38 protein-coding genes (2 of these 38 only partly in view) are annotated in these 57,671 nt (G+C 71.8%); 21 read left to right on the top strand and 17 right to left on the bottom strand.

What is annotated here, in order from left to right:
• Positions 1-722 carry the 5' portion of a glycosyltransferase family 2 protein gene (locus KF840_11740; protein ID MBX3025567.1) on the bottom strand. It extends 370 nt beyond the left edge of the window, so the window shows 722 of its 1,092 coding nt (coding positions 1-722); it begins with the start codon at positions 720-722; its stop codon lies beyond the left edge, outside the window.
• Complete coding sequence (locus KF840_11735) at positions 704-2,743, bottom strand: hypothetical protein (GenBank protein ID MBX3025566.1); 2,040 nt, start codon at positions 2,741-2,743, stop codon at positions 704-706. Before KF840_11735 ends, KF840_11740 begins: the two co-directional genes overlap by 19 nt.
• A 287-nt stretch (positions 2,744-3,030) precedes the next feature.
• Here KF840_11735 and KF840_11730 point away from each other — a divergent pair, with 287 nt between their 5' ends.
• The 6 genes from KF840_11730 to KF840_11705 all read left to right on the top strand — a co-directional run bounded on the left by KF840_11730 (position 3,031) and on the right by KF840_11705 (position 17,731).
• Positions 3,031-5,166: a DUF4214 domain-containing protein gene (locus KF840_11730; GenBank protein ID MBX3025565.1), complete on the top strand. Its 2,136-nt coding sequence runs from the start codon at positions 3,031-3,033 to the stop codon at positions 5,164-5,166.
• Positions 5,167-5,303: 137 nt separating this feature from the next.
• Positions 5,304-6,743: a DUF4214 domain-containing protein gene (locus KF840_11725; protein MBX3025564.1), complete on the top strand. Its 1,440-nt coding sequence runs from the start codon at positions 5,304-5,306 to the stop codon at positions 6,741-6,743.
• A gap of 230 nt (positions 6,744-6,973) precedes the next feature.
• Positions 6,974-10,609 carry an AAA family ATPase gene (locus KF840_11720; GenBank protein MBX3025563.1) on the top strand — a complete coding sequence of 1,212 codons (3,636 nt, stop codon included), beginning with the start codon at positions 6,974-6,976 and terminating at the stop codon, positions 10,607-10,609.
• A 158-nt stretch (positions 10,610-10,767) separates the two neighbouring features.
• Complete coding sequence (locus KF840_11715; protein ID MBX3025562.1) at positions 10,768-14,373, top strand: DUF4214 domain-containing protein; 3,606 nt, start codon at positions 10,768-10,770, stop codon at positions 14,371-14,373.
• Positions 14,374-14,552: 179 nt separating this feature from the next.
• On the top strand, positions 14,553-17,348 hold the full coding sequence (locus KF840_11710) for a DUF4214 domain-containing protein (protein MBX3025561.1): 2,796 nt from the start codon (positions 14,553-14,555) through the stop codon (positions 17,346-17,348).
• 200 nt (positions 17,349-17,548) lie between these two features.
• The gene (locus KF840_11705; protein ID MBX3025560.1) at positions 17,549-17,731 is read left to right on the top strand and encodes a hypothetical protein; all 183 of its coding nucleotides are present in this window, start codon (positions 17,549-17,551) and stop codon (positions 17,729-17,731) included.
• Positions 17,732-17,947: 216 nt separating this feature from the next.
• Here the strand turns inward: KF840_11705 and KF840_11700 are convergent, their stop codons facing one another.
• From KF840_11700 to KF840_11655, 10 genes are all read right to left on the bottom strand, one after another.
• Positions 17,948-19,159, bottom strand: a complete 1,212-nt coding sequence (locus KF840_11700; GenBank protein MBX3025559.1) for a glycosyltransferase family 4 protein — start codon at positions 19,157-19,159, stop codon at positions 17,948-17,950.
• A 25-nt stretch (positions 19,160-19,184) separates the two neighbouring features.
• Positions 19,185-19,868: an FkbM family methyltransferase gene (locus tag KF840_11695; GenBank protein MBX3025558.1), complete on the bottom strand. Its 684-nt coding sequence runs from the start codon at positions 19,866-19,868 to the stop codon at positions 19,185-19,187.
• A 170-nt stretch (positions 19,869-20,038) separates the two neighbouring features.
• A complete protein-coding gene (locus KF840_11690) occupies positions 20,039-20,950 on the bottom strand; it encodes a class I SAM-dependent methyltransferase (protein MBX3025557.1) in 912 nt (303 codons plus the stop codon).
• Positions 20,934-25,094 (bottom strand): glycosyltransferase family 4 protein, encoded by a 4,161-nt coding sequence (locus KF840_11685; protein ID MBX3025556.1) that lies wholly within the window; start codon positions 25,092-25,094, stop codon positions 20,934-20,936. Before KF840_11685 ends, KF840_11690 begins: the two co-directional genes overlap by 17 nt.
• Positions 25,091-26,413 carry a methyltransferase domain-containing protein gene (locus KF840_11680; GenBank protein ID MBX3025555.1) on the bottom strand — a complete coding sequence of 441 codons (1,323 nt, stop codon included), beginning with the start codon at positions 26,411-26,413 and terminating at the stop codon, positions 25,091-25,093. The genes KF840_11685 and KF840_11680 overlap by 4 nt, the downstream gene beginning before the upstream one ends.
• A gap of 32 nt (positions 26,414-26,445) precedes the next feature.
• Complete coding sequence (locus KF840_11675; protein ID MBX3025554.1) at positions 26,446-27,672, bottom strand: ABC transporter ATP-binding protein; 1,227 nt, start codon at positions 27,670-27,672, stop codon at positions 26,446-26,448.
• Positions 27,673-27,723: 51 nt separating this feature from the next.
• Positions 27,724-28,509 (bottom strand): ABC transporter permease, encoded by a 786-nt coding sequence (locus tag KF840_11670; GenBank protein ID MBX3025553.1) that lies wholly within the window; start codon positions 28,507-28,509, stop codon positions 27,724-27,726.
• A gap of 52 nt (positions 28,510-28,561) precedes the next feature.
• Entirely contained in the window at positions 28,562-29,539 is a 978-nt protein-coding gene (gmd, locus tag KF840_11665; GenBank protein MBX3025552.1) for a GDP-mannose 4,6-dehydratase, read from the bottom strand.
• Between the two features lie 61 nt (positions 29,540-29,600).
• Positions 29,601-30,737 (bottom strand): UDP-N-acetylglucosamine 2-epimerase (non-hydrolyzing), encoded by a 1,137-nt coding sequence (gene wecB, locus KF840_11660; GenBank protein ID MBX3025551.1) that lies wholly within the window; start codon positions 30,735-30,737, stop codon positions 29,601-29,603.
• Positions 30,734-31,822, bottom strand: coding sequence for a glycosyltransferase family 4 protein (locus tag KF840_11655; protein MBX3025550.1), 1,089 nt, complete (start codon positions 31,820-31,822; stop codon positions 30,734-30,736). The genes wecB and KF840_11655 overlap by 4 nt, the downstream gene beginning before the upstream one ends.
• Positions 31,823-32,026: 204 nt before the next feature.
• Here KF840_11655 and KF840_11650 point away from each other — a divergent pair, with 204 nt between their 5' ends.
• The 8 genes from KF840_11650 to KF840_11615 all read left to right on the top strand — a co-directional run bounded on the left by KF840_11650 (position 32,027) and on the right by KF840_11615 (position 45,652).
• Complete coding sequence (locus tag KF840_11650) at positions 32,027-33,223, top strand: thioredoxin domain-containing protein (protein ID MBX3025549.1); 1,197 nt, start codon at positions 32,027-32,029, stop codon at positions 33,221-33,223.
• A gap of 485 nt (positions 33,224-33,708) precedes the next feature.
• The gene (gene dnaA / locus KF840_11645) at positions 33,709-35,043 is read left to right on the top strand and encodes a chromosomal replication initiator protein DnaA (protein MBX3025548.1); all 1,335 of its coding nucleotides are present in this window, start codon (positions 33,709-33,711) and stop codon (positions 35,041-35,043) included.
• A 78-nt stretch (positions 35,044-35,121) separates the two neighbouring features.
• Entirely contained in the window at positions 35,122-36,558 is a 1,437-nt protein-coding gene (locus KF840_11640; protein ID MBX3025547.1) for a VCBS repeat-containing protein, read from the top strand.
• A 121-nt stretch (positions 36,559-36,679) separates the two neighbouring features.
• Positions 36,680-39,547, top strand: coding sequence for a VCBS repeat-containing protein (locus KF840_11635; GenBank protein ID MBX3025546.1), 2,868 nt, complete (start codon positions 36,680-36,682; stop codon positions 39,545-39,547).
• Entirely contained in the window at positions 39,534-41,054 is a 1,521-nt protein-coding gene (locus KF840_11630) for a VCBS repeat-containing protein (protein MBX3025545.1), read from the top strand. Before KF840_11635 ends, KF840_11630 begins: the two co-directional genes overlap by 14 nt.
• An 89-nt stretch (positions 41,055-41,143) precedes the next feature.
• Entirely contained in the window at positions 41,144-42,541 is a 1,398-nt protein-coding gene (locus KF840_11625) for a hydroxymethylglutaryl-CoA synthase family protein (protein MBX3025544.1), read from the top strand.
• 159 nt (positions 42,542-42,700) lie between these two features.
• Positions 42,701-43,843: an acetyl-CoA acetyltransferase gene (locus tag KF840_11620; GenBank protein MBX3025543.1), complete on the top strand. Its 1,143-nt coding sequence runs from the start codon at positions 42,701-42,703 to the stop codon at positions 43,841-43,843.
• A 147-nt stretch (positions 43,844-43,990) separates the two neighbouring features.
• The gene (locus KF840_11615) at positions 43,991-45,652 is read left to right on the top strand and encodes a HAMP domain-containing histidine kinase (protein ID MBX3025542.1); all 1,662 of its coding nucleotides are present in this window, start codon (positions 43,991-43,993) and stop codon (positions 45,650-45,652) included.
• A 16-nt stretch (positions 45,653-45,668) separates the two neighbouring features.
• Here KF840_11615 and KF840_11610 read toward each other — a convergent pair whose 3' ends face one another.
• The 3 genes from KF840_11610 to KF840_11600 all read right to left on the bottom strand — a co-directional run bounded on the left by KF840_11610 (position 45,669) and on the right by KF840_11600 (position 48,593).
• On the bottom strand, positions 45,669-45,986 hold the full coding sequence (locus KF840_11610; protein MBX3025541.1) for a hypothetical protein: 318 nt from the start codon (positions 45,984-45,986) through the stop codon (positions 45,669-45,671).
• A gap of 164 nt (positions 45,987-46,150) precedes the next feature.
• Positions 46,151-47,362: a CoA transferase gene (locus KF840_11605; protein MBX3025540.1), complete on the bottom strand. Its 1,212-nt coding sequence runs from the start codon at positions 47,360-47,362 to the stop codon at positions 46,151-46,153.
• A gap of 70 nt (positions 47,363-47,432) precedes the next feature.
• The gene (locus KF840_11600) at positions 47,433-48,593 is read right to left on the bottom strand and encodes a CoA transferase (GenBank protein ID MBX3025539.1); all 1,161 of its coding nucleotides are present in this window, start codon (positions 48,591-48,593) and stop codon (positions 47,433-47,435) included.
• A gap of 273 nt (positions 48,594-48,866) precedes the next feature.
• On the opposite strand from KF840_11600, the gene KF840_11595 reads away from it, so the two are divergent.
• From KF840_11595 to KF840_11570, 6 genes are all read left to right on the top strand, one after another.
• Positions 48,867-50,225 carry a VCBS repeat-containing protein gene (locus tag KF840_11595; GenBank protein MBX3025538.1) on the top strand — a complete coding sequence of 453 codons (1,359 nt, stop codon included), beginning with the start codon at positions 48,867-48,869 and terminating at the stop codon, positions 50,223-50,225.
• 152 nt (positions 50,226-50,377) lie between these two features.
• Positions 50,378-51,301, top strand: coding sequence for a hypothetical protein (locus KF840_11590; GenBank protein ID MBX3025537.1), 924 nt, complete (start codon positions 50,378-50,380; stop codon positions 51,299-51,301).
• A gap of 124 nt (positions 51,302-51,425) precedes the next feature.
• Positions 51,426-52,649, top strand: a complete 1,224-nt coding sequence (locus tag KF840_11585; GenBank protein MBX3025536.1) for a hypothetical protein — start codon at positions 51,426-51,428, stop codon at positions 52,647-52,649.
• 158 nt (positions 52,650-52,807) lie between these two features.
• Positions 52,808-53,560: an enoyl-ACP reductase gene (locus tag KF840_11580; GenBank protein MBX3025535.1), complete on the top strand. Its 753-nt coding sequence runs from the start codon at positions 52,808-52,810 to the stop codon at positions 53,558-53,560.
• A 150-nt stretch (positions 53,561-53,710) separates the two neighbouring features.
• On the top strand, positions 53,711-54,469 hold the full coding sequence (locus tag KF840_11575) for a prolipoprotein diacylglyceryl transferase (protein ID MBX3025534.1): 759 nt from the start codon (positions 53,711-53,713) through the stop codon (positions 54,467-54,469).
• Complete coding sequence (locus tag KF840_11570) at positions 54,469-55,260, top strand: prolipoprotein diacylglyceryl transferase (protein ID MBX3025533.1); 792 nt, start codon at positions 54,469-54,471, stop codon at positions 55,258-55,260. Before KF840_11575 ends, KF840_11570 begins: the two co-directional genes overlap by 1 nt.
• A gap of 120 nt (positions 55,261-55,380) precedes the next feature.
• Here the strand turns inward: KF840_11570 and KF840_11565 are convergent, their stop codons facing one another.
• Both KF840_11565 and yhbY read right to left on the bottom strand, forming a co-directional pair.
• Positions 55,381-56,874, bottom strand: a complete 1,494-nt coding sequence (locus KF840_11565; GenBank protein MBX3025532.1) for a wax ester/triacylglycerol synthase family O-acyltransferase — start codon at positions 56,872-56,874, stop codon at positions 55,381-55,383.
• A gap of 12 nt (positions 56,875-56,886) precedes the next feature.
• Positions 56,887-57,198, bottom strand: a complete 312-nt coding sequence (gene yhbY / locus KF840_11560; protein ID MBX3025531.1) for a ribosome assembly RNA-binding protein YhbY — start codon at positions 57,196-57,198, stop codon at positions 56,887-56,889.
• Between the two features lie 81 nt (positions 57,199-57,279).
• On the opposite strand from yhbY, the gene KF840_11555 reads away from it, so the two are divergent.
• Positions 57,280-57,671, top strand: the 5' portion of a protein-coding gene (locus tag KF840_11555) for an LLM class flavin-dependent oxidoreductase (protein ID MBX3025530.1). The gene runs 598 nt beyond the window's last position; the window shows 392 of its 990 coding nt (coding positions 1-392); its start codon is at positions 57,280-57,282; the stop codon falls past the right edge of the window.

Raw genomic sequence — 57,671 nt, 5'->3', positions numbered from 1 at the left:
GAGTACTTGTGGTAGACGACGGCGCCCGGCACGGCGCGACAGCGCCAGCCGGCGAGCCGGCCGCGCAGGCCGAGGTCGGTGTCGTCGCAGTAGGCGAAGAGGTCCGCGTCGAAGACGCCGATGTCGGCCAGCATGGCGCGGCGCAGCAGCACGGCGCAGCCGCTCGGCAGCACGATCTCCTCCTCGCCGTCGTACTGGCCGCGGTCGAGCTCGAGGCGGCCGCGGCCGCGGCTCAGACCGTCGGGGTAGAGCCAGTGGCCGACGTTGTCGAGGCGGCCGCGCTCGGCGAACTCGAGGATCTTGGGGGCGAACATGCCGGTGGTCGGATGGTCGTCGGCCGCCGCCACCAGGCGGGCGCAGCACTCGGGCGCGACCTCGGTGTCGCTGTTGAGCGGCATCAGGTAGCGGCCGCGCGCCGCGGCGATGCCGGCGTTGAGCCCGCCGGCGTAGCCGCGATTGTCGGCCAGGGCGACGATGCGCACCGCGGCGCCGTAGCGCGCGCGCACGAATGTCAGGGAGTCGTCGGTCGAGCCGTTGTCGACCAGGATGATCTCGACCCCGGGCAGGGTCTGCGCCCGCAGCGAGTCGAGACACACCGCGAGGTGCTCGCGGCCGTTCCAGTTCACCACCAGCACCGACACCGGCACCTGCGGATCGTAGGCGGTGAGGTCGGCGGCGGGGCCGGCGTCGGCCGGCGGTGGGGTCAGGTGCTGGCGGGCCATTGGACGAGTTGCGCGCCGCCGGGGGGCAGCGTGAAGCGCAGGTCCGGCGCAGGATGCCAGCGGCCGCTGGTCGGGTCGAACGCGGTCGCCGGCGGCGTCGCCGGCAGGGTCAGCAGGCGCACCGTGCCGGCGGCGCGATAGTCGCGGTTCACCAGCAGGGCGGCGCGGCGGCCGTCGGCGGCGGCGAAGAGCCCGACCGTGGCGGCGCCGTCGATGCCGCGCAGCGGCGGTGCCGGCAGCGCGTCGCCGAAGCGCCCCTCGCCGTCGAGCACCGCCGCCGAGGTGAAGCCGGCGAGCTGGCGCGCGATGGCGTGCGCCGCGTGATTGATGGCGCCGACGGCGGCGAGCTTGTCGGTGGCGACGCCGTGTTCGACCAGGCCGCGGCGGAACTGCCAGCGGTCGGCGTGGGGGACGTTCACCGGCGTCCAGTAGGTGAAGTACGAGATGGCGCCGGCGCCGAACGCCATGCCGTTGAACACCTGCCACGACAGCTCGCCGGGGGTCGGGTCGCGGTAGCCGCCGTGGGGCATGGCCTGCACGATGAGCAGCCAGGGGATGCCGGCGGCGCGGGCGCGTTCGCGCACCATCGCCAGGTCGACGAAGAAGGTGTCGCGGTCGCCGCCTTCGAGGAAGGGGTAGTAGTCGAGGCTGAGCAGCGACGGCTGGACCTCGGCCATGAAGGCGTCCAGGTGCTCGGCGTAGGTGTCGGTGCCGAGCGCCTCGGAGCCGAGGTAGTCGGGCAGCAGGTTGACGTAGGGGACGCGCGTCGGATCGGCCTGGCGCAGGCGGGCGACGATCAGGCCGAGGTCGGGGAACTGGTCGCGGCCGGGTTCGTCGACGAGGAAGTAGCCGTCGAGCGCCGGATGGCCGCCGACCTCGCCGACCACCGCGTCGACCCCGGCACGCCAGTCGGGCCGCAGGCCGTCGAGCTGGTCGACGCGGTCGTCCTTGATCCATGCCTTCAGGCCGTGCCGCGCCGCCACGTCGAGGGCCTGGCGGGTGAGCGTGGGAGTGATGCGGCCCTCGCACGGCGGCCCGATGACGTCGAAACCGGCGCTGGCGATCTCGGCGGCGCGGGCGTCGCTGAGCTCGGCCAGCGGCGGCCCGCACCAGAAGGTGATGAAGAACGGGCGCGGCGCCGGCGGCGGCAGCGCCGGCGGCCGGCGCGGCACGCAGCCGGGCAGCAGCAGCAGGGCGGCGGCGGCGAGCGGCAGGGCGGCGCGGCGCGGCGCCGAGCAGGCGAGCGCCACCAGGGCCCACACTGCCAGCAGGCTGCCGACGCCCTCGGCGGCCGGCATGACGTGGTAGTCGTAGCCGGTGAGGGCGCGCCGCAGGGCGGGGCCCCAGTAGGGGAAGCCCTCGCGCGGCGTCAGCGCCGGTGGCGCCAGCGCCAGCGCCAGCGGCAGGCCGATCAGCAGCGCCAGGAGCAGCAGGCGCTGCGCGCGCCGCTCGCCGGCGGTCGCCGTGTCCGGCCGCCCGCCGCGCACCAGTACCACCGCCCAGGCGGCGCCGAGGGCATTGAGGACGATGTCGTTCCAGTCGAAGTAGGTGTTGGGGACGCCGGCGTAGATGACCCGCCACTGATAGGTCTCGTCGAGCGCGCCGGCCAACGTCGCCACCCACCAGGCCAGTTGCGGCGGCAGGCCGGCCGCCGCCAGCAGCGCCGCCAGCAGCCCGAACTGCGGCAGGTGGATGAGCTCGACGTTGCTGACCAGCAGATTCTGCTGCGCGCAGATGGTCAGGGCGGCCAGCCCGAGCAGCGCGGCCAGCGAGCGCGGGTGGCGCAGGGCGGGGGCGCCGCCGCGCAGGACCAGCGCCGCGGCGGCGAGCGAAAGCGCCGCGATGCCGCCCAGCATGACCCACTCGTAGGCGGTCCGACCGATGCGGGCGAAGAGCGCGTCACAGACGTCGGAGATCGGCTTGTGGAGGACGAAGTTCCCCAGCACCAGGGCGGCGGCCACCGCCCAGGTCGCCGGGTGAGAACGCCGTGAAAGAAGATCGCCGTGGCGCTCGACGCGCATCCGCCTTGTGTGCCAGAAAACGCCGCGGCGAGACATCCCGGAGCACATTTGGGCCGCCATGGGGGCTGCCCGGAGCGGGGCGTCGACATGTGAGGATGTGTGGTGGGGCGCAAAGCGTGTCGCGAGGCGGAGCGGTATGTTTCCGACGCTTGCCGTCACTCCAACGCGCTCGCGCCGCCGCGCCGCCGCGTCGGCGACACGCCGCGTCCGCTCTCGACGCTCCGGGAATCATGGCATGCGGTTGGCTCCGGAACACCGGCATTAGTGCCATGAACCGGTTGTCTCGATTGCTCTTTGCCGCGTGCCTGGCGCTGGTGGCCTGCGCCCTGGGCGGGGTCGCCGCGGCGCAGCAGAATGGTCGCGAGCTGATCCACCACTACGAGCCGGTGGTGCTCGAGTCAGCGGCGGCAGCCGCCACGTCAGGTGCGAAGGCGGACGGGCCGCTGGCGTTGTCCTTCCGCACCCTCGGCCGGAGCTTCGACCTCGACCTCGAGCCGATCGACATCTTCGCCAGCGGCGCCCGCATCCGCTGGGTGGACGATGCCGGCACGGTCGAAGAGCCGGTCGCCGGCGCCGGCAGCTTCTTCCGCGGCACGGTGGCCGGCGAGCGCGGTTCGTGGGCGCGGCTGCGCATCGAGGGCGACGAGCTGACCGGCGTCGTCGCCAGCGGCGACGAGCTCTACTTCCTCGAACCGGCGCGGACGTTCGGCAGCGCCCGCCCGGCCCGCGGCTCGGTCGCCTATCGCCTCTCGGACACCGACCCCTCGCCGCTCGGCGCCTGCGCCGCGCGCGCCCCGGGGAGCAAGGCGGCGAGCCGCGAAACCATCGCGGCGCTCAAGAGCTGGCCGAGCGGCGGCAGCCGCCAATTCGCCGCCAGCGCCGTCGCCGGCGCCATCACCAGCGCCGCGGTGAGCGCGACCAAACGCGCCGAGATCGGCCTGGTCACCGATTGGGAATACTACAACGGCATCCCCGGGCGCGCCGGTCACGGCGCCAACTCGGCGGCGGACGTCGCCGCGATCCTCAACGCGGTCGACGGCATCTACCAGTCCGAGCTCGGCGTCGCGATGAAGATCAAGTCGATCACCGTCTTCGCGACCGTGAACGACCCCTTCAGCAGCACCACCGACTACAACACGCTGTTGAACGAGTTCAGCACCTACCACGACCAGAACGACAACACCCCGAGCCAGGCCCTCTACGATGCCGACCTGGCGCACCTGGTGACCGGCCGCGATCTCAACGGCAGCGTGATCGGCATCGCCTGGCTGGGCACCTTGTGCGGCGGCTACTGGGGTTCGGGCCTGTCGGAGGATTTCAGCTCGTCGCTCTATCTGATGACGCTGCTGCTGGCGCACGAGATGGGGCACAACTTCGGCGCCCCGCACGACGCCCAGAGCGGCTCCGCGTGCTCGGCCGCGCCCGCCACCTTCATCATGAACCCGGTGCTGTCGTCGTCGCTGGCGCAGCAGTTCTCGACCTGCTCGAAGGGGCAGATCGCGCCCAAGGTGACCGCCGCCGCCTGTCTCGACGCCTGGACGCCGGGGCCGACCGAGACCCCGACCGCGACGCCGACGCGCACCGGCACGCCGACCTCGACGCCGACCCGGACGTTCACGGCCACCGCGACCCCGACCCAGACGCCGACCCCGACGCCGACCGACCGCGAGCCGAAGGCGCGCGATCTCATCACCTCCTACTACACCAACATCCTCGGCCGCGCGCCCGAGGCGGGCGCCGTCGACGCCTGGTACAACGGCTACTTCCTCGCCGCCGTCAACGGCTCGCTCGATGTGCGCTTCGTGCCCGCCGAGATGGGGCGTCTGTTCTTCGCCAGCCAGGAGTACGTCAACCGCAACCGCACCAACGCCGAGTTCATCAGCGACTGCTACCAGGTGTTCCTGCGCCGCGCGCCGTCGCAGTCCGAGCTCGACGCCTGGCTGGCCGATCCGTCGTGGAGCCGCCCGCAGGTGGTGGCGCTGTTCGCCCAGTCGACCGAATTCGGCAACTACGTCAGCGGCCTGTTCCCGGGTCTGGGCGGCACGCCGTCGCGCAATCTGGTCACCCTGCTCTACATCGGCCTGCTCGACCGGCTGGTCGACAGCGCCGGGCTGAATTACTTCGCCGGCGTGTTCGACAGCGCCTTCGCCAGCGGTGGCATCGAAGGGGTGCGGGCGGAGGCGCGCAACCTCGGTCGCATGGTGCTCGCCTCGAACGAGTACAACGCCAAGAACCCGACCAACGCGGTTCACGTGCAGCGGCTGTATCGCGGCTTCCTCGGCCGTTTCCCCGCCACCAGCGAGCTCAACTACTGGACCGGCGAGCTCGATGCGGGGCGGAAGACGCCGAACAGCCTGGTCGACGCCTTCGCCGCCGCGGCCGAGTTCACGGCCACGATCAAGGCCACCTACGGCATTCCCTGAGGGCGGCGGTGGCGGACGTGGACGTGGCGGGGGTCGTGCATTGCGCCGGGCGCGGCGCCGTGGCAGGCACGAGCGACGAAGGACTCGCAGTGGCGACGCGACGCGCTCGGAATCGATGGCTCGGCGGCGGACTCGCCGTGGCGTTGCTCGTCGCAGCGGCGCTGCCGGGCACGGCCGCCGCGGCGACCGTGTCGCTGCCGGCGAGCACCACCATCGCCGGCGCCGGCGCGGCGGCGCAGATCGCGGTGACGATCGACGATGCCTCGCAGGTGGAGGCTGTCGACCTCCGCTTCACCTTCGACCCCGCCGTGCTGGCGGTCACCGGCGACGTGACCCTCGGGGAGCTGGCGACCGGTTGCACCGCGGCCTCGAACGCGTCGGTGGCCGGCGCCCTGCGCGTCGCGCTCGCCTGCCCGGCCGCCCTCAGCGGCGGTGGCACGCTGTTCACCATTCCCGTCTCCGGCGCCGGCGCCGGCAGCACCAGCCTGGTCCTGGCGAGCTGTGATCTGAACGAGGCCTCCCTGCCGTGCCTGGCGGAGAACGGGGCCGTCTCCGTCTCCACGCCGACGGCCACCGCCACCCGCACCGCGACCGCGACGGCGACCCCGACGCGCACGGCGACGGCGACGGTCACGCGCACGTTCACGCGGACGTTCACGCCGAGCGCGACGCCGACCGCGACCCGGACGGCGACCGCCACGGCGAGCGCGACGCGCACCCGCACCGCCACCGCGACGGCGACCGCCACCGGCACGGCGACGTTCACGGCGTCCGCGACGCCGACGGTGACGTTCACCGCCACGGTGGGGCCGACGCCGGTGGAGCGGGAGCCGCGGGCGCGCAGTCTGATCACGTCGTTCTACGTCGACATCCTCGGCCGCCAGCCGGAGGCCGGCGCCGTCGACTCGTGGTACAACGGCTACTTCCTGGCGGCGGTGAACAACGGGATCGACGTCCGCTACGTGCCGTCGGAGATGGCCCGGCTGTTCTTCGGCAGCCAGGAGTACGCCAATCGCAACCGCACCAACGCCCAGTTCATCACCGACTGCTATCAGGCGTTCCTGCGCCGCCAGCCGGCGCAGTCGGAGCTCGATGCCTGGCTGGCCGATCCGTCGTGGACCCGGCCGCAGGTGGTGGCGCTGTTCGCCCAGTCGGCCGAGTTCGGCAACTACCTGCAGGGACAGTTCCCGGGCCTCGCCGGCCTGGCGTCGCGCAACCTGGTGACGGCGATGTACATCGGGCTGCTCGATCGCCTGGTCGACTCCGCCGGCCTGAACTACTTCGGCGGGGTGTTCGCCACTGCCTTCGCCAGCGGCGGCATCGAGGGGGTGCGGCGCGAGGCGGCCAACCTCGGCCGGGCGGTGCTCGGCTCGGCGGAGTACCTGGCGAAGAATCCGACCAACGCCACCCACGTCGAGCGGCTGTACCGCGCCTACCTGGGCCGCTTCCCCGCCGCCAGCGAGCAGAGCTACTGGGTCGGCGAGCTCGCCGCCGGGCGCCAGACCACCGACTCGCTGATCACCGCCTTCGCCAACTCCAGCGAGTTCACCGCGATCCTCAACGCCAAGTTCCGCTGACGCCGCCGGCGGCCGGCCGCCCGCCGGCTCGAGGTTCCTTGGTTCGCGCGCGCTTCAGGTGATCATGCGGCGACTCGTCGGGCGGGCTTCCTGAAGTCGAGCGTCGAATCGGGCTGAAGGTGGCGGAGTGCTCGACTTGTCGCGCTGGCGGCACTCTGGCTAAGACACCGCCGACCAAGTCAGGGGACCGTGGCGCGGGGTCTGCGGCACCCCGAAGGGAGGGGCTCCGTATGGCGATCGATCCGCGTGTCCGCCGTTCTCGGGGCGGACGGAGTCGCGGAGCCATGGGCCGCGGTCACGGGGCACTGCGTTCGCGCGACCCGTTCATTGGCCGCGCCCATGAGCTGCGTGACCTACGCCGCGCCCTGAATGACGCTGCGCGCGGGCGCGGAAGCGTAGTTTTGCTCATGGGCGAACGCGGGATTGGTAAGACGCGCCTGGTCAAGGAAGTCGCTACCGCTGCGCAGGCACGGGGAGCCATCGTGTCGTGGGGCGTCGGGTGGGAGCGCGGTTCTTCCAGAGGATATGCGATGTGGGCCCAACTCGGTCGTGATCTGGCCCGGCGGCTCCGAGGGGGTGAACGTGCTGCGGCCTGCGCATCGCTCGTTCCGATCCTGTCCGGCGACGATGAGGCGGAGCAGGGTCCCGCCGCCGGCCCAAACCCCCGTCCGATCGATGAGGTGGCGCTGGGAGAAGCCCTCACGCGGCTCATCGAGCGCCAACGCGAGCCGGTCCTGTTCGTGATCGACGACCTCCAATGGGCGGATGCGGGATCGCTGCGGATCCTGCAGGTCGTCGGCCGCGGCGTCTCGCGGCTGCCATGTCTCATCCTTGTCACGTGCCGAGACGAAGCCCTGAAGACATCTGATGCCCTGGCGCAGATCGTCGCCGGGCTCGAACAGGACACCCGCTACCTCCGCCTGCAGCCGCTTGGACCCGATCAGGTGACCGAATTCCTGGCGCGGCGTCTCGGCGCATCCCCGTCCGGTGAGCTCGTCAGCTCGGTCGAGGCGCGCTGCGCCGGCAACCCCTTCTTTCTGGGCAAGCTGACCGAGCATCTGCGCCGCTCGGTGATCAATGACGACCTGGACCGCTTCGAGTCGACGCTGCCGCCGGGAATTCGCGAAGAGGTGCTGGGGTACCGCTTGCGCGGGCTCTCGGCCGCGTGCCGAGCGCTGGTGACCACGGCAGCGGTCATCGGTCGCGAAGGCGAGATCGTGACCCTCGAGCATGCGCTCGAGGCGGCCGGGCACACGTCAGCGGCGTGCCGACTCGCGCTTCGCGATGCCTGCGCGACGCGTCTGCTCGGGGAAGATGATGCGCGCGGCGAGCGCTTCGCATTCACATACGGGCTCGTGCGCGAGGCACTCTTGGATGACCTGTCGCCCGTCGCACGGATGGAGATCCACCTGCGAGTCGCCGAGGCATTGGAGCGTGTCGGTCCGCCGACCGAGCTCGAGCCGACGCTCGAGATCGCCGAGCACATCCACCGCGCGGGCCGGTTCGCACCGGTGGAGAAAGGCATCAGGTACGCAATCCATGCGGCCGCATTGCTCGAGCGCGAGCTGCGCTTTCGAGAGGCGTCCCAGATGTACGAGCGATGTCTGGAGCTGGTCGACCGCGGCAGCGGGAGCGAACGCGAGCGGGCGCGTGTACGCTGTGACATTCTGTTGCGGCTCGGGGAGGCGCAGCGTCGATCGGGAGATCGAGCGCAGGCCCGGGAGACGTTCGCGTGTGCCGTGGCGGTCGCCGGGGAACTGGCGGCCGGCGATCGCCACTCGGGCGACGCCGATCTATTGGCGCGCGCCGCGCTGGGGTTCGGCGCCGATCGGCCATGGGCCGACACCGGGCTCGTCGATGAGCGACTGCTGGGATGGTTGCAGGACGCCCTGACGCACCTGGCCGATCGGGACGGCGCGTGGCGGGCGCTGGTGTTGGCTCGGATCAGCGAGGAATTCTTCTACTCCGGATACAACACCGCCTCCTGGCGTGAGGCGTTGAGCGCCGAAGCGGTGGCGATCGCGAGACGGATCGATGATTCCGCGGCGCTGGCGTCGACGCTGCGCAGCCGGCATCGCGCGGCGTGGTTTACGCACACGCTGGCCGAACGCATCGCGGCGGCGATCGAGCTGGTGTCCTTGGCGCGGCGGATCCGAGATCCCGAGCTCAAGGCGCACGCACATCTGCTGCATGCGCTCGATCGTCTCGAAGCCGGCGACATGGTCGAGATGGGTCGCGAGCTGCGCTATTGCGCCGCGGATGCCGCCGCGGCGGGAAGCGACCTTCTCCAGTGGCACGTGAACGTCGTCAAGGCGACGCGAGCGATTGTCGAGGGCCGCCTCGATGAAGGGGAGCAACTCGCTGCCGCCGCGTACACGGACGGGGCAGCCATCCAGCCGGCGGATGCCGAGATCTTTTCGGCGGTGCACATGTACACGCTGCATCGGCTGCGCGGCCAGTTCGACGCCCTGCTGCCGCTCGCGCGCGAGTTCGCCGATCGCTACCCAACGATAGCGGTCTGGCGCATCGGCGTCGCCGACATGTGTGCGCATCTCGGTCGTCTCGCCGAGGCCCGGGCGGAGTTCGAAATCTTTGCCACCGCCGACTTCATCGAGCCTCCGCAGGACTGGAACCAGTTGCTCGGCTGGGCATTGCTCGCCGAGGTCTGTCACGCGCTCGATGATCGCCGGCGGGCCGAGCGTCTCTACGACCTGCTGGCCCCATACGCGGAGCATAATGTCACGGCCGTGCCGGGGCTCGCCTGCATCGGCGTCGCTGCGTACCAGCTCGGGTTGCTCGCGACCACGCTCGAGCACTGGGATGACGCGGCGCTCCAGTTCGAGCGGGCGCTGCGCCGGAATACCGCCATGGGGGCGCTGCCGTTCGTCGCTCATACGCAGCGTCAGTACGCCGCGATGTTGATTCGCCTCTTGCGCAACGGGGGAACCGTCGAGGGCAGGCGAGACGTCGATCCCGACCCGCAGGCGGTCGAGCTTCCTCCCGCTGGTGCGGAAGTCCGCGATATACTCGCGCTGCGCGGTGTCCACCGAAATGAGGCGGCGGACGAAGGGGCCTCCGGGGCGCCGGGCCGTTCGCAGCCAGCGCTGGGAGACGGTGCTCCCTTGGATCCGGACGCGGGCGCGATACGGGACCGGGCGCAGGCGCTGCTCGATCAGGCGGTCACCTTGTACGGCCGCCTGGGGATGAGCCACTTTCGCGCGGTTGCCGAGCGCATGTGCGAGGAGCTGTCCGACTGCTCTCGCGGGAGGCGGACGACCGGTCGACCGTCAACCCTCCCGGACGGGGGCAACGTCTTTCGATGTGAAGGACGGTACTGGACATTGTGCTTCGACGGCCAGCAGGCAGAGATCGAGGACTGTCTGGGGGCGCGATACGTCGCCCTGCTCCTCCGTCAGCCGGGTGTTGAGGTGTCGTCGACTGATCTCTTCGCGGCGGTGCAGGCGGCTCGCACACAGCCGCGTGGCACCACCGTGGACGACGATCTGGCGCTCCTTGCCCTTGGTTCGGGGGAGAGCCCGCTGGATGACCGAGCGCGCCGTGAAGTCCGTCAGCGACTCCGCGACATCCACAGCGAGCTCGCTGAAGCGGAAGCGAACAACGACATGGGTCGAATCGACGCGCTGACGTTCGAACGCGAAAGGCTGCTCGAATCGATCGACGGCTCCGGACGGCTCCTCGATGATGCCGACCGCATCCGCAAGAAGGTCACCAAGGCGATCAGAACCACGTTGTTCCGGCGTGTTGCGAGATGTCTGCCGGCTCTCGCCGATCACTTCGCCGGATCGATCAAGACTGGAAGCTCCTGTCGCTACGCGCCGCAAATCGCCATCGATTGGGAGATCTGAGCGGTCAGCCAGCGGCAAGCGTTCCCGCGCGCGTACGAAGGAGCGGGCCACGAGCGACTCGCCTCGGCAATGGGTCCTCCTCCCCCTGCGCCCCGGAGGTAGCGCGCAGGTGGCGCTATTCCCGGTATGGGGGTGGCCGATCGTTTCCGCGTGAGCTGGTGGACGCCGGCCCGCGGTCCCGGGGGGGACGAGCCACCTCGTCACGGCGCACATCAGCGCCCCACACCGGTGAGCGGGGGACGGCAATGAAGCACGGCGGGAGCGGCAGCCAGGGTCCATCGAAACCGCGGGGTCGGCAGCGCGCCTGCGCGACGACGGTCATCGTCGGCGCGGCGCTTTGGTGCCTGATGGGCGGTGTCGCCCGCGGCGGCGCCGTTCCCGGGTTGACGCTGATCTGGCCGGTACCTTCGGTAACGACGAACGTGCCTCTGCAAGACTACGCGCAATTCAATGACGGATCGGCGAACCGGCACCACGCGGGCATCGACATACCCGCCCAGACCGGGACGGCGGTCGTCGCCGCCGCCGCCGGCGTGGTGCGGACGTACACGCTCGCCGCGCACCAGAACAAGACCCATTGCTTCGGCAACGCGGTAATGATCACCCACGCTGCGGGGGCGACGCTGTATGGCCATCTCGCCACGGTGGGGGTCACCGATGGACAAGTGGTCGCGCAGGGAGACCCCATCGGCACCGTCGGCAACACACTCGGCCTGCTCCAGACTGGCGAGAGCTGCGGGAGTGTGAACAGTCATCTGCACTTCGAGGTGAAGGACCATGCCGTCCTCGGGACCACCAGCGATGACGGGGTAACGTGGGGATACACGCCCGAGCTCGGCGTCGGCGGTCTTCAGATCGCCGCTCACCAACCGGACGCATACGGCTATCACGACCCGGTCTTGAACCTGCACACCGGCATCTCCGATTTGGCGCCAACCAGCGTGGTCGTGACCGCGGACGGGGCGGGCGCATCGCTCCGCACCGGGCCCGGCACGACGTATCGAAGCATCGGGGTCACGGTGGCGGCAGGCCAACAGTTCTCGGCGATTCGCCAGCGCACGTCCTCCAGTGGTTGTGACGGGGGCTGGTTCCAGATCGTGAACGGGAATGGACAGTACTTCGTGGACAACAATAATTCATCGCAGGCCGGCGGCGTGACGTCGATTCCCGAGGCGTGGATCTGCAGGGGAACGGGCGGTCAGGTGTGGGTGCAGCCATCGGTGGGGCCCAGCGCGACGCCGACATCGACGCCGACTTGGACCGTCGGACCCGGGACGGCGACCCGCACGCCGACGGTGACATCGACCCCATCGAGAACGCCGACCGCGACGGCAACGCCGCCGCTTCCTACCCCGACCCGGACGACGGCGCCCGCTGCCACTGCGACGCCAACGAGAACTCCACCCGGACAGATCTCCGACGGCTATCTCCAGGTCCGGCCAGGAGGGATCAACTTTCCCGACACGCTCGTTGGGCAGACGACCATGGGCACAACGGTTCAGTTCCAAGTCGTCTCCTCGAGCCCCCTCTACCTCCAGAACATCTTCAGCCAGGGCGCCGGCGGTTACGCGTTCCTTCCATCCGGGTATCCCCCACTCGGCTCCTTCTTTCTCGGGGGCACGGGCTCTACCTTCCAGGTGGCGTTCGCTCCGTATACCGCCGGCGCACTGAACGGCTCCATCGCGATCACGTACCAGAGGTGCACGCAGATCAGCCCGCCCGTCTGCAGCCCTACCACCTATGAGCTGGACGTGACGGTGACGGGGACTGGGCTCGCGCCATCGGCAACGCCGACGGCGACGCCGACGCCCGGCGGCTGTCCGAGCGGGAACGGCGATTTCACGTGGACGCGCAAGCAGGACTCGCCCGCCGGGGGCGAGGTTGCCGGATCAGCCGTCGTGAATGGCAACCTCTATACGATCGGCAACGGCGGCTCTCTCCGACAGTTCTGGAAGTACGAACCGGCCGGGGACTCGTGGAGTCGGCAACCGGACATGCCCGGCGGGTGCCTTTCCGGAGCGTGTGGAGTCGCTGCCGTGGGGGGCCGCATCTACGTCGTGAGCGACGGGAACAGCGTCGGCGCAGGGACGGCGACGCAGATCTTCGATACGAGCACCGGGCAATGGACGCTCGGGGCGGCGATCCCCGTTCCCAGGGTGGGGCCGAGCGTGGCGGCGGTGGCCGGCAAGCTCTACGCGATCGGCGGGAGCGCCGGCGACACCTATCTGGGCTCGGTCGCGATCTACGATCCGACCGCCGACTCGTGGACGGCCGGTGCGGACATGCCGACGGCCCGTGCCAACGCGGCGGCGGCCGTCCTCGACAATCGCGTCTACGTCATTTCGGGGCGAACCTCTGGCGGCGGCCTCTCGCCCTACGTCGAGGCCTACGACCCGGCGGCGAACACCTGGTGGTCGTTCGACGATCACTGGCCCGGGAGCTGGATTCCAACTCGCCGATCTCATGCGGTGGCGGCGGTAGTCGGCTGCAAGATCTACGTGGCGGGCGGACGTCAGGACGCCACGTCGTCGAACGCCGTCGAGGAGTTCGATCCAGCCACCGAGGCGTTCGGATCGTTCTGGACGACGAAGACGCCTCTCCAGCAAGCGCGGCACAGCTTCGGCGGAGGAGCGGTCGGCACCCTCTTCATCGCTGCAGGTGGTGAGTTGTTCAACAACTTCCTCACCTCGCTCGTCCACGTGGAGCAAGGCGCCTTCGCCAACGCTCCGATTCCCACGCCGACATCGACGCACACGCAAGCGCCATCGCCTACCTTGACCCGGACGGCGACCGCCACTTCGTCGCCGACGCCACCTCCGGCCCCGACCGCGACGCGCACGGCGACGGCGACGGTCACGCGCACGCCGACGCGGACCTTCACCTCCAGCGCGACGCCCACCGCGACGCGAACGGCGACTGCGACGCGCACGCGCACCGGCACGGCGACGTTCACGGCGTCCGCGACGCCGACGGTGACGTTCACCGCCACGGTCGGGCCGACGCCGGTGGAGCGGGAGCCGCGGGCGCGCAGCCTGATCACGTCGTTCTACGTCGACATCCTCGGCCGCCAGCCGGAGGCCGGCGCCGTCGACTCGTGGTACAACGGCTACTTCCTGGCGGCGGTGAACAACGGGATCGACGTCCGCTACGTGCCGTCGGAGATGGCCCGGCTGTTCTTCGGCAGCCAGGAGTACGCCAATCGCAACCGCACCAACGCCCAGTTCATCACCGACTGCTATCAGGCGTTCCTGCGCCGCCAGCCGGCGCAGTCGGAGCTCGATGCCTGGCTGGCCGATCCGTCGTGGACCCGGCCGCAGGTGGTGGCGCTGTTCGCCCAGTCGGCCGAGTTCGGCAACTACCTGCAGGGACAGTTCCCGGGCCTCGCCGGCCTGGCGTCGCGCAACCTGGTGACGGCGATGTACATCGGGCTGCTCGATCGCCTGGTCGACTCCGCCGGCCTGAACTACTTCGGCGGGGTGTTCGCCACTGCCTTCGCCAGCGGCGGCATCGAGGGGGTGCGGCGCGAGGCGGCCAACCTCGGCCGGGCGGTGCTCGGCTCGGCGGAGTACCTGGCGAAGAATCCGACCAACGCCACCCACGTCGAGCGGCTGTACCGCGCCTACCTGGGCCGCTTCCCCGCCGCCAGCGAGCAGAGCTACTGGGTCGGCGAGCTCGCCGCCGGGCGCCAGACCACCGACTCGCTGATCACCGCCTTCGCCAACTCCAGCGAGTTCACCGCGATCCTCAACGCCAAGTTCCACTGACAGCGCCGGCGGCCGGCCGCCCGGGCCGCGCGTCGGCGCGGCCCGGTGACTGCCACGGCGGTAAACTCGTCACCCATGCGTCGCTCAGTCCGCATGCGAGTGGTAGAAAAGGATATGCGGTCGCGTGCCCTGAGGGCTGGCGCAGCGCCTGCAGGTGTCCGGGGTGACGAGCGTTGGCCATGAAATCGGTTGAAGAATGCCGGCCGCGGGCAGCGGCGCGGCGCCGCCGCATGTGCTGGCGATCCGCCCTGCTGGCCGGGGCGCTGCTCGCCGCCGCGGCACCCGCCGCCCGGGCGGACGATCTGCGGCCGTTGCTCGGCAACGGCAACGCGACCATCTCCCTCAACGCTTCCACCGTCTACACCGTGAACGAGTACGCGCTGACCAGCAGCAAGACCATCCTGTGCAACGGCGCGACCATCCAGTCGACCGGCGGCCCGATCCGCATCTCCGGCACCGGCCTGCGGCTGACGATCGACAACTGCGTCATCCAGGGCACGGGCTGGGCCCTGCTGGGGGCGCTGAGCGGCGCCGACCTGGTGGTGCGCAACAACACCCGCCTGAGCGGCAACGCCACCAACAGCGCCATCTACGTCAAAGGCGCGACCCTCGACCTGCGCGCCAGCAGCATCACCGGCTGCCGCTGGGGCGTGAACATGGAGAATGCCGACGCCCTGATCGACGGCACGACGATCACCGGCACCGAGTTCGCGGTGCAGAACGTCGCCGGCACGGCGACGATCCAGAACGGCTGCCGGATGGAGAACCTGAACGCCAACAAGCCCGGCACCGGCGTCAGCCTGATCGCCTCGCCGACCTACCCCACGCGGCGCGCCGCGGCGGTGGTCCACGACTCGACCTTCAGCGGCTTCCTCAACACCATCGACATCCTGGCGTCGGCGGCGCAGGGGCTGCCGCCGGCGACGCTCGAGGTCGTGAACTGCCGCTTCGACGACCCGTTCGTGAGCGCGGTGTCGTCGATCGACGCCGTCGACGTGCGCATCGCCGACACGCAGGTGAACCGCGCCAAGGCCGACGGCATCTACTTCGTCAACACCACCGGCGTGATCGAGAACACGCAGGTGCTCGGCAGCCTCAACACCGGCGTCACCTTCCTCGGCTGCCAGAGCGGCGCGACGCTGCGCAATTCGCTGGTCAGCGGCAGCGTCCACCAGGGCGTCGCGGTGGCCATCGACGCCGGCACCGGCCGCCTCAGCCGCTACGTGCAGATCGTCGACAACACCATTCGCGACAACCAGATCGCCAACATCCTCGTCGACGCCTACTCGGACGCCCTGCTGCAGGGCAACCTGCTGAGCGGCGCCCCCGATTTCAGCCTGCGCCTGGTCGGCTCGCCGCGCACCCCGGTGATCGGCGACCTGCTGCTCGATTCGTCGCGCGGCCTCGAGATGAAGGACGGCGAGGCGGCGCTGGCCCTGTCGCTGTTCACCGGGCACGACCGCGACGGGGCGCTGGTCTACAACCGCGCCACCACCAGCTTCGCCTTCAGCGCCCTGCGCGACAACCTGCGCGCCGCCCAGGCCGCCGACTACTCGCTGTTCGCCAACGCCGGCGCCCTGGTCAGCGTCCGCCGCAGCCTCTTCGGCCCCACCGACAGCCGCGCCCTGTACAACAACGCCGGCAACACCGCGATGGCGGCGCGCAACTACTGGGCGAGCAGCGCCGGCCCCAAGCTGCCGGGCAGCAGCACCGGCGGCGCGCGCATCGGCTGGAATGCCGGCAATGGCTCGGCGGTGACCTCGCAGCCGTTCCTCGCCGCCGCGCCGCTCGACACCAATCTCACCCGCACCTTCGCCATCTCCGCCACCACCACCACCACCTGGCCGGCCTTCGCCGATCTGACCCTCAGCCTCACCGGCGCCGCCGGCATCGGCGCCGCCTCGCGCGTCGCCGGCGCCCTGCGCGTCCGCGACACCGCGATGGTCACCACGCCGGCCCCGCTCGGCGGCACCGTCGCCGACGGCCTGTTCGTCGTCTGGGCCGACTACGACCTGCTGGCGCGCGCCCAGTCCGGCGGCCTGCGCCTGCGCACCACCGGCCCGGGGCCGACGGTGGGACTCTTCCGCCTGCAGCCCGACGGATCGTGGCAGCGCCTGACCACGACCTGGGACAGCGGCAACGCGCAGATCGTCTACGCCACCGCCGACCCGCGCACGCTGAACGGCATCTTCGCGCTGGTCGATCTGCCGCCGGAGCGCGAGACCCGGGCCCGCCAGCTCATCGCCGCCTACTACGCCGACATCCTGGGGCGGTCCCCGGAAGCCGGCGCGGTGGACGCCTGGTACACCGGCTATTTCCTGGCCGCCGTGAACTCCTCGATCGACGTGCGCTTCGTCTTCCAGGAGATGGGCCGCCTGTTCTTCGCCAGCCCGGAGTACGCGCGCCGCAATCGCAGCAATGCGGAGTTCATCCGCGACTGCTATCAGGTCTTCCTGCGCCGCCAGCCGTCGGCGTCGGAGCTCAACGCCTGGCTCGCCGATCCCTCGTGGAACCGCTCGCAGGTGGTGGCCCAGTTCGCGCAGTCGACCGAGTTCGCGAACTACATTCGCGGCCAGTTCCCCGCACTGGCCGGCGTGCCGACCCGCAACCTCGTCACCGCCATGTACGTCGGCCTCCTCGACCGGCTGGTCGACAGCGCCGGCCTCGGTTACTTCGCCGCGCAGTTCGAGTGGGCCTACGCCGCCGGCGGCATCGAGGCGGTGCGGGCGCAGGCGCGCTCGCTCGGCCGCCTGACCCTGGCGTCGGCCGAGTATCGGTCGAAGAACCCGACCAACACGACGCACGTCGAGCGGCTCTACCGCGGCTATCTCGGCCGCTTCCCGGCCACCAGCGAGCTCAACTACTGGCGCGGCGAGCTCGACGCCGGCCGCCAGACGACCGACACCTTGGTCGACGCCTTCGCCGCCTCGAACGAGTTCACGACCCTGCTGAACAGCACCGTCGGCCAGCTCTGACCGCCGGGCTCGGGTGCGCGCCCGCAGGTGCCTCGGAACGCGCCCTCGATGGGCAGGGCAATCGGCACAGCGGTCCTGGCGGGCCGCGCTCCCGCGCCCCCGTCGCGGCGCGCGGCAACCGGCGCCACTCGCCGGCCGTGCCGCCCCGCGCGGCATCGGCGACGGTTGGGGCCCCGGTGCCCGTGTGCGATACTGCGGCCGTGTCGACCAGGCGTACGCTCGAGCCCGATCCGGTCATCGAAGCTTACAAGCGCGACGTCGACCGGACCCTGATCCGAGAGAACCTGCGCCGCTCGGTGCAGGAGCGGTTCGACCGCCTTGTCGCGCTCAGCCGCTTCGCCGAGGAGTTGCGCCGCGCCGGCCGTGCGCGGAGCGGCTCGTGACCGACTTTGCCGCCCTGCTGCGGGCATTGGCGGGGGCTGTCGCTGCCTCGATCTGGAGCGCCTCATCGAGGTGAAACGCGCCGCGGGGCGGCCGAAGGACCTCGACGCGATCGCCGAGCTCGAGGCCATCCAACAGGAGCGGCGCCGCTGATCCTGCCGCGGCGGGCCGCGTGGGGCCGTCGCGCCGCCGCTGCGCGAACGAAGCGGGGCGCGTGCCTACGGGCGTCCCGCCAGCGACGGCGCCGCCTCCTCGTAGACCGCGAGGGTCGCGGCGGCGCAGCGTTCCCAGGTGAAGGCGGCGGCGCGCGCCGGGCCGGCGGCGCGCAGGCGGGCCCGCAGCTCGGCGTCGTCGAGGCCGCGATGCAGCGCCGCCGCCAGGGCGGCCTCGTCGCGCGGGTCGACCAGCACCGCCGCGTCGCCGGCCACCTCCGGCAGCGCCGCGACGTCGGCGGCGACCACGGGCGTGCCGCACGCCAGGGCCTCCAGCACCGGCAGGCCGAATCCCTCGTACAGCGAGGGGAAGGCGAAGAGATCGGCGGCGCGGTAGAGCGCCACCAGGTGCGCGTCGGTCACCGGTCCGGTCAGGCGCACCGCCTCCGTCAGCCCCTCGGCGGCGATGCGGGCCCGCAGCGGCTCGACGCCCCACCCGGGCGGACCGGCGAGCACCAGCAGATGGCGCAGACGATGGGCGCGGCGGGCGCGGGCGAAGGCGGAGACCAGCGCCGGCAGGTTCTTGCGCGGCTCGAGCGTGCCGACGTGCAGCACGAACGGCGCCGCGATGCCGAGCTCGGCCGCCACGATGCGCCGCGCCGCCTCGGCGTCGCCCGGGGTGAAGCGCGGGTCGCAGCCGAGGGGCACGGCGCGCACCGTCGCCGGCGCCGCGCCGAGCAGCTCGATGACGTCGCGCCGCGTCGCTTCGGAGTCGGCGATCACCCGCGTCGCCTCGCGCAGCGAGCGCGCCGTGCGCTCGACCAGCCGCCGCAGCGCCGGCGTGCCCAGCTCCGGGTGCCGCAGCAGCGTCAGGTCGTGCACGGTGACCACGATCGGCACGCCGGCGGCGCGCGGGGTGACGTAGTTGGTGGCGTGGAAGAGATCGACCGCGCCGGTGGCGGCGCGCAGCGGCAGGAGGCGCGGCAGCGGCAGCGGAAAGCCGGTGATCGCCGGATAGAGGAGCGAGCGGCACCAGCGCGCGTTGGCCGGCAGCGGCGCCGCGGGCGAGTCGGGCGGCACGGCGCGCAGCGCGGTGCGCGCCAGGTCGGTCAGGCCGAAGAGCAGAAACGTCGTCCGCGGCCGCAGGCGCGCCATGGCGGCGACCAGGGCGCGCGTATAGGCGGCGATGCCGGCGCTGCGCACCTGCAGCGGCAGGCCGTCGACGGCGATGCGGGCGCCCGGCCGCGCGGTGGGCCGGAGGGCGGGCGGGGCAGGCATGGCGCGGGCGGCGCGTCCCGCCGGCTCAGCGCCGCGGATGGGCGAGGAAGTAGTAGTTCGTCTGGCCGTGGAACTCGTCGTGCAGCCCCTGCCGCGACAGCGGCGGGCGGCCATCCAGCCAGTCCGCCATCAGCGAGATCTCCAGGCCGCACTCGCCGACCAGCAGGTCGTGGACGTGCTCCGGCGTGGTGCCGTAGAAGTCGGAGCCGCCGAGCCCGTGCTCGAAGACGATGAGCGGCCGGCAGCGGCGGATGGTGGCCGCCGCGCCGCGCAGCACCTCGAGCTCGGCGCCCTCGACGTCGATCTTGATGAGATCGACGGCGGCGTCCGCCGGCAGCACGGCGTCCAGCGGCTCGACCTGGACGGCGATCTCCACCACCTCCTCGTGCGGGCGGTCGTAGCGGCGGCGGCGCAGGCCGCTGTAGGCGTGGTTGGTCACCACGTGCTGGAAGGCGGAGCGGCCGCTGCGGTCGCTGAGCGCGAGATTGAACAGGCTCACCTGCGGGTTGCCGCCGAAGCGGCGGCGCAGGTCGTCGAAGAGATCGGGCAGCGGCTCGAATGCGTAGTGGCGGCCGCGCGGCGCCACGCGCAGCATTTCGCTCAGGATGGCCCCGACGTTGGCGCCGACGTCGACGCACGAGGCGTCGGCGGCGAGCATCCGCTCCATGATCTGCGTCGTCTGCCGATCGTACTGCTCGCTCAGCGTCATGCAGGGTCCGCGGTAGTCAGTCCGCCCGCGCGGCGCAAGGGGAGGGCGCTCGGGAGAGACGGCCGCCGCAACGCGCCGCGGGCAACGCACGTGGGCGCCGGTTGCTCCGCCCGGGGGGCGCACGGCCGCGCGGGAGCGCGGCCCTCCAGCCTGTCGAATCGTCCGGGAGCTCAGGAGACGCGGCGGATCCACAGGCTGGTCGACCAGCGTCCCTGCGGCCGGTACAGCGACGAGAAGGCGACCAGCGCGTCCGGGTGCAGGACGTGCAGGTAGCTGCCGGCGTAGAGGATCTCGAAGCGCTCGTTGAACGACAGGAAGGCCTCGACCAGGTACTGCTCGTTCCAGAAGCGGTGCTCGTCCAGCACCCAGTTCCGCGGGTACTCGAGCGGCGTGTAGATGTCGTGGAAGTGCACCAGCACGCCGGGCGCGAGGCGCGGGACGATGTCGAGCACCTCGCGGGTCGTGTCGCTGCCGATGGCGACGACGTGACTCGAGTCGATGAACAGCACGTCGCCGGCGGCGAGCTGCGCGAAGGTCTCGAGCGGCACCTGTTGCAGCGGCGTGCTGATCAGCCGCGTGACGCCGGGCACGCCGGCGCGCAGGGTGGCATTGGGATACGGCTCGATGCAGACCAGCTCGCCGGGCGCGCCCTCGGCGGCGTTGCGGCGCAACGCCGCCGCCGTGATCAGGGTCGAGAAGCCGCTGCCGACCTCGATCACCAGGCGCGGCCGGTGGTCGCGGACCAGGCAGTGCAGCACCTCGGCGTCGGTGCTGGCGAACTGGCCGTTCTCCTCGTGGTACTGGGTGGGATCGGCGGTGGCCTGGCGCGGAAAGCGCTCGTACTCGGAGCGGTAGCGGTCCGCGAAGTCCCGCAGGCGCTGCAACTGCGCGTCGACCCGCAGGTCGATCGCCGGCAGCGTGCGCGTCTGCTCCCAGAGCGCGGGGTCGAGCAGGCGGGTATCGGGGATCGGCTCGTAGAAGTGCACCGGGACGACGTGCACGCCGTGCCGCTCCCAGAAGCGGAAGCTGCGCTTCACCCAGGCGTAGCGCAGGTAGGCGAGGCGGTCACGCAGGGAGGCCATGGCTCGTCTCCTCGGCGGCGGACGGCGCCGCCGCCTCGTCGGGGCGTCCGGCCGCGCCGCGCAGCACCGCGGCGACCGCGGCGGCGATGCGCGACCAGGGGTAGCGCGCCAGCGCCTTGTCGCGCCCCGCGGCGCCCAGTCGCGCGGCCAGCGCCGGGTCGGCGAGCAGGCGCGCCAGCGCCGACTCGAGCTCGGCGTCGGTGTGGCAGAGCAGACCGTCGACGTCGTCGGCGACCAGCTCGGCGAACGCCGGACAATCGCCGTTGGCGATCACCGGCTTGCCGCACGCCCAGGCCTCGACGAGCACGATGCCGAAGCTCTCGCTCTCGCTCATGGTCGCCAGACACCAGCACGAGGCGAGCGCGCCGAGGGCGACGGCGCGCGGCTGGCTGCCGTACGCGTGCACGCCGGGCCCTTCGACGCGCGCGCCGTCGGCGTCCGGGCCGATCAGCACCACGTCGCATTCGAGCCCGCGCGCCCGCAGGCGGCGCACCGCGTCGAGCACGCGGTGGTAGCCCTTGTTCGCCTCCTTGCGCCCGAGGACGAGCACGAACGGGTGCGGCGACGCGTGCACGGCACGGAAGGCGCGGCGGGCGGGGCCGAGGTCGGCGAGCTCGGCCGGGTCGATGCCGCCGCCGGGCAGGGCGGCGGCATCGGCGCCGATGCGGTCGAAGAACAGCGGCACGGAGCGGTCGGGGAAGGCGATGACGCGCGCGGCGCCGCGCAGCAGGGCGTAGTACGACTGCCAGTGATAGTAGCGATCGTCGATGTGGAAGTGCGGCAGCACCACGTAGGGGACGCCGGCGGCGCGCGCCGCGGCGCCGGCGGCGACGGCCGGGGAGAACGGCAGGCCGTGCGCCAGCACGACGTCGTAGTCGCCCACGTGCTCGGCGAGCCAGCGGTCGTAGGCGGCCGACTGCGGACCGCGGGTGAACAGGAACGGCGCGTCGTCGGCGGCGGCGCGCGCCGTGGTGGCGGCGATGAGCGCGTCGATCCAGGCGCCGGGATCGCTGCGCCGCAGGCGGGTCGCATAGTCCTCGGTCAGGGACACCGGTCGGGCGCCGGCGCCGTCATCGGCCGTGATGCCGGTGACGCAGACGCCGAGCGCGCGCGCATCGCCGCGCCCGCGGATGACCGCGTCGCTCTCCAGGGTGAGGATGCCGGCCGGCGCCGGCGGCAGATCGAGGGTGACGCGGAACTCGCCGTGCACGGTGGCGGCGTACAGTCGCTGGTCGTCGCGGCTGATGGCCAGCGGCGTCGGCGTGGGCGCCCGGCCGTCGATGACGAGCGTCCGGCAGCGCGGCGGGCAGGACATCTGCGCCCGCGCCCCGCTCCAGCGCTGCACCCGGTCCGGGTAGCGCTCCGGCGGGTACCAGCCGCCGAGCAGCACGACGTCGTCGAAGCGGGTGGCGAACGGCGCCGCCAGTGCCGCGTCCTCGCGCTGCCAGAGCGCGAAGAGCTCGCGGCAGGCATCGAGGAGCGCCGCCCGCGGCGGCGCCTCGACCGCGAACGGGTGCACGCGGCGGACGAACGGCGGCGCCGCCACCGGCCCGGGCTCGTAGCGGGCGCCGAAGTGCGCCTCGACGCCGATCTCGGCGACGGCGAAGCTGGCGACGTCGACGATGAACCGGTGGCGCGGCGCGAGCTGCTCGAGGACGCGGAAGAGGTAGGCCTCGGCCCCGCCGCGCGGCGGATCGGTGAAGCGGAAGGTGCACACCAGGAGCCGGGTGGGCCGCTCGGCGATCAGCCGCGCGAGCAGCTCGCCGTAGCGGCGGGCCAGCGGCGCCCAGTCGCAGTGCTGGCGGGCGTACGCGCCGGCGCGCGCCGCGAGGGCCTGTCGCCGCGGCGCGTCGGCGAGGAGACCGCGCAGTGCCGCGGCGAAGTCGTCGAGCTCGGCGGTGACCGCCTCGACGCCCGGGGTGAGCGCGAAGCCGCGCAGCCCGATCGGGGTCGAGAGCACCGGCAGGCCGGCGGCGAGGAACTCCGCCACCTTGAGGCTCGAGCCGCCGCCGCTGCGCATCGGATTGATGGCGACGTCGGCGAGCCGGAGCAGCGCCGTCTTCTCGGCGGCCGACACGAAGCCCACCGGCAGCACGTTGGCGGGGCATGATTGGTCGCGCAGGGCATCGCCGGCGCCGCCGACGATGGCGAACACGACCTCGGGGCACGCCGGGGCCAGCCGCTCGGCGATGCAGCGCGCGGCCTCGACGTTGGGCGGATGGCCGCTGCCGAGAAACACCGCCAGCGGGCGGCCGTCGAGGTAGCGGCGGACCGCGTCGAGCGCCGGCGGGTCCGCCGCATAGGTGGTGCTGTCGACGCCGTTGGCGATCACCGTCAGGCGCGCCGGGTCGACGTGGCGCGCGAAGGTGGCGCGGTCCTCCTCGGACACGCACACCACGTGCTGGGCGCGGGCGCAGGCGAGGGCCTCGACCTCCGTTACGATGGCGAGCAGCGCCTCGCGGTCGGGATGCGCGGCGAGGAGCGCCGTCTTGAGCTCGACCTCCACGTTCAGCGCCTCGTAGACCACCGGCACCGCCGGCGGCGCCGCCTCGAGCAGCGGCGCCAGGTATGGATGCGCCAGCACGACCGCGTCGGCGTCCCGCAGCAGGCGGCGGTACTGGGCGACCAGCAGGGCGTTGTCGCGGCAGCGGCGGGCGTCGAGGATGTCGGCGGTCGACACCTCGGGGCGGCGGCCGTTCCAGATCGCCTGCTCGGCCCGATGCGCCTCGGTGCGCGGCACGCGCACCTCGGTGAAGCCGTCGCGGATGCGACGCTCGCCCGGCATGGCGTCGTCGCTCAGGCAGAGCAGGGTGACCTCGAACGTCTCCGCCAGGCGGGCGAACAGCGAGCGCAGCCGTTCCTGTCCGCCGTGCTCGGCGGCGGCGACCGGAAAGTCGTTGAGCAGGAGGAGCCGCGGCCGGCCGCGGCCGCGGCGGGCGGAGTCGTCGAGCAGCGCCGTCAGCCGGGCGGCGACCGCGGCGGCGATCGCCGGCCAGGTGTAGCGCGCCGCCGCCAGCTCGGCGGCGGCGCGGCCCAGGCGGGACCGCCGATCGGGGTCGGCGGCCAGCGCCCGGACCGCGCCGGGGAAGTCGTCGCGCGGCGCCACGATGCAGTGCCGCTCGTCCTCGACCGCCAGGCCGCGGGCGCCGAAATCGGTGGTGACCACCGCCAGGCCGGCGGCGAAGTAGTCCAGCAGCTTGAGATTGGTGCCGGCGCCGCTGGTCACCGGGTTCAGCGCCACGTCGGCGGCGCGGAACAGCAGCGCCTTGTGCTCGTCGCTGACGACGCCGAGCGGGGTCACGTTGGCCGGCGTCGGGCCCAGGGTGGCGCACACCGAGCCGGCGATGGCGAGGTGGAGCTCGGGCGCGCGCGGCGCCAGCTCCTCGCACAGGGCGCGCGCGGCATCGCGGTTCGGCGGGTGGGCGCTGCCGAGGAAGATCGCCAGCGGCGCGTCGGGCGGCAGCCCGAGCGCGCGCCGCGCCGCCGCTCGCGATGGGCCGTCGGCCACCTCCGGCGCGCGCGGCTCGACGCCGTTGGGGGCGAGGGCGATGGTGTCGAGCGGGCGGCCGTAGCGCTGGTGGAACGCCGCGCGCTCCGCGTCCGACGTGGCGAACACCAGATCGCAGCCGCGCACCAGGCGGGCCTCGAGGTCGGCGACGAAGTCGACGTAGCGCTGGCGCCGCGGACCCTGAAACAGATCGGCGGCCATCCGCGCCTCGAGATTGTGGCTGTTGTAGATGCGCGGCCGTCCGTCGCGCCCGAAGCCCTCGTCGTAGCCGAGCATGTAGGGGAACTCGTGCACCACCGCGTCGGCGTCGGCGACCAGCTCGCGCACCGTGCGGCGGTACTCGTCGTCGGCGGCGCTGGCCAGCGCGCACACCAGGCCGGAGCACTCCGGGCCGATGGCCTCGGCGTCGAGCGCCATATGCAGGCGCAGGTGCAGCGCCGTCTTCGGGATGCGGTGCTCGCGCAGCCGCGGCGCGAGGCGGATCACCTCGCGCGGGTGGTCGGGATAGGTGGGCGAGACGATGGTGACGTCGAGCTCGCCGCCGAGCGCCGCGTACAGATGGTACAGCCGCGCCTCGCCGCCGCTGCGCGGGGGATGGAAGGCGGGGAAGAAGCTGAGGACGAGCAGCCGCCTCATGCGCGGTAGGCGAGCACCGCGTAGTCGCGCGGACCGTGGAAATGGGCGTTGAGGCGGGTCGCCAGCTCCGAGGTTTCGGGGAAGCGCGCGTACTCCGGCGCCGGGTGCAGCGGCCGCACCGCGACGTCGCGGAAGCCGCGCGCCTCGGCGAGGAAGCGCACCAACGGGCTCGGCAGCGGCCGGCGATGGGTCGGATCGAGATGGAAGTCGCTGCTGGCGACGAGCATGTTGTCCGGGTTCGGGGTTTCGACGATCAGCAGGCCGCCCGGGCGGAGGACGCGCGCCGCGTGGTCGAACAGCGCCACGAGCTGCCCGTAGGGCAGGTGCTCGATCAGGTGAAAGGCGGTGACGACGGCGGCGCTCGCCTCGGCCGCGGCGGCCAGATGGGCGACCGCATCGGCCTCCACGACGTCGAGCCCGGCGTCGCGGCAGTGCGCGACGAGCAGTCGGTTGTCGTCGACGCCGCGCCCCCGGATGCCGGCCTCGCGCAGCAGCGCCAGCCACTCGCCGCGCCCGCAGCCGAGATCGAGGACGGAGTCGTCCGCGGACGCGATGACGGCGCGGACGTCGGGCAGGTAGACGCGCAGACGCTCGCTGATGTCCGCGGGATGGCCGCGGAAGCGGTCCTCGAAGGCGACGTACAGCGCGTCGAGCGCGTGCGCCGCCTCGTCGCGCACCGCCGCGTCGAGCGCCGCGCCGCCTGCGCTCTGCGCGGCGGCCAGGCGCAGCAGCCGCCGCTCGTCGGCGGCGAGGCTCGCCTGCGCGGCGGCGACCGCCCGGCGCAGCGCCGGGGCCTCGGTGTCGATCCACTGCCGCAGGGCGGTGCGGGCCGCTTCCGCGTCGGCGACCGTCTCGATGCGGCGCTCCATCGCGACGAGCGCCTCGCCGTGCGCCGCCACCGCCGTCTCGAGCGCCGCGAGCTGGCGCTCGAGCGCCGCCGCGCGCTGCTCGCCGCGGCGCAGCCGGTCGCCGAGCCCGGCCTCGCCCTGCGCCAGCCCGAGGCTGTGCATGCGCGCGCTGGTGAGGAGGAGGTTGTTGAACACCCGCTGATCGACGGTGACGACCTGCAGCACGCGGTAGAGCGCCCAGGTGACGAGCCGCGCCAGCGGCCGCAGGACGCGCGGCAGGGCGCCGAAGGGCGGGATCGCGGTGCCGACGTCGGCGATCCGTTGCGCCTGGTCGAGCAGCAACTGTTCCTGGTGGAAGTTCGGCGCCAGCACCACGGGCTCTCCCGGGTCCTCGCCCGCGCCGCCGGTCGCCAGCGCGGCGCGCACCCGCGCCATCAGCTCCTCGGCGTCGATCGGCGGCTCGGGCGGCATCGCTCCCCTCTGCTGCGATTGCGCCGCCGAGGTCAAGGCAGGTGGCGGCGGACGGTCAGCGCGACCGGCAGCAACGCCGCGCCGACGAAGCGCCGGCTGGCGCTCGGCGTCACCTCGAACACGAGCGCCTGATCCCACCAGTCGAGGTTCCGCTCGAGGTGCGTCTCTCCGGTGTGGACCGCGGCGCTCACCGAATAGGTGCCGGCGCCCAGGTTCAGCACCAGGCGGAAGTCGCATTCGAGGATCTCGCCCGCCGCCAGGTCGGCCGGGAACACCGCTAGGTGGAACGAATTGGTGCCGAAGATGTCGTTGCCGAGGCGGTCGCGGATGACGAAGCCGACGGTCGGCCGCGCCACCGGCTCGGCGAAGCGGATCGCGCAGCGCAGGACGGCGGGCTCGGCGATGGCGAATGCCGTGCGCGGCGTGCCGTCCTCGGCGGCGATGGTGACGGCGGTGATCTCGGCGCCGCGGCTGCCGGAGCGCGTGGCGACCCGGCCGCCGGCGGCGGGCTGCTGGACGATGGCGGCGTCCGCTTCGCGCTGGGCGACGCGGGCATTGTAGAAGTCGAGCACGGCGTCGGGCGCGCCGCTGTGCAGGACCCGGCCGTGCTCGAGCAGCAGGGCGCGGTCGCACAGGGTGCGGACCGCGGTCGGATCGTGCGAGACGAAGAGCAGCGTCGTGCCGGCGGCGCGAAAGTCGCGGATGCGCTGCATGCTCTTGTGCTGGAAGTAGATGTCGCCGACCGACAGCGCCTCGTCGACGATCAGCACCTCCGGGCGCACGGCGGTGGCGACGCTGAACGCGAGGCGCATCTGCATGCCGGTGGAGTAGCTGCGCAGCGGCTCGTCCATGTGGTCGGCGAGCTCGGCGAAGTCGGCGACGTGCGGCAGGCAGCGCTCGGCGTCGGCGGTGCTGAGGCCCTGCATCTGGCAGCCGATGAGGGCGTTCTGCGCGCCGGTGAAGTCGGGGTGGAAGCCCGTCCCGAGCTCGAGCAGCGCCGCGACCCGGCCGTCGAGCTGGAAGGCGCCCTCGCTGGGCAGCGTCGTGCCGGTGAGGATCTTGAGCAGCGTGCTCTTGCCGGCGCCGTTGGCGCCGACGATGCCCAGCGCCTCGCCGGCGCCGACCGCGAAGCTGATGCCGCGCAGGGCCCAGCGGGCCTGGTGGCGCGCCGGGCGGCCGCCGCTCGCCCACTCCGCCAGCCGGGACCAGTGGCTGGGATAGCGCTTGTAGCACTTACCGAGGTTGTCGACGCGGATCATGCGCGGTGCGAGGGGCGGGGCGGCGCGGCGGCGCGCCGCGCGCGCGCGGCCTCAGATCTCGTCCACCATCTCGCCGGAGAGGCGCTGGAAGACCGCCAGCCCGGCCGCCAGGGCGACGAGCGCCGAGAGCGCGGGCACGACGGCGACCGACCAGGACGGCCATTCGCCGACGAGGACGATCTGCTGGTAGGCGCGTATCGGGCCATAGAGCGGATTGAGCCGGACCAGTCGCTCCGCCGCCTCGGGGAGGACGGCCAGGGTATAGATGATGGGCGTCAGCCAGAACCAGAACTGGAGCGCCACGGTCACCGCCTGGGCGACGTCGCGAAAGAAGACGTTGAGCGTTCCCAGGCAGATGCCGAGGCCGAGCGCGAACGCCTGCTGCAGGGCGAGCAGCGGCACGAACGCCAGCATCGGCCATCCCGGGAAGCGGCCGCTGGCGACGAGGAACGCGACGAAGAGAGCGAAGATGATGGCGAAGTTGAGGGTGCTCGAGAGCAGCAGGATCACCGGCAGGCTGATGCGCGGGAAGCTCACCTTCTTCACCAGCGGGGCGTGATCGAGAAACACGGTCTGGCAGCGTTGCAAGAGCTCGCTGAAGTAGAGCCAGGGGAGCAGGCCGGCGCAGAGATAGAGACTGTAGGCGAAGGGATCGTCGCTCCCCGGCAGGCGGGCGTGCATGACGCGCCCGAAGACCACCGTGTAGATGAGGATGAGCGCCAGCGGCTGCAGGATCGCCCACAGCCCGCCGAGCAGCGAGTTGACGTAGCGGGCGCGGAACTCGCGCCCCACCATGCCCCAGATGAAGCTGCGGTACTGCCACAGCGCCCGGGCCATGAGCCGCGCCGACAGCGCTCCTGCTCGGGGCATCGGTCGCCGCGCGCGCGGGTCAGGCGCCGGCGCGCGGCGCGCCCGCCAGCGCCGCGAGGTCGGCGTCGACCATCATGTCCACCAGCTCGCGGAAGGAGACCGACGGCTGCCACCCCAGCCGGGCGCGCGCCTTGGCGCTGTCGCCGATCAGTTGGTCGACCTCGGCCGGCCGTCGCAGGGCGGGGTCCTCGCGCACGTGGGCGCGCCAGTCCAACCCGGCGCGGGCGAAGGCCAGGGTGGCGAACTCGCGCACGCTGTGCGCCTCGCCGGTGGCGATCACGTAATCGCCCGGCTCGGGTTGCTGCAACATGCGCCACATCGCGTCCACGTAGTCACCGGCGAAGCCCCAGTCGCGCTCGGCGTCCAGGTTGCCGAGCGCCAGGTGGTCGGCGAGGCCGAGCTTCACCCGCGCCGCGCCGTCGCTGATCTTGCGGGTGACGAACTCGCGCCCACGGCGCGGCGATTCATGGTTGAAGAGGATGCCGGAGCAGGCGAACAGGCCGTAGCTCTCGCGGTAGTTGACGGTGATGAAATGCCCATACGTCTTCGCCACGCCGTAGGGGCTGCGCGGGTGGAACGGCGTCGCCTCGTTCTGCGGCACCTCGCGCACCTTGCCGAACATCTCGCTCGACGACGCCTGGTACATGCGGATGCGCGGGTTGACCAAGCGGATCGCCTCGAGCAGCCGGGTGACGCCGACCGCGTCGAACTCCGCGGTGAGCACCGGCTGCTGCCAGGAGGTCGGCACGAACGACATCGCCGCCAGGTTGTACACCTCGTCCGGCTGGACGCGCTCGAGCACCTCGATCAGCGAGAGCTGGTCGAGGAGGTCGGCCTGGACCAGGCGCAGGCGCTGGCGCAGGTGCTCGATGCGGGCGAAGTTCTCGCTGCTCGAGCGGCGCACGACGCCGGCGACCTGGTAGCCGCGCGCCAGCAGCAGCTCCGCCAGGTAGCTGCCGTCCTGTCCGGTGATCCCGGTGATGAGCGCGGTGGGCACGGGGGCGACGGTGGATGGCTGGGAAAAAGCGGGCTCACCCCATCTGGAACGGGGGAGGTTGTCAAGCGTCCGGCGGCGCGTCGCGCAGCGCCTGCTCGAGGTGGGCGACGATGCGCGGCGCGGCCATGCCGTCGCCGAACGGGTTGGCGCGCGCCCGCATCGCCGCGTGGGCGGCGGGATCGTCCAGCAGACGGGCGGCGGCGGCGACGATCGCCTGCCGATCGCTGCCGACCAGGCGCGCGGTGCCGGCGGCGAGCGCCTCGCCGCGCTCGGTGGCGGCGCGGGTGATCAGCACCGGCACGGCGAACGAGGGCGCCTCCTCCTGGACGCCGCCGGAGTCGGTGATCGCCAGGTGGGCGCGGCGCAGCAGGGCGACGAAGCCGAGGTAGTCGAGCGGCGGCGTCAGCCGGATACGCGGGTGATCGGCGAGCGCGGCGCGCACCGGGTCGGCGACCGCCGGGTTGAGGTGCACCGGGTAGACGACCAGCACGTCGGGGTAGCGATCGGCGAGCAGGCGCAGGGCGGCGCAGAGCTCGGCGATGCCGGCGCCGATGCTCTCGCGGCGATGGCCGGTGACCAGCAGCAGGCGTCGCCCCTGCAGCGCCGCATCGTCGAGCGGCGGCGGCAGCGGCAGCGGCCGCGCCGCGATGGCGCGGAGGGCGTCGACCACGGTGTTGCCGGTGACCAGGATGTTGTCGTCGGCGATGCCTTCGCGCCGCAGATGCGCGGCGGCCGCCGCCGTCGGCGCGTAGTGCCAGCGGGCGAGCTGCGCGATCAGGCGCCGGTTCATCTCCTCCGGGAAGGGTTGGTCGAGGCGGCCGGTGCGCAGGCCGGCTTCGACGTGGCCGACCGGCACCCCGGCGTGGAACGCGGCGAGGGCGGCGGCCAGCGCCGTCGTCGTGTCGCCCTCGACCAGCAGCGCCGCCGGGCGCTCGGCGGCGAGCACGCCGCGCAGGCCGTGGAGGACGCGGGCGGCGAGCTCGGTCAGATCCTGGGCCGGCTGCATCACCGCCAGGTCGTGATCCGGCGCGATGGCGAAGAGGCGCAGCATCTGGTCGAGCATCTCGCGATGCTGGCCGGTGACGCACAGCCGCGGCCGCAGCGTCGCCGTGCGCCCCAGCGCCACCAACACCGGCGCCAGCTTGATGGCCTCCGGGCGCGTGCCGAGCACCACCAGGACGGGACGGGGCGCGCTCACTGGCGCGCTCCGGCGCCGGCGAGGAGGCGCTGATAGAGCGCCAGGAGCTGGCCGGCGATGGCGTCCCAGCCGTAGCGGGCGCGAGCGAACGCGACGGCGTTTGGCGACAGCGCGCCGCGTTCACGCAGGCACTGCGCCAGCCGTGCCGCGAGCGCGATCGGGTCGCCGGGATCGACGAGGAAGCCGGTGCGGCCGTCGTCGACCAGGGTGCGCACCCCGGGCAGGCGCGAGGCCACCACCGGCGTGCCGCAGGCCAGGGCCTCGAGCAGCACCAGCCCGAACGCCTCGGTGCGGTCGATCGACGGCAGCGCCAGCACGTCGGCGGCGCGGTAGTGGTCGGGCAGCTCGCGGTCGCCGATGTCGCCGACGAAGCGCACCCGCTCGCCGAGGCGCGCGCGCGCCTGGGCTTCGTACTCGCCGCGCCACTCGCCGTCGCCGCCGACCACCAGCGCCGCCTCCGGGATCTGCGCCAGGGCCTCGATCAGGACGTGCAATCCCTTGAAGTAGTGGGCGCGATCGAGGCGCGCCAGGAAGAAGACCGTCGGTCGATCGGGGAGGCCCAGGCGGGCGCGCAGCGCCGCCGGCGGCTCGCCGGGGGCGAAGGCGGCGAGGTCGACGCCGCCGGGGATCGCCACCAGCTTCGCTTCGAGCGCCGGCAGGGCGGGCGCCAGGAACGAGGACGCGGCGTAGTCGTGCGAGGTGACGACGATGGCGTCGGCGAGGCGCAGGATCGCCGGCAGCAGCAGGCGCCGGTGCCAATGGAAGAGGCGCGCCTTCCAGTGCACGCCGACGACGTCCATCTGGTACTGCAGCACCAGCCGCGGACCGCCGAGCAGGCGGCGCGCCGCCAGCAGCTCGGCGGTGCCGAAAAACGGATAGTGCAGGTGGACGACGTCGACGCCGCCGAGCCGCCACAGCACCTGCGGCAGACACGCGGCATTGCCGCGCGCCAGCAGCGGCGGCAGCTCGACGAGCTCGACGCCGGGCGGCGCCTGGCGCGGGGCGGCGGCGCGCGGCGTGAGCACGCGCACCCGCGCTCCGGTCGCCGCCAGGGCGCGTGCCTGATGGTAGGCGACGGTTCCCATGCCGCCGCGATAGGGGGGAAAGACGGGCGCGATGTGCGCGACTCGCACGGATCACCTGGGCAGCGGACGCGACCGCGATAGCAACTGCCTGCCGACGCGGTCAACGCGGGTGCGCCGGCGGCGACGGGCGGGGGGCCGCGCCGTCACGGCCGGCGCGCCGCGGTCGGCTGGCAACGCGGAAGGGCAATCAGTATGATCCCGCCGATGTCCGTCAAGCGGCCCGCTCTGGTCACGTTCGCCATCGCGCTCGTCGGTCTGGCGGTCGCCGTGATGATCGCCCGGACCCACGCCCAGCTCAACACCGGTCTGGATGGCGGGTGCAAGGTCAGCGCGATCATCGACTGCGCGCCGGTGCTGACGAGCTCGTTCGCCTACCTCTTCGGTATCCCGGTCGCCTACTTCGCGCTCGTCGCCTATGGCGTGATGGCCGGCCTGGCGATCGCCGCGGCCTCCGTCGCCAGCGCGCCGCGCCGTCGCCAGCTCGCCAACCTGCTGCTGCTCGGCGCCGTCGGCTCGGTCGTCGTCTCCGCCTATCTCGCCTACATCGCCTTCGCCGTCCTCGGCCACGTCTGCCCGCAGTGCACCACCCTCTACGTCGTGAACCTGTTGCTGCTGGCATCGACCGCATGGCTCATCAGCGGCGCGCAGGGGTCGAGCCGCGACCAGCGGACCTGGCGCGGGCGGCTGCGGCTGATCGGCGGCGCGGTCGCCGCCACCCTGGTGATCCTCGTCGCCGGCGTCCTGTGGAAGGGGCTGCGCGCCCCGGCCAACCTCACCGCCGACGAGGTCTGCCAGCGCGACCCGGAGTTCTGCGCCCAGTACAAGGGTCTGCCCGTGGTGTCGCTCGACGTGCCCGGCGGGCACGTCAAAGGGCCCGCCGACGCTCCGGTCACCATCGTCGAGTTCTCGGACTTCGAGTGCGGCCACTGCAAGCTCGCCTGGGAAGGGCTGAAGCAGGCGCTGCCGACCTACGGCGATCAGGTGCAGGTGCGCTTTCATCACTTCCCGCTCGACGGCACCTGCAACCCGGCGATGCCGGCGGGCGGCGGCCACAAGTACGCCTGCCTGGCGGCGATGGCGGCGGAGTGCGCCGGCGCCCAGGGCCGCTTCTGGCAGTACCAGGACATCCTGTTCGAACATCAACCGATGTTCGCGCGCGAGGATCTGCTGCGCTACGCCGTCGACCTCGGCCTCGATCGCGATGCGTTCGTCGCCTGCCTCGACAGCGACGCGCCGCGCGCGGCGATCCGCCAGGACGTCGCCTCCGGCACCCGGCTCGGCATCGACTCGACGCCGACGCTGTATCTGAACGGCCGCACCGTGCGCGGCGCGCTGCGCGGCGACACCTTCGGCTACGCGATCGTCCTCGAACGCGCCGCCGCGCCGAAGCGCGAGAGCTGAGCGCCGCCGGCGCGCGCGCGTCGGGTGAGCGCGCCTCGCGCCGCGATGCGCGCGGCGCGTGCGCGTTGACGCACGCGCCACCGTGGGCGCTGCGCCCTGCGCGCGCGAACGACGCGCGCGAAAAAAATTCCGCGCCAGCGCCCGCGCGCACACGATGACGCGCATCTTCTCCGCGCATCGCGCGCGCGATGCTCTGCCGCGCGGTGAAAATTCTTGACACCGCGCCCGACCGGGAATAGACAGTGCGCCTCTTCTTTCTCAGCCTTTTCGTTTCCGTTTCAAAATGACGCTTTCGGATGCGCGCATCGCCTTCCTTTCGGGGAGGGAGGGGCGGCGGTGCGCGGCGCGGCTGTGCATGGTGGTGTGGATGGTGGGGAGAATCGGTGTGGTAGCGGCGGGTTACTGAGTTGTCCCCAGGTGTGGATAGCGGCTGCGTGCTCGAGCCAGTGGAAACCGCCAACGGATCGCATGAGGGGTGGGCGCGCATGGAGGCACTGTGGTCTACGGCACTGCCGGCGCTGCGGCAGCACATGGGAGAGCGCAACTTCGCGGCCTGGATCGAGCCAATCACGTGTCGCATGGTGGACGGCGAGCTTCGGCTCGAGGTGCCGAGTCGCTTCTTCCAGTCGTGGGTGACGCGACACTTCCTGCCGACGATCCATGACACGTTGAGCAGCTTGGCCGGCGCACCGTGCACGGTGCGCGTCGTGGTGGCGGCGGAGGGGAACGGGGTGCCGCGGCCCGCGCCCGACGCGCCGGCACCGGAACCAACGGTGCCGGCGCGGCCCGCGCGCGTCGCCAACATCGGCCGCCTGATTCCCAGCTACACCTTCGAGTCCTTCGTCGTCGGTCCGTCGAACGACGTCGCGTTCCGCACCGCGCAGGCGGTGAGCGAGGCGCCCGGCGTGCGCTACAATCCGATGTTCCTGCACGGCGGGGTGGGGCTCGGCAAGACGCATCTGATCAACGCCATCGGGCACGAGATCCTGCGCCGCCGGGCGCGCGCCCGGGTCGCCGTGCTGTCGTCCGAATCCTTCATGAACACGTTGATCGCGGCGCTGCGCAAGGACCAGATGAACGCGTTCCGCGAGAAGTTCCGGCAGGTCGACGCGCTGATCCTCGACGACGTCCAGTTCCTCGCCGGCAAGGAGCGGACGCAGGAGGAGTTCTTCCACACCTTCAACGCCCTGCACGAGGCGCAGAAGCAGATCGTGCTGACCTCGGACAAGGCGCCGGCCGACATTCGCGGTCTCGAGCAGCGGCTGCGCAGCCGCTTCGAGGGCGGCCTGATGGCGGAGATCCATCCGCCGACGCGGGAGATGCGGGCGGCGATCCTGCGCGCCAAGTCGCGCGCCCAGCAGGTGGAGCTGAGCGACCAGGTGCTCGAGCTGTTCGTGCAGCGCGGCGGCAACAGCGTGCGCGAGCTCGAGGGGGCGCTGAATCGCGCCCTGGCGCTGGCGTTGGTGCGCGGCACCGGCGTGACCACCGAGGTGGCGCTGGCGGCGCTGGGACCGTACGCGCGGGTGCGGTCGGTGTCGGTGGAGACGGTGCAGGAGATGGTGAGCGACCGCTTCGGGGTCACCATCGCCGACCTGGTCTCGCACCGGCGCGAACGCGAGGTGTCGTATCCGCGGCAGATCGCGATGTACCTCAGCCGCACGGTCGCCGAGGCGTCGTTCCCCACCATCGCCGAGAAGTTCGGCGGGCGCGACCACACGACGGTGATGTACGCGGTGAAGACCATCGAGACGCGGCGGGCGCGCGACCTGGGGGTCGATCAGCTCCTCAGCGGCTTCGAGGGCGCGCTGCGCGATCGCTGAGCGGGCCTGCGCCGCGCTGGCGCGATTGCCTTTGCTCGTCCCGGCTGGCATCTCGCCGGCAGTGGGAGGGAGGCGATGATGGCCGCACATACGGGGGTTCGCGACGCGTTCCGACGTGCTGTCCTGGTCCTGTCCGTGTTGGCGGTCGCGCTCGCGGCCGCGGCCGCGGCCGCGGCGCAGGCGCAGGCGGGGTTCCGGCCGCGGTTCCTGCCGCAGGCGCCGTTTGCGATCAACATCGGGTCCGACGCCGGCCGCCAGGCGGTGGCGCTCGCCGATCTGAACGGCGACGGGCGGCCGGACCTGGTGGCGATCCAGCCGCAGGAGGGGCGGATCGCGATCCGGTTGAACGACGGGGCCGGCGGTTTCGCGCCGGCGCAGGCCATCGCCGTCGACCCGCTGACGCCGACCGTCGTCGCCATCGCCGACGTCACCTCGCCGCTCGCCTCGCCGAGCGCGGGCGCGCCGGATGGGATTCCCGACGTCCTCGTCGGCGGCGCCGACGGCGCGCTCCTGCTGTGTCCCGGCGTCGGCGACGGCACGGTGGTCAGCGATCGCCAGGCGTTGGACGACGTCGGCACGAGCGAGACCATCGGCATCGCCAGCGGCGACTTCGACGGCGTCTCCGGGACCGACGTGGCGCTGCTCGCCGGCGACGGCGTGCGGGTGCTGTGCAACGACGGCGGCGCGCTGCGCCCGTGCGGCGACGGCGGCCTGATGGCGGTGTCCGGCGATCCGATCAAGATCGTCACCGGCGACTTCAATGGCGACACCCACGCGGACCTGGCGGTGCTCGACCGCGCCGACCAGCGCCTGCTGCCGCTGTTCGGCGACGGCACCGGCGGCTTCGCCCGCGGCGCGGCGGCGAACGTCGCCGGCGAGGCGAGCGGCAGCGCCGCGGTCGACGTCGCGGTGGCGCGGGTCGACGACGATGCCATCGACGACCTGGTGATCGCCAACCGCAACGAGCTGTTCCAGTTCCTCGCCGTCACCCTGCTCGGCACCGCGCGCGGCAGCTTCCGCACCCTGGCTTTCGTCATCGACTTCAACGCCTCGGCGCTCGCCGTGGGCGACTTCGACAACGACCGCGGCGGGGGCGTCGACGTCCTCGTCGGCTACGCGGGCGGGTCGCGCGGCGGCGTCACCGTCAACCTGGGCGACCAGACCGGCTCGTTCGCCGATCCCTTCATCCCCGTCGGCACCAACACCCTCGGCCAGGTGCGCCTGCTGCTCGCCGACGATCTCAACGGCGACGGCATCGTCGACGTACTGGCCGTCCGCGACGACGGGGCCGGGGCGCGCGTGCTGCTCAACGGCACGCTGCCGTTCTGCGCCGGCGACTGCAACGCCGACGGCAACGTCTCGATCGACGAGCTGACGCGCGGGGTCGGCATCGTGCTCGGCGAACGCGACGTCCGCGAGTGCGTCGCCCTCGACCTCGACGGCACGCAGACCGTCACCATCGACGAATTGGTGGCCGCCGTCGGCCGCGCCCTGAACGGGTGCCCGACGAGCTGAACCGATTTGACAAAATCGATGCCTGTCGGGAGATTGGGGAGCACGCAGTGACCTTCCCGCTCCACCATCTGGAACTTCACCCAACTCGCAACGTCTCCCCCTGCCACCGTCATTAGGTACCATGCCGTCTGACGCCGCTTCCCGTCCGCCGCTCGGATCGTTGGCCTGCCTCGCCGGCGCGCTCGCCCTCCTGGCGGCGGCCGCGTCGCCGGCGCCGGCGCAGTTCTCGCCCCGCTTCCGCGTTCAGCCGGTCATCGACGTCCGCATCGGCGGCGACCCCGGCAAGAACGCCTTCGTCCTGGCCGACGTCAATGATGACCGGCTGCTGGACATCATCGCGATCGAGCCCGACGAATCGCGGGTCGATGTCTACCTCAATCTCGGCAACGGCACCTTCGACCTGGTGGCGACGCCGGGCGCCGGCGACATCACGCCGACCTGCGTCGCCGTGGCGGACGTCGGGTCCACCTTCGCGTCGGATTCGGCAGGCAAACCGGACGGCAAGCCGGACATCATCGTCGGCGGCGACGGCGGCGAGGTCGCGATCCTCTACGGGCGGAATGACGGCCAGTTCGACTCCCCGACCCCGGACGAGGTGCTCGAGCCGGATCCGACGATCGAGATCGTCGGCCTGGTGACCGGCGACTTCGACAAGGGCAACGGCACCGACGTTGCCCTGCTCGACGCGGACGGGGTGGTCGTCCTGTGCAACGATGGCAATGGCAACCTCTCCGCATGCTCGGGCGAGGAGCCCCTGGCGGTCGGCGGCACGTTCCCGCACAAGATCGTGACCGGCGACTTCAATGGTGACGCCGCTCCCGACGTGGCGGTGCTCAACCCCGACGAGCAGACGGTGGCCATCTTCATCGGCAACGGCAGGGGCGGCTTCGCGGCGCCGCAGCAGGTGAACATCCAGGCCGAGGCGTCCTCCAGCGAGGACTCCGCCACCGACATGACGGTCGCCCGGGTGGACGGGGACAATCTCGACGACATCCTGGTCGTGAACAACGCCTTCTTCGGCGACAAATTCGGCGCGGTGGTCTTCGGCACGACCGGCCGCTTCCGCCAGGGCACGCTCTTCGTGACCAATTTTGGCGCCTCGGCGATCACCGCGGCGGACTTCGACGGTGGCGCGGATCGCGCCACCGATCTGCTCGTCGCCTTCGACGGCCAGGAGTCGCGGGGGATCAACGCCAGCATCGGAAACGGCGCCGGCGACTTCTCCGACAGTCCCTTCGCGCCGCTGGGGACATCGAACGCGGGCGTCGGCGCGAGCAGCGTGCTGGCGAGCGGCGCCCTCGGCGGCGACACCTTGCCGGATTTCGCCGTGCTCGACGGTGACGGGGCCAAGTTGCGGGTGTTCATCAACATCTCCAATGAAGCCACCCCGACGCCCAATCCGCTGACGCCGTCGCCCGGCACGACGCCGAGCCCGACCGTCACCGGGCTGCCGCCGCCGACCGGCACCGCCACCGGGACGCCGACGGCGAGCTTCACGCCCACCCCGACCAACACGCCGACGCCGATTCCGACCGCCAACTACGGCCGCTGCGACGGGGCGCTGGGCACCAGCCTCGCCGCCATCGCCGCCGGCGATCTCGACGGCGACGGGCGGCCCGACCTGGTGGTGTCCGACACCGGCGCCGGCGCGGTGCGCATCGTCTACAACGCCGCCAACGTGGCGCAGGTGAAGACGTGCGCGCGTTCGATGACCAGCCAGGCGCTGACCGGCGAGACCGTCTCGCTCGGCGGCCGGACGCCGGGGCCGCTGGCCATCGGCGACCTCGACCAGGACGGCGTCAACGAGATCGCCGTCGGCGCCGGCGACCGGGTGTTGCTGCTCAAGCGCTCCGGCGGCAGCTTCGCGGTCGATGGCGAAGTGGTGGTCGGCGGCACGGTGCGGGCGATCGCCGCCAGCTATCCCGATCACCCCTCCGACCCGCGGCTGCGCGGTCTGCTCGATCTGAACAACGATCGGCGCGGCGACCTGGTGATCGCCAACGGCACGACCACCCTGACCTTCGTCTACGGCGTCGCCGGCCAGCTCCCGGGCCAATCGGTCACCCAGGCGAGCTCGTGTCCCGCGACCGCGGTCGACGCCGGCGATTTCAACGGCGACGGCCGGATCGACATCGCCATCGGCTGCGGCAGCAGCGCCAGTTGGCTGCAGCAGGGGAGCAACGGCGACGTGCCGACCTTCCAGCCCAAGGGCGTCTTCGCCAGCGGCGCCCCGATCGTCGGCATCGCCGCCGGCTATCTGAACAGCGACCGCTTCGTGGACCTCCTGATCACCCGCTCGGGCAACACCCCGTCCGGGCAGTCGTACCTGTTCAGCGACGGCTCGTTCGATCCCGCCAACAACGGCACGTTCAGCGTCGGCAGCGACCCGATCGCCGGCGGCCTGGGGCGCCTGAATCCGATGCGCAACCGCTTCGACGCCGTGATCGGCGGCCAGAACGGCGGCAGCGTGTTGCAGTTCGCATACAACGACAGCAACGGCGGCTTCCCCGGCCCGGTGATCGAGCCGTTCCTCGTCCACGACACGCCGCGGGCGCTGGTGGTGGTCGACTTCGACAACGACGGTCAGCAGGACGTGGCGCTCGCCAACGACGATGGCACGGTGACCATTCTGGTCAGCAGCGAGCCGCCGCCGACGCCGACGCCGACGGTGACGCACACCGCCACGCCGACCGGGACGGCGACGATGACCGAGACGCCGAGCATCACGCCGACGCCGTCGGCGACCGACACCCCCACGCTCACGCCCACCGCCACCAACGCCGCCACCTCGACCCGCACCGTGACGCCGGGCCCGTCGCCGACGCCGACCAACACCCGCGGCGGCATCGTGCTCGGCAGTTGCGCCATCGGCGACAGCAGCGGCGGCAGCTCGCCGCTGCAGATGGCGGTGATCGCCCTGCTGCTGGCCGGCGGGCGCCTGCTGGCGGCGCGCCGCGGCGGCGCGGCGAGGACGCATGCGCGCCGCTGAGCTCGTCCGGCTGGTGGCGGCTGCCGGCGTGCTGCTGGCGCAGGGAGCGGCGCACGCGCAGGCGTTTCCGAGCTACGTGCGCTGCGGCGTCCCCGGCTCCCGCCTGGGGACCAGCGTCAACGGCTTCCAGGCCGGGACGGTGGGCTTCCTCAACGACGACCCTTCCCCCGATCTGGTCCTCATCGACGCCACCCAGGTGGTCGTCGCGCTCACCGATTCGGCGCTGTGGGTCAAGGGATCGTGCCCGGAGGCGATCGTCGAATCGCGGCCGATTCAAGCCCCCCGCGCGCAGGGCGTGACCCTGGTCGAGGGGAGCGCGGGCAGCGATCTCGGCATCACCACCCGTCCGTCGACGGCGGCGCTCTACATCGGCGACCGCAGCGGCAGCTTCGCCGTCGGGCCGACGATCACGACGCTCGAGGAGGTGGGGGCGATCACCGCGGCGCGGGTCGACGGCGACAGCCGGCCGGAGCTGATCGTCGCCGACTCCAACACCGTCAAGGTGCTGAAGCTCAATACCGCGACGGCGATGTACGAGGTGATGCAGACGCTGCCGGTGGCCGGCGGCAACGTGAAGCTCATCGGCGCCGCGCCGCTCGACGCCGACGGGCGGGTCGACATCGTCGCCGTCGACGTGCTGGGCAACGTCCACATCTTCCTCCAGAGCGCCTCCGGCACGTTCGTCGACCAGGGGTCGCCGTCGAGCGGCTCGCTGCAGGTTCCCGGCGCCGCGGCGATGCAGATCGTCGACGTCGACAACGACACCACCCCCGACCTGTTGTTCGCGGTGTCCGGCGGCGCCAGCGGCAGCCTGCAGGTGTACCGCGGCAGCTCCTCGCAGAGCGGCAGCGTCACCTACGCGCTGACGCAGACGCTGCCGGCTGGCATCGACCCCTCGGCGCTGGCGGTCGGCAACCTCAACGGTGGCGGCCCGCTCGACGCCGTGGTCAGCGATCGCGCCGCCGACCAGATCCGCCTCTACCGCGGCATCGCCGGCGGCTTCGAGAATCCCGCCGCGCCGCTCGGCACCGGACCGGCGCCGAACGGTCTGCTGCTCGCCGACCTGGACCGCGACGGCCTCGACGACATCGTCACCACCAACGCCGGCGACGGGTCGCTGAGCGTGTTTCTGAGCAGCGCGCCGCCGCCGACGCCGACCCGCACGCCGACCGCGACGCCGGTCGATACCGCCACCGCGACGGCGACGCCGAGCAGCACCGTCACCGCGACCGCGACCGCGACCGCCACCGCCACCGCGACGCCCACCAACACCGGGACGGTGACCTCGACCGTGACCGTGACCCGGACGCCCATTCCGACCGCGACGGTCACCGCCACCTATGGCGGCTTCCTGGTGATGGGTTCCGGCTGTGCCGAGATCGGCCGCGGCGGCGACGGTGGCGGCAGCGCCATGCCGCTGGTCGTGCTCGCCGCCTTCGTCATCCTGCGCCGGCTCCGCCGCCTGGAGCGCGGCACTGCCGCGCGTTCGCACGACGACATCGCCTGACCGCCCCTTCCGACCCGATCCCGCGGCGCCGACGGCACGCCCGCTGAGCGGTGGTTGAACGCGCCGGGGCGGTCCATTAGAGCGGTGCGATGGTCGGCATCACCCGCTACGGTTCGTACGTTCCCGTCCATCGTCTCGAGCGGCGTCTGATCGAGCAGGCGTGGGGGACCAGACAGGCGAAGGGCGAGATCGCCGTCGCCAATTACGACGAGGACGCGCTGACCATGGCCATCGACGCGGCCATGGCCTGCCTCGGCGATCCGCCGCAGGCGGTGGACGGCGCCTTCTTCGCCAGCACCAGCGCCCCGTACGGCGAGAAGCAGATGGCGAGCGTGCTCGCCACCGCCGTCGACCTGCCGCGCGCCATCTTCACCGCCGACTTCGCCGGCTCGGCGCGCAGCGGCGTCAGCGCGCTGCTGGCGGCGTTGCGCGCCGTGCAGGCCGACGCGCGCCAGGTGCTGGTGACGGCGGCCGACGTTCGGGTGGCGGCGCCGGAGAGCGAGCTCGAGGGCGTGCTCGGGGACGCCGCGGCGGCGTGTGCCGTCGGCCGCGACGGCGTCATCGCCGAGCTCGTCGACCACGCCTCGATCGCCGAGGAGTTCACCTATCACTGGCGCACCGACGCGCAGCGCACGCTGCAGGTCGCCGGGGGCAAGTTCTCCAACGACTTCGGTTACGGGCGCGACCTCGGGGCGGCAATCCGCCTGGTGCTCGAACGCCAGGGGTTGGAGCCACGGGCGATCCAGCGTCTGGCCCTCGGCTCGCCGGACGCGCGCGCCAGCGCCGACCTCGCCAAGCAGCTCGGCTTCGATCCGAAGACGCAGCTCGTGCCGTCGCTCCACGGCGAGCTGGGCTGCACCGGCAGCGCCGAGCCGCTGCTGCTCCTGGCGCGAGCCCTGGACGAGGCCGCTCCCGGCGAGCTGATCCTCTGCGGCGGGTACGGCGAGGGCGCCGACGTCGTCCTGCTGCGCGCGACGCCGGCGATCGTCAGTGGCCGGGCGGCGACGCCGCTGGCGCGCTGGCTGGCGGCGCGCACGCCGCTCGGCTCGTACCAGAAGCTGCTCAAGTTCCGCCGCCTCGTCGAGGTGGAGGAGGTCACCGACACGGTGACCAACGTGCTCGAATTCAAGGAGCGCAAGCAGGACATCCGGCTCTACGGCAGCCGCTGCCTCGAGTGCGGCCAGGTGCAGTACCCGATGGCGCGCGTCTGCATCCGTTGCCGGGCCCAGGAGCGCACCGAGGACGCGCGCATTCCGCGCCGCGGCACCGTCTTCACCTTCACCATCGACCACCTGATCGCCAACCTCGAGCACCCGCTGCCGATGGCGGTGGTCGACGCCGAGGGCGGCGGCCGTCTCTACCTGCAGGTCGCCGACGCCGAGGACATCCAGATCGGCGAACCGGTGGCGCTCACGTATCGCCGGCTCCACGAAGGCGGCGGCAATCGCAACTACTACTGGAAGGCGCGGCCCATTCGCGAGACCTGATCCATCGATGTCCACCGATTCGCGCCTCCCCGCACCGCCGATCCACGGCCGGCGCCGCGCCGCCGCCCGGGAGGCGTGGGGAGATTCGGTGTCCGTCGGTGGCGTCCGGGGTGGGGATCGGTGGGTATCGGCATTCCACTTCAACGAGCGAGGCAGAGCATGAAGGACCAGGTTGCCGTCGTCGGCGTCGGGTGCACCAAGTTCGGGGATCTCTTCGAGCACGGCTACGAGGATCTGATCTGCGAGGCGGCGTTCGAGGCGTATCGCGACGCCGACATCGATCCGGCCGACATCCAGGCGGCGTACCTCGGCACCTACATGCCGGGGGCGGCGGGCGGCAAAGCGGCGGTGTCGCTGGGCGACGCGCTGCGCCTCTACGACCGGCCCATCACCCGGGTCGAGAACTACTGCGCCACCGGCACCGACGCGTTCCGCAATGCCTGCCTGGCGATCGCCTCCGGCACCTACGACGTCGTGCTGGTGCTCGGCGCCGAGAAGCTCAAGGATCGCGGCGGCCGCGGTCTGCCGCGCTTCGGCCATCCCCTGCTCGCCAAGGGCAACTCGGCGCCCGGCCTCTTCGCCCTGGCGGCCAACCGCTACATGCACACCTACGGCGTCGGCCGCGAGACGCTGGCCAAGATCGCGGTGAAGAACCACTACAACGGCGCCCGCAATCCGAAGGCCCACCTGCGCATGGAGGTCACGGAGGAGAAGGTGCTGGCGGCGCCGATGATCTCCTCGCCGTTCGGCCTCTTCGACTGCTGCCCGACCACCGACGGCGGCGCCGCGGCGATTCTCTGCCGCGCCGATCTGGCGCGCCGCTACACCGACCATCCGGTGCTGGTGAAGGGCTTCGGGCTCGCCGTCACCACCGGCCGGCCGTATTTCGATCCGACCTTCGACTATCTCGGCTTCCGCTCGACGCAGCAGGCGGCGCAGCAGGCCTACAGGATGGCCGGCATCGGCGCCGCCGACGTCGACTTCGCCGAGGTCCACGACTGCTTCACCTGGACCGAGCTGTCGAACATCGAGGATCTCGGTTTCTGCGCCAAAGGCGAGGGCAAGGCATTGGTGCACGAGGGGCGGACGGCGCTCAGCGGCGACATCCCGATCAACCCGAGCGGCGGGCTCAAGTCATTCGGCCATCCCATCGGCGCCAGCGGCGTGCGCATGATCTACGAATGCGTCACCCAGCTCCGCGGCCAGGCCGGCGAACGCCAGATTCCCAACCCCGAGATCGGCCTGGCGCACAATGTTGGCGGTCCGGGCGCGGTAGCCTGTGTCATCGTGCTGGGACACTGACTCGCGACGTGCAGTGTCACTATCTCGCCGGATTGGCATCCGCCGCGTGATCCGCGGCTCCTTTTGACGCCGTGCGGCGTGCCGAGGCCATGGCCGGCACGACCGCTCGGAAGCTGGCGCCCGCCTTGCATCGGATCCTGGGCGCAAATGGGGTTCGGGAGTGTCAGCAGCCCAGCGGCCGAGGGGTCGGCGGGCGGGGTCGATCGCAAGCGCGTCGTCGTCCTGCTGCGCTCGGTGGTGATCGCCACGTGCGCCTATCTGGCGCTCGCCGGGCAGGCGCCGCAGGGCGCCGCCATCGTGACCGTCGGCGTCTTCGCCCTGTCCAACGTCGCCCTCGCCCTGGCGCCGCGGCGGTTCTTCCACCTCGCCCACTTCGGCCCCTGCCTCCTGCTCTTCGACACGGCGCTCATCCTGCTCGGCATCAGCTCGAGCCACGGGGTGTCGCAGGATCTGGTCCTCGCCTACTTCTTCACCATCTTCCTCGTCACCATCGGCGAGACCGTCGGCCAGATCGCCATCGGCGGGGCGCTGATCGCCGCCGGCTATGGCTACTGGCTGTGGGTGAGCGGCAACGCGACGCTGACCTCCGAGAACTGGGTACGCCTGCCGTTCTTCTTCCTGGTCGCCGTGTTCTACGCCTCGCTCATCGACCAGTTGAAACGCGAGCAGCGGCGGCGGGCGTCGGCGGAGACCGAGAACCAGCACCTGCGTTTCGTCCTCGATCTGGCGGGGGTCTTCTCCGAGACGCACGCGACGCGCGAGTTCGTCCGCAGCATCGGCCGCTTCGTCGAGAGCACCTGTCCTGGCCTGCGCTGCCACATGGCGCTCGGTGATCCGGAGACGGTGCCGACCCGGCGCGCCGTGAGCTTCCCGCTGCGCGCCCACGGCCAGTCGTACGGCGCCTTGTTGACCGAGAGCGAGGACGGCCGCGCGCTCACGCACCGCGAGCGCTGGCTGTGCCAGATGGTCGCGCATGCCACCGCCGGCGCGCTCTACGCCGCCGAGCAGTCCGACGCGGCGCGGGTGGCGGTCGACGCCAAGGACCAGTTCCTGGCCACCATCTCGCACGAGTTCCGCACCCCGTTGCACGCCATCCTCGGCTATCTCGACGTCGTCGACTCGGCGCTGCCGAAGGACGGCGACCACCTGCTCTACGAGAGCATCGAGCGCATGCGGGTCAACGCCTGCCGCCTCCAGCACCTGCTCGAAGAGCTGCTGAGCTTCGCCGAGATCCGCTCCGGCTCGAGCCGCCGCGCGGTGCGCATCGAGCCGGTGAGCCTGCGGACGACGCTGGAGGAGCTGCTGCCGCTGACCCGCGAGCTCTGCGACGGCAAGCCGGTCACCGTGTCGTGGCAGGTCGACATCGCCGCCGACGCGCTGCGCACCGACGGCCGCAAGCTCAACCGCGCCCTCGCCTGCCTGCTCGGCAACGCCGCCAAGTTCACCGACGCCGGCGAGATCCGCGTCAGCGGCCGCTGCCTCGCCGACGGCATGGTCGAGGTCGCCATCGCCGACACCGGCATCGGCATCTCGCCCAGCGACCTCGGCATCATCTTCGACGACTTCCGCCAGGTCGACGGCTCCTTCACCCGCCGCTTCGGCGGGCTCGGCATCGGCCTGACGCTGGCGCGCGAGCTGATCGGCATGCTCGGCGGCGACCTCGACATCGAGAGCGAGATCGGCGCCGGCACCACCGTGCGCGTGCGCCTGCCGCAGTCGCTCGGGGACCCCGGGGTGGTGACGCTGGTGCCGTCGCGCGGCGCTCGCGAGCCGGCGGCCGCCTCCCCGCCGCTGGCGGAGAGCGCCTGAGCCGGCGGCGGAACCGCTACAGCAGTCCCGCGGCCAACGACGCGAACTTGCCCAGCCAGGGGCCGAGCGAGAAGACGCAGTAGACGGCGGCGAGGCCGCGCAGGACGGTGACGCCGACGCGCTTCGGCGCCTTGCTGTGCAGCAGCACCAGCAGCCCGCACGCCTTGGCCTTGAAGAGCAGCAGCGTCGGGCCGACGCCGAGCAGGCCGAACATGGTCAGCAGGATCGGATTGGCCTCGCGGACGCCGATTCGCAACCCCTGATAGGTGGCGACGCCATCGAAGAGCTGCAGCGCCAGATTGAGCAGTAGCAGGCGATAGAGGTGCAGCTCCACGTCCCGACTCTGCTCCGCGCCAGCCCCTGAGTCCATGGCGCGATTGAACACAGGCGGCGTGCGGAATTCCAGTGCCGTTCGCAGGGCGACTGCACGGGATGGCGCCCGGTCACCTCGCATGGCGGCGGCGCGGAAGGGGCGTCCGCTGCGGAAGGGGCGTCCGCTCAGGTCAGCACGCCCGCGTCGCGCAGCGCGGCGATGCGCGCGTCGTCGTAGCCGAGCACGCGCCGCAGCACGTCGTCGGTGTGTTGGCCCAGGCACGGGGCGGCGCTGCGAACGCTGCACGGCGTGTCGGACATCTGCCACGGGATGCCGAGATGGAGGCGGCTGCCGATTTCCGGATGCTCGCGGAACACGTGGAAGCCGCTGCGCCGCAGGTCCTCGTCCTCGGCGAGATCCCGGTTGGTCATCGCCGCCGCGGCGGGGATGTTCGCCGCCTGCAGGCGGGCGACGACCTCGCCGTCGGGCAGTGGCCGCGTCCAGTCACTCACCACAGCCTCCAGCGCGTCCTCGTTGGCCTTGCGCGCGGCGAGCGTCGCGAAGCGCGGATCCGTGCCCAGCGCCGGCGCGCCGATGCAGGCGGCGAAGCGGATCCATTCTTCGTCGTCGCGCACCGCGATCGCCACCCAGCGCTGCTCGCCGGCGCAGCGGAAGATGCCGTGCGGCGCCATGTGCGGATCGCGGTTGCCGGCGCGCGGCGGCTGCGTCCCGGTGAGGCTCTGCTCGAGCACGCCCTCGCCCAGGGTGGCGATGCTGGTCTCCCACTGCGACAGGTCGATGTACTGGCCCTCGCCGGTCGCTTCGCGGTGCCAGAGCGCGGCGAGCACGGCCACGGCGCCGTGCAGTCCGCCGGTCGGATCGCCGTAGGAGATGCCGACGTGCATCGGCGGCCAGCCGGCATAGCCGGTGAGCGACGACATCCCCGACAGCGGCACCTGCGCCGGGCCGTAGGAGACGAACTCGGCGTCCGGGCCGGTGGCGCCGTAGCCGGAGAGCGCGATCATGATCAGGTCGGGGCGCAGCGCGCGCAGCACCTCGTAGCCGAGCCCCATGCGCTCCATGACGCCGGCGGCGAAGTTCTCGCAGACGATGTCGCACTGCGCCACCAGATCCTTGGCGACGGCGAGCGCCTGCGGCTGCTTGAGATCGAGCGCCAGGCTCAGCTTGCCCTGGTTGTACTGATTGAAATAGCCGCTGCGGTTCGGGCCGGGTTGGCCGTCGGCGAACGGCGGCAGGAGGCGCGTGACGCAGGTGCGGGTGGCGCTCTCGACGCGGATCACCTCGGCGCCGAGATGGGCGAGCTGCAGGGTACAGAACGGTCCCGCCCACACCCAGGTGAAATCGGCGACGCGGATTCCTTCGAGCGGCAGCGACATCTAGGCACCACGGAGGCCGCGGGGACACGCAGAGGACCGCGGTGCCGTCCTGTGGTTTCCGCGGTCCATGTCAGAGCCCGATTTCACGCAGGACCTCTTCGGTGTGCTCGCCCAGTCGCGGCGCGGGGCGGCGGATGGACCAGGGGGTGGCCGAGAGCTTGTAGGGCGCGCCGGGGACGGTGACGCGGGCGCCGGGAACGTCGAGGGTGGCGAAGAAGCCGCGCGCCTGGAGGTGCGGCGAGGCCAGCAGGTCGCCCATCGTCGACACCGGCGCGAAGGGGATCCGCCGCTGCTGCGCGGCGTGGTACACCTCCAGCACCGACTGCTCGCTCGCCCACTCCTGCAGGAAGAGCTTGAGCGCGTCCCAGTTGGCGCCGCGGCTGAGGCGATCCGCGAACAGCTCGATGCCGGCCCACTCGGGCGAGCCGATCATGCGCACGAATTCCCGCCACTGGTGTTCCTCGACGCAGCAGATGAACACCCAGCCGTCGCGGCACTCGAGGAAATCGAGCGGCTGGATCGGCTTGCGCCCGAGGCGCGAGGCGACGAGTCCCTGGTAGGGCCAGTACTCGAACGTCAGCTCGAGGATCGCGGCCAGCGCCTGCTGGATCGACACCACGACGTGCTGGCCGCGGCCGGTGCGCCGGCGCGCCAGCAGCGCGCCGAGCGCGGCGACGGCGGCATTGACGCCGCCCTGGAACTCGGCCTGCAGGCCGTACGGCTTGAGCGGCGGCAGATCGTCGGCCTCGTAGCCGCCGCCGTTCAGGTAGGCGATGCCGCCCGCGCTCCACAGCGTCAGGTCCGTGGCGTGCCAGTCGCGCCGCACGCCTTCGAGGCCATACGGGGTGATCGAGGTCATCACCAGGCGCGGGTTGGCCGCGGTCAGCGCCGCATAGTCCAGGCCCTGCGCCGCCATCTCCGGCGGCGGCACGTTGTGCACCACCAGGTCGGCGCCGCCGACCAGGGCAGCGAAGGCAGCGCGCTCGTCCGGTCGGCGCGGATCGAGGGCGACGCCGCGCTTGTTGGTGTTGAGATAGAGGAAGAGACCGCTGCGCTCGGGGTCCGCGGCGCCGCCGACGAACGGCCCGCGCCGGCGCGCGAGGTCGCCGCCAGGCGTCTCGACCTTGATGACGTCGGCGCCGAGATCCGCGAACAGCTTGCCGGCATACGCGGCGGCGACGAGCTGCCCGCACTCGATGACGCGCAATCCCGCGAGCGCCGTCCGCGACATGGCGTGGCCGTCTAGCGCAGCCCCGCGCGCTCGGCAATCCGCGCTGGCATGCGGCGTCGCTCACGAGGTGCCATGTGACGCAGGGGCGCGCGAGCGCGCGCATCTGCTGCGCCTTGTGCGCCTTGACAATAATCTGGGGGGCCGGCAATGCTCGCTGCAGACTTTGCTGAAGCCGGAGACACGTCGCGACGGCCGCTGACGGGAGCCAGGCGCTCCGACCTCCCGGTCCCGCGTAATTCCGAACAGCATCAACATGACGTCGAGGAGTCAGGGGTGAGTCGCAAGCATTGGGTGTGGGGGGCTGCGTCGTTGGCGATGATCGCGGTCGCCGCGGGAGCAGGGATCGTTCCGTTGTCGTTCGCGCCGGCCGTCGACGTGCCGCTCGGGCCGAGCGGGTGCACCGCCGGCGTCGACTGTTCCGAGGGCGCCGTCGCGGTCGCCGCCGGCGACTTCAACGGCGATGGCAAGCTCGACATCGCCACGGCCAACAACGGCTCGGACAATGCCACCATCCTGCTCGGCGACGGCGCGGGCGGCCTGACGGTGCACGCGACGTTGCTCGCCGGCGTGGCGCCGAGCGCCATCGCCGCCGGCAACCTCAACGGCGATACGATGTTGGACCTGGTGATCGCCAACGAGACCGACAGCACCATTGCTGTCTATCTCGGTCACGGCGACGGAACCTTCGGGATCCCGGCCGTGTACGTCACCGGCCAGGCGCCGGAGAGCGTCGTGCTGGCGGACTTCAACGGCGACGGCATCCTCGATGTCGCCACCGCCGACCTGTTCGGTGATTCGGTGTCGGTGCGCCTCGGCGACGGTGGCGGGACCTTCGGGGATCTGATCACCACGTCGGTCGGCGGCGGGCCGATCGGCATGGCGAGCGGTCGCCTGAACGGCGACGCCAACGAGGATCTGGTGGTGAGCCAGAACGACGACGCCACCGTGGTGGTGCTGCTCAGCAACGGCGACGGCACCTTCACCGTCGGCGAGCCGATGGCGGTCGAGGAATCGCCGCAGGGCGTCGCGATCGCGCTGCTCAACGACGACGCGATCCCCGACATCGCCGTCGCCACCGAGTACTTCGACACCGTGTCGGTGCTGCTGGGCAACGGCGACGGGACCTTCCAGGACGCCGTCGGCTACGGCGTCGGCGGCTTCCCCGAGAACGTGGTCGCCGGCGACTTCAACGGCGACGGGATCGCCGACCTCGCCACCGCCGACAGCTTCGGCACGCTCGACCTCGAGGGCAGCGTCTCGGTGCTGCTCGGCAACGGAGACGGGACCTTCCAGGATGCCCAGTCCTTCGGCACCGACGTCGGGCCGTGGGGCCTGGTTGCCGCCGACCTCAACAACGATCGGCTGCCCGACATCGTCACCGCCAACCTCGACAGCGCCGACGTCTCGGTGCTGGTGAACACCGGCACCCCGCCGACCCCGTCCTGCGTCGGCGATTGCAACAACGACGGCCAGGTGACCATCAATGAGTTGATCACCGGCGTGAACATCGCGCTCGGCAGCGCGCCGGTGAGCAGTTGTCCGGCGATGGATGCCAACGGCAACGGCGAGGTGGCCATCAACGAGCTGATCGCGGCGGTCAATAACGCGCTCGGAGGCTGTCCTGCAGCATAACGGCGGGCTGCGGCGCCTTTGACAACATCACGCCTAGTGAGGTAGCAGTGGGAAACTTTTTGAAAGCCCAAAAGGCTTTGTGCCACGACACCGACATGCGGGAACCGGCGCCGCGCGGAGGGTGCCGGGGGCGACGAGGAGAGAGCGGGATCATGGTGCGAGGGTTCGCGGTGGGAGCGATGATCGGCGCCTGCGCCTGGGTCGCGACCGCGGCGAACGCCCAATGCCCCACCCCGGCCACCGTCGCGTCGGCCTGTACGGCGGAGGCGAGCTGTGCCCGTCTCACCGTCGGCAACGCCAACGGGAGCACGACGCAGGCGGGCGCCGTGTCGATCACCTTCGCGCCGGGCGCGCCCGACGGGCAGGATCAGCGCGGGCCGGATGACGTCGCCGCGATCGCCTTCACGGTCGGCATCCCCGGCAGTGGCGCGGGCGCGCCGCTGGTCTTCGACTGCGCCAATGGCAACCTCGCCGAGGGCGCCGTGACGCCGGGTGCCGGCATCGCCGACACCTTCTCGGTGGTGATCGAGAATGCCCAGTGCACGGGGCGCAACCGCTGCCTCTGCCCGGACGCCGGGGCGGGTCAGGAGCGGGACAACTTCGTCAACATCGCGGTCTACGGACCGAAGACGCTTCCAGAGCAGGGACCGGTGTCGATTCCCAAGCTGCCGAGTGGCGAGTTGGTGACGCTCAATCTCAAGGCGGCACAGGACGCCAGAGGGACGGTCCCCCTGCACGTCTTCTCGGCGCTCGACGGCAGCAGACCCCAGTTCACGGCCAATGCCTCGATCGGCGACCAGTCGGCGTGCGACGTCAGCGCCACCAGCGACGGCAAGAGCACGATCCTGTTCACTCCTGGCACGTTCACCATCGGCCAGGGTGGCATGCCCTGTCCCGGCGACTGCAACGGCGACAAGCAGGTGGCGATCAACGAGCTGATCATCGGCGTCAACATCGCGCTCGGCGCGCAGCCGGTGTCGGCCTGCCCGTCTTTCGATACCAACGGCGACGGCAGCGTGGCGATCAACGAGCTGATCGGCGCCGTCAATGCCGCGCTCAGTGGCTGCCCGTCCTAGTGCCGATCGTTTGCATCGCTGAAGCAGAAGGTAGAGTCTTCCCTGCGGCAGTTGCTTGGGCACTGGTCGCGGGGTAAGGGAACGCAACCGAGCTCCGAAACCGAACTTCCAGGGGAGGAAAGAGATGAGCAAGAGCACTTTCAGGATCGCCGCGATCGCGGCGGGCGCGTCGCTGGCGTTGGCCGCGGCGGCGCAGGCCGTCGAGATCTCGGTCGGCGAAGCGACCGGCAACCCGGGTGATACCGTGACCGTCGGCGTCTCGCTCGACTCGCAGGGATCACAGGTCGCGGGCACCCAGAACGACATCACCTTCGGCAGCGGCACCGGCATCGCCATCGTCGCCAAGTCGAACGGCAAGCCGGACTGCACGGTGAACCCGGACATCGACAAGGGCGGCACCTCGTTCGCGTTCCAGCCGGCGGGCTGCACCGCCGGGACGAACTGCACCGGCATCCGCGCCCTCGTGCTCGCCCTCGACAACGTGGATCCGATCCCCAGCGGTTCGGAGCTCTACACCTGCAAGGTGGCGATCGCCTCCGACGCCTCGGGCGGCGCCAAGACCCTGTCGAACACCAATACCGGCGCCAGCGATCCGGACGGCAATGCGCTGGACACCACGGGCACTGACGGCCGCGTCATCGTCGGCGGCAGCTCGGCGGACGTGACGATCATCGTCGGCGATGCCAGCGGCTCGGCCGGCGATACGGTCGCCGTCGAGGTATCGCTCGAGACCGGTGTCGATGTCGCCGGGACGCAGAACGACACCGCCTTCGCGGCTCCGATCGCCATCAAGGCGCGCAGCAACGGCAAGCCCGATTGCGCCGTCAACGACGCCATCGACAAGGGCGGCACGTCGTTCGCCTTCCAGCCGGCCGGCTGCACCGCCGGGACGAACTGCACGGGCATCCGCGCCCTGGTACTGGCGCTCGACAACGTCGACCCGATCCCGACCGGCTCGGTGCTCTACACCTGCCAGGTGGCGATCGCGAGCGACGCCTCGGCGGGCACCTACCCGCTGACCTGCTCCAACCCGGGCGCCAGCGATCCGAACGGCGGCGCGCTCGATACCGTCTGCCAGAATGGTTCGGTCGAGGTTGGTGGTCCGGTCGTCGACACGCCGACGGTCACGCCGACCAACACCGAGTCGCCGATCCTGACGCCGACCAACACGCCGGTGCCGACCAACACCAACACCCGCGTGCCGACGCCGACCAACACCCGTGGCGGTGGCGGCGGTGGTAACGACGACGATGGCTGCGCGGTCGTGGCTCCGGTCGAGGGCAGCGCCGCCTGGATGCTGCTGCTGCCGGCCGCCGCGCTGCTGTGGCTGCGCCGCCGCTCGCGCTAGTCGCAGCACGTAGTTGACGCACCAAGAGGGGGCTGAGCAATCAGCCCCCTCTTTCTTTTTCTGGATGGCCACGCGGTCACACGGCCGCGTTGGAGGGCCGCGCTCCTGCGCGGCCGAGAGGACAGGGGCTGCCCGGCGGCGCCCCTCCGGGTGAGGACATGCGCGTCGCGGTCTTCGGAGTCGCCAACGATCACAGCATCGCCTGGGCAATCGCCAGGCGATTCCGCGCCGAGGGCGCCGAGCTGGCGCTGACCTATCCCAACGAGGCGATCGAGAAGCGGGTGCGGCCGCTGGCCGAGTCGATCGGCGTCGACTGCGTGCTGCCCTGCGACGTCACCAGCGACGCCGAGATCGAGGCGGCCTTCGCGGCGCTGCGCGAGCGCTGGGGCACGCTCGACGCGGTCATCCATTCGCTGGCCTTCGCCGGTCGCGACGAGCTCAAGGGGCGCTACGTCGACACCAGCCGCGAGGGCTTCCGCCTCGCCCTCGACATCAGCGCCTATTCCCTGGTCGCCATGGCGCGCTGCGCCGAGCCGCTGCTGGCGCCGAGCCACGGCGCGATCGTCACCATGTCGTACCTCGGCGCCGAGCGCGTGATCCCGCACTACAACGTCATGGGCATCGCCAAGGCCGCCCTCGAAGCGAGCGTGCGCTACCTGGCGTGGGACCTCGGCGAAAGCGGCATCCGCGTCAACGCCATCTCCGCCGGCCCCATCCGCACCCTGTCGTCGGCCGGCATCGCCGGCTTCAAGACCATGCTGCACCACCACGAGGAGCACGCGCCGACGCGGCGGAACACGACGCCGGACGAGGTGGCCGCGGCCGCCGTTTTCCTCTGCAGCCCGGCCGCCAGCGGGATCAGCGGCGAGGTCGTGCACGTGGACGGCGGATACAACGTCATGGGCATGTGATGGCATCGCCGCGCCGACGGGCTCGAGGCGAAGCGCTTCACCACGGCGACACCGAGGCATGGAGACAGCGCAGTTGTCTCGGCGTCTCGGTGTCGCCGTGGTGAGCGCTGGGCATCGTCGACCCTGCCGCGCGGGCCGCGCTCGGAATCGATGTACCCCGTCCTCTTCCACGTCTTCGGCATTCCGGTCGAAGCCTTCTGGGCGACGGTGTTCCTCGGTTTCGCCGCCGCGCTGCTGGTGGTGCGCGCCGAGCTGGTCCGCCTCGGTCACGAGGCGGCGGCGGCCTATGATCTCATTCTCTGGGCGTACATCGGCGGGTTCGTCGGCGCGCGCCTGCTGCTGATCGTCACCGCCTGGGACGACTTCCAGCGCGATCCGTTCGAGCACCTGTTCTCCGGCAGCGGCTGGGTGTGGCAGGGCGGGGTGATCGGCGGCGCCATCGCCGTCGTCCTGAAGGCGCGGCAGTTGCGCCTGCCGCTCGGCGACGTCGCCGACTTCTCCGGGCTCGCCCTCGCCATCGGGCAGGCGATCGGCCGGCTCGGCTGCCAGCTCTCCGGCGATGGCGACTACGGCGTCCCGACCGATCTGCCGTGGGCCATGAGCTACCCGAACGGCGTCGTGCCGACCACCGATCGCGTGCATCCGACGCCGATCTACGAGATGGTCGGCTGTCTGCTGATCTTCGCCTGGCTGTGGCGCCGGCGCGTCCGGCCGCACGCTCCCGGAGCGCGCTTCGGCGAATACCTCATCGCCAGTGGCGGGCTGCGCTTCGCGGTCGAATTCGTGCGCCGCAACCCCGCGGTCGCCCTCGGCCTCACCATCGCGCAGTGGGGGGGCCTGGTCTCGATCGCGATTGGCATCGCGTTGGTCCGGCGACCTGGACCGACGCGGGCGGCGAGGGAGACCTGATGCGGCCGATCCTGTTCCACATCGGCGAGATCGCCGTGCCCAGCTTCTGGGCCATGGCGTTCCTCGCCTTTCTCGTGGCGCTGCTGGTGATCCGCCGCGACATGCGCGAGCGCGGCATGCCGGATCGCCACGCCTACGACATGGTCCTGTGGGCGTACGTCGGCGGCTGGGTGGGCGCCCGCCTGTTCGTGATTCCCACCGGCTGGCAGTACTTCGTCGAGGCGCCGGTCGCCTTTCTGCTCTCGGGCAGCGGCTGGGTCTGGTACGGCGGGCTGATCGGCGGCGCCGTCGCGGTGGTGCTGTGGGCGCGCCACGTCGGCATTCCCCTCCTGACGATCGCCGACATCGCCGCTCCGGGGCTGGCGATCGGTCTGGCGATCGGCCGCATCGGCTGCCAGCTCGCGGGCGACGGCGATTACGGCGTGGCCACCGATCTGCCGTGGGGCATGTCCTACCCGGAGGGCGTCGTGCCGACGACCGCCCGCGTGCATCCGACGCCGCTCTACGAGCTGGTCTGCTACCTGGCGATCTTCGTCGTCCTGTGGCGGCAGCGCCACCGTCTGCCGCCCGGCCACCTGATCGGCCAGTACCTGATCTACTCCGCCGTGGCGCGCTTCCTGGTGGAGTTCCTGCGCCGCAATCCGGACTGGCTGCTCGGGCTGACGACCGCGCAGTGGTTCTCTCTCGCCAGCATCGGCATCGGCATCTGGATCCTGAGGGTCGTCAGGAAGCCCATCGACCAGACTGCACACGGAGCAGCGGAGGAGCGGAGACCTGGCCGCTCGCACTGACGTCCCCACGATCTTCTCGAGCCGCCTCGCGCGATACCCTTCCGTGCGCGGTCGCAGACGCGCCGGGACCTCTGCTCTCGCGGGCCTCTCCCTTTCTCGGCGCCTCCGTGTGACTCCTCGTCACATCGAGGACGAGCCGTGCGAGCGGGCGCTCCGCTGCGACCTGCGTGCGCGCGGTGGTGACGCCTTCCTCTTGCGCGGCTTCGGCCGGGCCTTGGCGGCGGCGGCCTGCAGCTCGGCGAAGGACGTCTCGATCGCGCTGACGAAGTCGTGCAGGTCGGGCACCGTCTCCCAGTCGGCGGTCAAGCCCCAGAACAGGCCGCCGTTGTAGCTGAACAGGCCGACCACCAGGGCGACATTCTCGAACAGCGGCACCACCGGATAGGTGGTCAGCATCTCGCAGCCGAGGAAGTAGAGCGGGATCTGCGGCCCCGGCACGTTGGTGACCGTGAGGTTGTACGGCCGCGACCGGATGCCGAGCTTCACCGCCTGGACGAGCACGTTCGGCACCGTCCACTCGGCGATCGCGGTCATCACCTCCCCGCCGAGCGCCTGCTTCGATTCCTTGAGACCGCTCATCGTGATGCGCACGGCTTCGAGGCGGCTGACGGGGTCCTCGAGCTGGATCGGCAGCGGGGCGATGATCTCGGTGATGCGATTGCCGAGCGCGCCGTGCTCCTCGGGCGCGCGCACGCTGACCGGCACCAGGGCGCGGACGTTCAGCGTATCGGGATCGACCGCCCGTTGCAGGCAGAAGCGGCGCAGCGCCCCGGCGACGGTCGCCAGCACCACATCGTTCAGCGTGCCGCCGAGCACGTTCTTGACCGCCTTCAGGTCGGCGACCCGCATGTCGGTCCAATCGAAGCGTCGCGACGGCCCGACCTCGCTGTTGATGGGCAGTTGGGAGGCCGGGTTCAGCGAGGGCGAGAACGCCTCCGCCAGCGCGGACACCGTCTCCTCGACCTTCTCCAGCGTCTGCTCGGGGTGGCGGATCGCCTGCTGCGCGGCGCGCAGCACGTCGAGCGGCTGAGCGAGGCGCCGCCGCGCCTCGTCGAACACCAGGCGCGCGTCGCTCGGATGCGGTCGCGGGATCCACGGCAGCGGCTCGCCGGGCTCGCGGTTGGGAAACGGCTCCATGATCACCGAGATCAGGTCGGCGCCGGAGACGCCGTCGATCATGCAGTGGTGGGTCTTGCTGATGAGCGCGAAACGGCCGTCATCGAGCCCTTCGACGAACCACATCTCCCACAGCGGCCGGGTGCGATCGAGCTGCTGCGACATGATGCGGCCGACCAGCCGCTTGAGCATCCGCTCGTCGCCGGGTTTCGGCAGCGCCGTGTGGCGCACGTGATAGGCGAGGCGGAAGCGGTCGTCGTCGACCCAGATCGGCAGGCGCTCGAAGGGGAGGTAGGAGAGGCGCTGGCGGAAGCGCGGCACGAGATGCAGCCGCGCCTCGATCGCCCGCTGGATGCGGTCGATGTCGATTCCGCCCTCGGCGGTGCGCAGCGGCGCGGCGTCGAACAGCATCACGCCGCCGACGTGCATGTGGCAGCGCGAATCCTCCAGGCCGATGAACGATGCGTCCTGCGCGGTCAGGCGTTCGTAGAACGACATGGTCGGCGCGCCTCACGCGCCAGCCGACGCGCCGCCGCTGGGCAGCACGATGCGCGGCGTCTCGGGATGCGGCCGGTAGAGGATCAGCACGTGGCCGATGCGTCCGGCCACCTCGGCGCCGGTGCGCAGGGCCAGCGTCTCGCCGGCCTCGTCGCGATCGACGGGGCACTCGCCGCCGAGCCGCACCTTGATCAGCTCGTGGTCCGTGAGCGCCGCATCGACCTGCCGCACCACCGCCTCGGTCAGCCCGCGCTGGCCGACGATCACCACCGGGTGCAATGCGTGCGCGAGCCCGCGCAGGTGACGACGATCTTTTCCATTCATGGCAGGTCCCGATGTGTAGGGCGTGGCGGCGGAGAAATCCAGCATCTGGTCACCGGTCGCGGCTTCTGATTTAGACCCTCCATGACCCTCGGCAAGCTCGCCCTCAGCCTGCCCGTTCCCGGTGACGTCAACGCCTGCCTCGAGTGGGCGCGCCGCGCCGAGGACCTCGGCTACGAGAGTATCTGGATCGCGGAGACCGGCGGGCCGGATCCGTTCGTTCTGGCCGGCGCGGTGGCCCAGGTGACGAAGCGGGTGCGCATCGGCCTGGCGGTGTCGCCGGTGTACATCCGGACGCCGGCGACCATCGCGGCGGCGACGGGGACCGTGTCGCAGCTCGCGCCGGGGCGCTTCATCCTCGGGCTCGGCTCGTCCAGCCATGCCATCGTCGGCGGCTGGCACGGCATCCCGTTCCGCAAGCCGTTGACCCGCGTGCGCGAGACGGTGACCACGGTGCGCGGCATGCTCGCCGGCCA

Source organism: bacterium (assembly GCA_019637795.1).
Taxonomy (GTDB): Bacteria; Desulfobacterota; Binatia; order HRBIN30; family CADEER01; genus JAHBUY01.
The sequence above is the reverse complement of the archived record's forward strand: the minus strand, read 5'-3'. Positions and strand labels throughout refer to the sequence as shown.

What these genes read in the sequence shown, in the direction of transcription:
- KF840_11735 (MBX3025566.1), bottom strand. Translation starts at nt 2,743, where the DNA reads ATGCGCGTCGAGCGCCACGGCGATCTTCTTTCACGGCGTTCTCACCCG.
- KF840_11720 (MBX3025563.1), top strand. Translation starts at nt 6,974, where the DNA reads ATGGCGATCGATCCGCGTGTCCGCCGTTCTCGGGGCGGACGGAGTCGC.
- KF840_11710 (MBX3025561.1), top strand. Translation starts at nt 14,553, where the DNA reads ATGAAATCGGTTGAAGAATGCCGGCCGCGGGCAGCGGCGCGGCGCCGC.
- KF840_11700 (MBX3025559.1), bottom strand. Translation starts at nt 19,159, where the DNA reads ATGCCTGCCCCGCCCGCCCTCCGGCCCACCGCGCGGCCGGGCGCCCGC.
- KF840_11695 (MBX3025558.1), bottom strand. Translation starts at nt 19,868, where the DNA reads ATGACGCTGAGCGAGCAGTACGATCGGCAGACGACGCAGATCATGGAG.
- KF840_11690 (MBX3025557.1), bottom strand. Translation starts at nt 20,950, where the DNA reads ATGGCCTCCCTGCGTGACCGCCTCGCCTACCTGCGCTACGCCTGGGTG.
- KF840_11685 (MBX3025556.1), bottom strand. Translation starts at nt 25,094, where the DNA reads ATGAGGCGGCTGCTCGTCCTCAGCTTCTTCCCCGCCTTCCATCCCCCG.
- KF840_11680 (MBX3025555.1), bottom strand. Translation starts at nt 26,413, where the DNA reads ATGCCGCCCGAGCCGCCGATCGACGCCGAGGAGCTGATGGCGCGGGTG.
- KF840_11675 (MBX3025554.1), bottom strand. Translation starts at nt 27,672, where the DNA reads ATGATCCGCGTCGACAACCTCGGTAAGTGCTACAAGCGCTATCCCAGC.
- KF840_11670 (MBX3025553.1), bottom strand. Translation starts at nt 28,509, where the DNA reads ATGGCCCGGGCGCTGTGGCAGTACCGCAGCTTCATCTGGGGCATGGTG.
- KF840_11655 (MBX3025550.1), bottom strand. Translation starts at nt 31,822, where the DNA reads ATGGGAACCGTCGCCTACCATCAGGCACGCGCCCTGGCGGCGACCGGA.
- KF840_11650 (MBX3025549.1), top strand. Translation starts at nt 32,027, where the DNA reads ATGTCCGTCAAGCGGCCCGCTCTGGTCACGTTCGCCATCGCGCTCGTC.
- dnaA (MBX3025548.1), top strand. Translation starts at nt 33,709, where the DNA reads ATGGAGGCACTGTGGTCTACGGCACTGCCGGCGCTGCGGCAGCACATG.
- KF840_11640 (MBX3025547.1), top strand. Translation starts at nt 35,122, where the DNA reads ATGGCCGCACATACGGGGGTTCGCGACGCGTTCCGACGTGCTGTCCTG.
- KF840_11635 (MBX3025546.1), top strand. Translation starts at nt 36,680, where the DNA reads ATGCCGTCTGACGCCGCTTCCCGTCCGCCGCTCGGATCGTTGGCCTGC.
- KF840_11630 (MBX3025545.1), top strand. Translation starts at nt 39,534, where the DNA reads ATGCGCGCCGCTGAGCTCGTCCGGCTGGTGGCGGCTGCCGGCGTGCTG.
- KF840_11625 (MBX3025544.1), top strand. Translation starts at nt 41,144, where the DNA reads ATGGTCGGCATCACCCGCTACGGTTCGTACGTTCCCGTCCATCGTCTC.
- KF840_11620 (MBX3025543.1), top strand. Translation starts at nt 42,701, where the DNA reads ATGAAGGACCAGGTTGCCGTCGTCGGCGTCGGGTGCACCAAGTTCGGG.
- KF840_11615 (MBX3025542.1), top strand. Translation starts at nt 43,991, where the DNA reads ATGGGGTTCGGGAGTGTCAGCAGCCCAGCGGCCGAGGGGTCGGCGGGC.
- KF840_11605 (MBX3025540.1), bottom strand. Translation starts at nt 47,362, where the DNA reads ATGTCGCTGCCGCTCGAAGGAATCCGCGTCGCCGATTTCACCTGGGTG.
- KF840_11600 (MBX3025539.1), bottom strand. Translation starts at nt 48,593, where the DNA reads ATGTCGCGGACGGCGCTCGCGGGATTGCGCGTCATCGAGTGCGGGCAG.
- KF840_11590 (MBX3025537.1), top strand. Translation starts at nt 50,378, where the DNA reads ATGGTGCGAGGGTTCGCGGTGGGAGCGATGATCGGCGCCTGCGCCTGG.
- KF840_11585 (MBX3025536.1), top strand. Translation starts at nt 51,426, where the DNA reads ATGAGCAAGAGCACTTTCAGGATCGCCGCGATCGCGGCGGGCGCGTCG.
- KF840_11580 (MBX3025535.1), top strand. Translation starts at nt 52,808, where the DNA reads ATGCGCGTCGCGGTCTTCGGAGTCGCCAACGATCACAGCATCGCCTGG.
- KF840_11575 (MBX3025534.1), top strand. Translation starts at nt 53,711, where the DNA reads ATGTACCCCGTCCTCTTCCACGTCTTCGGCATTCCGGTCGAAGCCTTC.
- KF840_11570 (MBX3025533.1), top strand. Translation starts at nt 54,469, where the DNA reads ATGCGGCCGATCCTGTTCCACATCGGCGAGATCGCCGTGCCCAGCTTC.
- KF840_11565 (MBX3025532.1), bottom strand. Translation starts at nt 56,874, where the DNA reads ATGTCGTTCTACGAACGCCTGACCGCGCAGGACGCATCGTTCATCGGC.
- yhbY (MBX3025531.1), bottom strand. Translation starts at nt 57,198, where the DNA reads ATGAATGGAAAAGATCGTCGTCACCTGCGCGGGCTCGCGCACGCATTG.